Annotated in this window: 49 protein-coding genes, 1 other RNA gene and 4 pseudogenes (1 of these 54 only partly in view); 26 read left to right on the top strand and 28 right to left on the bottom strand. The window is 43.0% G+C overall.

Features of this window, described 5'->3' with window-relative positions; all coding sequences use genetic code 11:
- Positions 1-1,054: 1,054 nt before the first annotated feature.
- Positions 1,055-1,930: an Npun_R2479 family HD domain-containing metalloprotein gene (locus tag HEQ19_16955; protein ID WYM00932.1), complete on the top strand. Its 876-nt coding sequence runs from the start codon at positions 1,055-1,057 to the stop codon at positions 1,928-1,930.
- 137 nt (positions 1,931-2,067) lie between these two features.
- On the opposite strand, the gene HEQ19_16950 is transcribed toward HEQ19_16955, so the two are convergent.
- Together HEQ19_16950 and HEQ19_16945 are read right to left on the bottom strand one after the other, a co-directional pair.
- Positions 2,068-3,192, bottom strand: coding sequence for a site-2 protease family protein (locus HEQ19_16950; GenBank protein ID WYM00931.1), 1,125 nt, complete (start codon positions 3,190-3,192; stop codon positions 2,068-2,070).
- A gap of 263 nt (positions 3,193-3,455) precedes the next feature.
- Positions 3,456-3,800, bottom strand: coding sequence for a helix-turn-helix transcriptional regulator (locus HEQ19_16945; protein ID WYM00930.1), 345 nt, complete (start codon positions 3,798-3,800; stop codon positions 3,456-3,458).
- Positions 3,801-4,109: 309 nt separating this feature from the next.
- Between HEQ19_16945 and HEQ19_16940 the strand changes: the two are divergent.
- Both HEQ19_16940 and HEQ19_16935 read left to right on the top strand, forming a co-directional pair.
- Positions 4,110-4,760: pseudogene (locus HEQ19_16940) on the top strand (alkene reductase).
- Positions 4,761-4,935: 175 nt separating this feature from the next.
- Positions 4,936-5,601 (top strand): nitroreductase family protein, encoded by a 666-nt coding sequence (locus HEQ19_16935; GenBank protein ID WYM00929.1) that lies wholly within the window; start codon positions 4,936-4,938, stop codon positions 5,599-5,601.
- A gap of 89 nt (positions 5,602-5,690) precedes the next feature.
- Here HEQ19_16935 and HEQ19_16930 read toward each other — a convergent pair whose 3' ends face one another.
- The 8 genes and pseudogenes from HEQ19_16930 to HEQ19_16895 all read right to left on the bottom strand — a co-directional run bounded on the left by HEQ19_16930 (position 5,691) and on the right by HEQ19_16895 (position 12,461).
- The gene (locus tag HEQ19_16930) at positions 5,691-6,455 is read right to left on the bottom strand and encodes an MBL fold metallo-hydrolase (protein WYM00928.1); all 765 of its coding nucleotides are present in this window, start codon (positions 6,453-6,455) and stop codon (positions 5,691-5,693) included.
- A 156-nt stretch (positions 6,456-6,611) separates the two neighbouring features.
- On the bottom strand, positions 6,612-7,214 hold the full coding sequence (locus HEQ19_16925; GenBank protein ID WYM00927.1) for an aminodeoxychorismate/anthranilate synthase component II: 603 nt from the start codon (positions 7,212-7,214) through the stop codon (positions 6,612-6,614).
- A gap of 70 nt (positions 7,215-7,284) precedes the next feature.
- A pseudogene (locus HEQ19_16920) lies at positions 7,285-8,393 on the bottom strand (RNA-guided endonuclease TnpB family protein).
- 339 nt (positions 8,394-8,732) lie between these two features.
- Positions 8,733-9,188 carry a diacylglycerol kinase family protein gene (locus tag HEQ19_16915; GenBank protein WYM00926.1) on the bottom strand — a complete coding sequence of 152 codons (456 nt, stop codon included), beginning with the start codon at positions 9,186-9,188 and terminating at the stop codon, positions 8,733-8,735.
- Between the two features lie 142 nt (positions 9,189-9,330).
- Positions 9,331-9,858 (bottom strand): rRNA maturation RNase YbeY, encoded by a 528-nt coding sequence (gene ybeY / locus HEQ19_16910; GenBank protein ID WYM03465.1) that lies wholly within the window; start codon positions 9,856-9,858, stop codon positions 9,331-9,333.
- A 52-nt stretch (positions 9,859-9,910) separates the two neighbouring features.
- Complete coding sequence (locus tag HEQ19_16905) at positions 9,911-10,066, bottom strand: DUF3285 domain-containing protein (GenBank protein WYM03464.1); 156 nt, start codon at positions 10,064-10,066, stop codon at positions 9,911-9,913.
- A gap of 100 nt (positions 10,067-10,166) precedes the next feature.
- Positions 10,167-11,289 (bottom strand): peptide chain release factor 2 gene (prfB, locus tag HEQ19_16900; GenBank protein WYM00925.1). Its coding sequence is split into 2 segments (ribosomal slippage): positions 10,167-11,216 and positions 11,218-11,289, totalling 1,122 coding nucleotides; the frame shifts between segments, so codons are not numbered across the junction.
- 443 nt (positions 11,290-11,732) lie between these two features.
- Positions 11,733-12,461: a Bax inhibitor-1 family protein gene (locus HEQ19_16895; GenBank protein WYM00924.1), complete on the bottom strand. Its 729-nt coding sequence runs from the start codon at positions 12,459-12,461 to the stop codon at positions 11,733-11,735.
- A 348-nt stretch (positions 12,462-12,809) separates the two neighbouring features.
- Here HEQ19_16895 and HEQ19_16890 point away from each other — a divergent pair, with 348 nt between their 5' ends.
- The gene (locus tag HEQ19_16890) at positions 12,810-13,595 is read left to right on the top strand and encodes an RNA polymerase sigma factor SigF (GenBank protein WYM00923.1); all 786 of its coding nucleotides are present in this window, start codon (positions 12,810-12,812) and stop codon (positions 13,593-13,595) included.
- On the opposite strand, the pseudogene HEQ19_16885 reads toward HEQ19_16890, so the two are convergent.
- The 9 genes and pseudogenes from HEQ19_16885 to HEQ19_16840 form a co-directional block, all read right to left on the bottom strand.
- Positions 13,582-14,223, bottom strand: a pseudogene (locus HEQ19_16885) (transposase). The gene HEQ19_16890 and the pseudogene HEQ19_16885 sit on opposite strands and share 14 nt — an antisense overlap.
- A gap of 154 nt (positions 14,224-14,377) precedes the next feature.
- Complete coding sequence (bchD, locus tag HEQ19_16875; GenBank protein WYM00922.1) at positions 14,378-16,441, bottom strand: magnesium chelatase ATPase subunit D; 2,064 nt, start codon at positions 16,439-16,441, stop codon at positions 14,378-14,380.
- Positions 16,442-16,472: 31 nt separating this feature from the next.
- Positions 16,473-17,753 (bottom strand): RNA-guided endonuclease IscB, encoded by a 1,281-nt coding sequence (gene iscB, locus HEQ19_16870; protein ID WYM00921.1) that lies wholly within the window; start codon positions 17,751-17,753, stop codon positions 16,473-16,475.
- A 367-nt stretch (positions 17,754-18,120) separates the two neighbouring features.
- Positions 18,121-19,323, bottom strand: a complete 1,203-nt coding sequence (locus HEQ19_16865; protein WYM00920.1) for an FtsW/RodA/SpoVE family cell cycle protein — start codon at positions 19,321-19,323, stop codon at positions 18,121-18,123.
- Between the two features lie 762 nt (positions 19,324-20,085).
- On the bottom strand, positions 20,086-20,292 hold the full coding sequence (locus HEQ19_16860; GenBank protein WYM00919.1) for a phycobilisome linker polypeptide: 207 nt from the start codon (positions 20,290-20,292) through the stop codon (positions 20,086-20,088).
- A 238-nt stretch (positions 20,293-20,530) separates the two neighbouring features.
- Positions 20,531-21,019, bottom strand: a complete 489-nt coding sequence (apcB, locus tag HEQ19_16855; GenBank protein ID WYM00918.1) for an allophycocyanin subunit beta — start codon at positions 21,017-21,019, stop codon at positions 20,531-20,533.
- A gap of 60 nt (positions 21,020-21,079) precedes the next feature.
- Complete coding sequence (gene apcA, locus HEQ19_16850) at positions 21,080-21,565, bottom strand: allophycocyanin subunit alpha (GenBank protein WYM00917.1); 486 nt, start codon at positions 21,563-21,565, stop codon at positions 21,080-21,082.
- Between the two features lie 624 nt (positions 21,566-22,189).
- Entirely contained in the window at positions 22,190-22,354 is a 165-nt protein-coding gene (locus tag HEQ19_16845) for a hypothetical protein (GenBank protein WYM00916.1), read from the bottom strand.
- 442 nt (positions 22,355-22,796) lie between these two features.
- Complete coding sequence (locus HEQ19_16840; protein ID WYM00915.1) at positions 22,797-26,036, bottom strand: phycobilisome rod-core linker polypeptide; 3,240 nt, start codon at positions 26,034-26,036, stop codon at positions 22,797-22,799.
- 448 nt (positions 26,037-26,484) lie between these two features.
- Between HEQ19_16840 and HEQ19_16835 the strand changes: the two genes are divergently transcribed.
- Both HEQ19_16835 and HEQ19_16830 read left to right on the top strand, forming a co-directional pair.
- On the top strand, positions 26,485-26,622 hold the full coding sequence (locus HEQ19_16835) for a hypothetical protein (protein ID WYM00914.1): 138 nt from the start codon (positions 26,485-26,487) through the stop codon (positions 26,620-26,622).
- 468 nt (positions 26,623-27,090) lie between these two features.
- Positions 27,091-27,489 carry a nuclease A inhibitor family protein gene (locus tag HEQ19_16830; protein ID WYM00913.1) on the top strand — a complete coding sequence of 133 codons (399 nt, stop codon included), beginning with the start codon at positions 27,091-27,093 and terminating at the stop codon, positions 27,487-27,489.
- Between the two features lie 159 nt (positions 27,490-27,648).
- Here HEQ19_16830 and HEQ19_16825 read toward each other — a convergent pair whose 3' ends face one another.
- Positions 27,649-28,515 (bottom strand): DNA/RNA non-specific endonuclease, encoded by an 867-nt coding sequence (locus HEQ19_16825; GenBank protein ID WYM00912.2) that lies wholly within the window; start codon positions 28,513-28,515, stop codon positions 27,649-27,651.
- A 1,024-nt stretch (positions 28,516-29,539) separates the two neighbouring features.
- Here HEQ19_16825 and HEQ19_16820 point away from each other — a divergent pair.
- The 11 genes from HEQ19_16820 (at position 29,540) to HEQ19_16770 (ending at position 38,922) form a co-directional block, all read left to right on the top strand.
- Positions 29,540-30,082 carry a PEP-CTERM sorting domain-containing protein gene (locus HEQ19_16820; GenBank protein WYM00911.1) on the top strand — a complete coding sequence of 181 codons (543 nt, stop codon included), beginning with the start codon at positions 29,540-29,542 and terminating at the stop codon, positions 30,080-30,082.
- An 8-nt stretch (positions 30,083-30,090) separates the two neighbouring features.
- Positions 30,091-30,396 (top strand): hypothetical protein, encoded by a 306-nt coding sequence (locus HEQ19_16815; GenBank protein WYM00910.1) that lies wholly within the window; start codon positions 30,091-30,093, stop codon positions 30,394-30,396.
- Positions 30,397-31,299: 903 nt separating this feature from the next.
- Positions 31,300-31,800 (top strand): PEP-CTERM sorting domain-containing protein, encoded by a 501-nt coding sequence (locus HEQ19_16810; GenBank protein ID WYM00909.1) that lies wholly within the window; start codon positions 31,300-31,302, stop codon positions 31,798-31,800.
- A 588-nt stretch (positions 31,801-32,388) separates the two neighbouring features.
- A complete protein-coding gene (locus HEQ19_16805; protein ID WYM00908.1) occupies positions 32,389-32,829 on the top strand; it encodes an ATP synthase subunit I in 441 nt (146 codons plus the stop codon).
- 60 nt (positions 32,830-32,889) lie between these two features.
- The gene (gene atpB / locus HEQ19_16800; protein WYM00907.1) at positions 32,890-33,654 is read left to right on the top strand and encodes a F0F1 ATP synthase subunit A; all 765 of its coding nucleotides are present in this window, start codon (positions 32,890-32,892) and stop codon (positions 33,652-33,654) included.
- A gap of 169 nt (positions 33,655-33,823) precedes the next feature.
- Positions 33,824-34,069: an ATP synthase F0 subunit C gene (gene atpE / locus HEQ19_16795; GenBank protein WYM03463.1), complete on the top strand. Its 246-nt coding sequence runs from the start codon at positions 33,824-33,826 to the stop codon at positions 34,067-34,069.
- Positions 34,070-34,409: 340 nt separating this feature from the next.
- Positions 34,410-34,841: a F0F1 ATP synthase subunit B' gene (locus tag HEQ19_16790; protein WYM00906.1), complete on the top strand. Its 432-nt coding sequence runs from the start codon at positions 34,410-34,412 to the stop codon at positions 34,839-34,841.
- Between the two features lie 200 nt (positions 34,842-35,041).
- A complete protein-coding gene (locus HEQ19_16785) occupies positions 35,042-35,608 on the top strand; it encodes a F0F1 ATP synthase subunit B (GenBank protein WYM00905.1) in 567 nt (188 codons plus the stop codon).
- A complete protein-coding gene (gene atpH / locus HEQ19_16780; protein ID WYM00904.1) occupies positions 35,605-36,159 on the top strand; it encodes an ATP synthase F1 subunit delta in 555 nt (184 codons plus the stop codon). Before HEQ19_16785 ends, atpH begins: the two co-directional genes overlap by 4 nt.
- Positions 36,160-36,361: 202 nt before the next feature.
- Positions 36,362-37,879, top strand: coding sequence for a F0F1 ATP synthase subunit alpha (gene atpA / locus HEQ19_16775; protein ID WYM00903.1), 1,518 nt, complete (start codon positions 36,362-36,364; stop codon positions 37,877-37,879).
- A gap of 95 nt (positions 37,880-37,974) precedes the next feature.
- Positions 37,975-38,922: a F0F1 ATP synthase subunit gamma gene (locus HEQ19_16770; protein ID WYM00902.1), complete on the top strand. Its 948-nt coding sequence runs from the start codon at positions 37,975-37,977 to the stop codon at positions 38,920-38,922.
- 58 nt (positions 38,923-38,980) lie between these two features.
- On the opposite strand, the gene HEQ19_16765 is transcribed toward HEQ19_16770, so the two are convergent.
- Positions 38,981-39,556: a Uma2 family endonuclease gene (locus HEQ19_16765; protein WYM00901.1), complete on the bottom strand. Its 576-nt coding sequence runs from the start codon at positions 39,554-39,556 to the stop codon at positions 38,981-38,983.
- A gap of 95 nt (positions 39,557-39,651) precedes the next feature.
- Between HEQ19_16765 and ssrA the strand changes: the two genes are divergently transcribed.
- Positions 39,652-40,041: a transfer-messenger RNA gene (gene ssrA / locus HEQ19_16760) on the top strand.
- Positions 40,042-40,404: 363 nt separating this feature from the next.
- Here the strand turns inward: ssrA and HEQ19_16755 are convergent.
- From HEQ19_16755 to HEQ19_16720, 7 genes are all read right to left on the bottom strand, one after another.
- Complete coding sequence (locus HEQ19_16755) at positions 40,405-40,872, bottom strand: helix-turn-helix domain-containing protein (GenBank protein WYM00900.1); 468 nt, start codon at positions 40,870-40,872, stop codon at positions 40,405-40,407.
- Positions 40,873-41,548: 676 nt separating this feature from the next.
- Positions 41,549-42,832 carry a transposase gene (locus tag HEQ19_16745; GenBank protein ID WYM00899.1) on the bottom strand — a complete coding sequence of 428 codons (1,284 nt, stop codon included), beginning with the start codon at positions 42,830-42,832 and terminating at the stop codon, positions 41,549-41,551.
- 123 nt (positions 42,833-42,955) lie between these two features.
- Positions 42,956-43,129, bottom strand: coding sequence for a hypothetical protein (locus tag HEQ19_16740; GenBank protein ID WYM00898.1), 174 nt, complete (start codon positions 43,127-43,129; stop codon positions 42,956-42,958).
- Between the two features lie 433 nt (positions 43,130-43,562).
- A complete protein-coding gene (locus HEQ19_16735; GenBank protein WYM00897.1) occupies positions 43,563-45,656 on the bottom strand; it encodes a bifunctional serine/threonine-protein kinase/formylglycine-generating enzyme family protein in 2,094 nt (697 codons plus the stop codon).
- Positions 45,657-46,282: 626 nt separating this feature from the next.
- Positions 46,283-46,963: a Uma2 family endonuclease gene (locus HEQ19_16730; GenBank protein WYM00896.1), complete on the bottom strand. Its 681-nt coding sequence runs from the start codon at positions 46,961-46,963 to the stop codon at positions 46,283-46,285.
- A gap of 298 nt (positions 46,964-47,261) precedes the next feature.
- The gene (locus HEQ19_16725) at positions 47,262-47,594 is read right to left on the bottom strand and encodes a XisI protein (GenBank protein ID WYM00895.1); all 333 of its coding nucleotides are present in this window, start codon (positions 47,592-47,594) and stop codon (positions 47,262-47,264) included.
- A complete protein-coding gene (locus HEQ19_16720) occupies positions 47,549-47,998 on the bottom strand; it encodes an element excision factor XisH family protein (protein ID WYM00894.1) in 450 nt (149 codons plus the stop codon). Before HEQ19_16720 ends, HEQ19_16725 begins: the two co-directional genes overlap by 46 nt.
- Before the next feature lie 646 nt (positions 47,999-48,644).
- Here HEQ19_16720 and HEQ19_16715 point away from each other — a divergent pair.
- The 8 genes and pseudogenes from HEQ19_16715 to HEQ19_16680 all read left to right on the top strand — a co-directional run.
- On the top strand, positions 48,645-50,384 hold the full coding sequence (locus HEQ19_16715) for a diflavin flavoprotein (protein ID WYM00893.1): 1,740 nt from the start codon (positions 48,645-48,647) through the stop codon (positions 50,382-50,384).
- The gene (locus tag HEQ19_16710; GenBank protein ID WYM03461.2) at positions 50,385-50,639 is read left to right on the top strand and encodes a hypothetical protein; all 255 of its coding nucleotides are present in this window, start codon (positions 50,385-50,387) and stop codon (positions 50,637-50,639) included. It begins immediately after the preceding gene.
- Positions 50,640-50,883: 244 nt separating this feature from the next.
- Positions 50,884-52,597 (top strand): annotated as a pseudogene (locus HEQ19_16705) (diflavin flavoprotein).
- A gap of 383 nt (positions 52,598-52,980) precedes the next feature.
- Complete coding sequence (locus HEQ19_16700) at positions 52,981-53,160, top strand: hypothetical protein (protein ID WYM00892.1); 180 nt, start codon at positions 52,981-52,983, stop codon at positions 53,158-53,160.
- Between the two features lie 172 nt (positions 53,161-53,332).
- Complete coding sequence (locus HEQ19_16695) at positions 53,333-55,963, top strand: DNA polymerase III subunit alpha (protein WYM00891.1); 2,631 nt, start codon at positions 53,333-53,335, stop codon at positions 55,961-55,963.
- 177 nt (positions 55,964-56,140) lie between these two features.
- Entirely contained in the window at positions 56,141-56,401 is a 261-nt protein-coding gene (locus HEQ19_16690; protein WYM00890.1) for a hypothetical protein, read from the top strand.
- A gap of 119 nt (positions 56,402-56,520) precedes the next feature.
- Positions 56,521-56,808, top strand: a complete 288-nt coding sequence (locus HEQ19_16685) for a hypothetical protein (protein WYM00889.1) — start codon at positions 56,521-56,523, stop codon at positions 56,806-56,808.
- A 765-nt stretch (positions 56,809-57,573) separates the two neighbouring features.
- Positions 57,574-57,671 carry the 5' portion of a class I SAM-dependent methyltransferase gene (locus HEQ19_16680; protein WYM00888.1) on the top strand. The gene runs 559 nt beyond the window's last position, so 98 of the gene's 657 nt are visible here — the first part of the coding sequence; its start codon is at positions 57,574-57,576; its stop codon lies beyond the right edge, outside the window.

Here is a 57,671-nt window from a genome sequence, read left to right as displayed (position 1 = left end):
TTACCATTACACTGTAATGATATTTCTATTACAATGATACTGGATGGCAAAGCCGAAAATGCTGGTCATTCTTAATCTGAACCTTCTCCCAAAGGGAGAGGCTGCGCCAAGACAACTCAGAGTATGGGGTTCTACCCAGTAACAGGCATTTGTGTGTCGATTCTGTGGGTAGGTAAAACTCTGACAGTACACAGGTGTTGAACATTTTTGTATTGTTCAAGTCTGCGGAGGGGCATCTCGTGGACTCTAAAGTGAGCTCATCGCCTCCTCAGCAATAGCTGGATTGGATGAGAAGCCCACACTGTACTGCTTGCAGTCAGTGTGGGAGTATGTCACACTTGAGACTTTTGATAACCCCTACGAAAAAATATGACACGCAGCTTTAGGGACTTGCAAATAAACAAATATTCCATATTTAGGGTGCGTCAAGAGCGAGAAATTCTTCACATTACCAGAAATTATTGGTACTGACGCACCGGCGGATAATTTATTTTTTGGAGTTCCCTTAGTCGTAAATGTTTACGAATCAGCAAAAAAATTGGCAGCAGTATATTTACTTAATTATTTCATATTTCCGTGATTATTGACTCACATCACCCCCCTTTTGTATTTAGATCACCGCCACCCAGGGAATATTGGTGAAAAACTGATGACTCCGAAGTATATCCACACGCCATAGTCCACATTATGCTCTTATCACGGAAAAAGTAGTGTATACCTTTGCACTTCGATGCCAGCATCGCCTATCCTGTAATCAAGGCATAAAGACAGCTAGCGGCTACACCTAAATCTACGCTAAAAAGGAGAGATATCCATTGTCATCAATTACAGCTAAAGCAAAGCTAATTCGGAAATTTTGAAACCAACCATTAAATCAGTGAACAGTTAACAGTACACCAGTAACAGTTATCAAGCGTATTTTTTCAGCATCAGCACACCAATGAATGGTGTAGTTTTTCTCCGTCAGGGTCATGCGCTTTCTTGATTGATAACTGATAACTCAGATACATAACTGATAACTGCTAAATAATTCTTATTCAGGTGAGTAAACAATATGTTCAATGCGACTGAGATTTTAATAGATGCTTTTGTCAATCAAATTCGAGAAGGCTACCGACGCACCTATGGCTGCTTAAAACATGATTATCAAGATATCATAGCTTGGGCTGGTAGCATGGCTTTAGAAAATATTGCCAATAGTGACGCCCTCTACCACAATGTTGAACACACCGTTCTCGTCACCCTTGTAGGACAGGAAGTTTTACGTGGTAAACACATCCGCGAAGGTGGTGTTTCGAGTGAAGATTGGTTACACTTTATCATTTCCTTAGTCTGTCATGATATTGGTTATGTTAAAGGAGTTTGTCAACAGGATAAAGAAGTCGAAGGCTTTTATGCGACAGGTCAATATGGTAGAATGATTTCTCTGCCTGCAGGCGCTTCAGATGCTAGCCTGACACCCTATCATGTTGATCGGGCAAAACTTTTCATCGATGAGCGGTTTGGCGGACATAAATTGATTGATGCGGATGTAATTAAGAGTAATATTGAATTGACCCGATTTCCTGTACCAGCGGCTGAAGACCATCAAGAAACAAAAAGTTTTGCGGGATTAGTACGCGCAGCTGATTTAATTGGGCAATTAAGTGACCCACGTTACTTGAAGAAAATCACTTCTTTATTCTATGAGTTTGAAGAAACTGGGATGAATAAAATTTTGAACTATAAAACCCCAGCCGATTTACGCAAGAACTACGCCAAGTTTTACTGGAATGGTGTCTATCCCTACATCAAAGATGGACTGCATTATCTGTCATTGACACAACAAGGAAAACAAATTCTCGCTAATCTTTACTCAAATGTATTTGTTGTGGAACACGAAAAACAGCAAGAAGAACAACGGTATTTGGTTGAGAAACTACATGCTTAAGCAAAAAGTTAGGAGTGAGGAGTGAGGAGTGAGGAGTTGTCAATACTCCCCCCCCCAGTCCCCAGCGATGCACTGAGCTTGTCGAAGTGTCCCCAATCCCCAATCCCTAATCCCTAATCCCCAGTTAAACGAGAAAACTATGCGGGGTGAGGTTGGTATCGGTTTTGAATTAGTTGAATAATCGCTGCTTTTTCTAAAATTCCCACTAGCACACCGTTATCACGAATTACGGTAAGTGTAGATAGTTGTTGTTGTTCGAGTAAGCGCATTGCTTCTAACAAGGGTTGATCAGATTTGACTGTGGTAGATTCTGCAATTCGTCCCATGACTTCTTTGACTTGAGTTTCTGACCATTGTGTTGTAGGGATGGTTCGCAAATCATCAGTGGCGATCGCACCTACTAATTGTCCCTCATCATCTGTCACTAAGAAGCGATGCCAGTTTTCCCCGCTCATGATCTGTTGATCAGCAAATTCTCTGAGGGTAATATTAGCAGAAATAATCGGACTATTCGCGGTGACAGCATCCCCAGCTGTTAAACCTGTGAGTTGTTCCTGTACCCTCGCAAATTGTGCTGAATTTCCTGCATTTTGCAGTAAGAAGAACCCGACTAACAAGTTCCAAATGTTCCCAAGGCTACCAAATAATATGACTGGAATTACACCAGACGCAACTGCTACCCAACCAAATATTTGCCCAACTCGACTAGCAAAAGCCACGCCTTTATAAGGATTTCCTGTAATCTTCCACACAATTGCCTTCAGTATATTTCCGCCATCTAAGGGCAAGCCAGGAATTAGGTTAAATAGGGCTAATGCCAAGTTAACAGAAGCTAAAACACTGAGAATCGCTGCTATTGGTCCTGATGCTGCAGTCGCTACACCAACGCCTGTGACGATACCACACAACAGTAAGCTGACTAAAGGCCCGGCGATCGCCACCCAAAAAGCTTCACCTGGGGTTTTCGATTCTTTGTCTAAGCTGGCTAACCCACCAAAAATAAATAATGTGATGGATTTGACATCAATTCCCTGGCGAATAGCTACGAAACTGTGTCCTAATTCATGGGCGACGACAGAGGCGAATAACAACAGCGCTGTCATCAATCCTAGTAGCAACGCTAATCCCCCAGATAATAGAGGAAATTGGGCTGCTAGTCCACTGCTATAACTCCAAGTTACCAAGCCTAAAACTAAAAACCACGATGGATGGATATAGAAAGGAATGCCAAAAAGATTGCCAACGCGTATTGTACCATTCATGTCGTCCACCTTTGATTTGGTCGCCGAGAGGTTTGGTTTCATCTCTCTCGATGTCTCTACTGTAACGAAGTGTTAAGCAATTTTAATCTTTGTGACGGTAGTGGTGTCCGTCAGTTAGGGTGCGGTTATTGGGAATAATCGCGATAGCTTGGGATATATCGCCACTTTCATAAATTCGTGGCGTTTTGGTTCGTAGTTGCGCTTTAGCGCTAAAGTGCAACTACGAACGGTAGACTTTATTTTCATTTCGTTACGAACTTATCCTATGATGTTTTTTGCTTACCTCTTGCAGCGCAAATAGGTAATGGTTGAGCCGATCGCAATACCACCTCCAACAAACCCGGAAAGAGCGCCTCTAAATCCTCTCGTCGCAGGCGATTGATGTGGTGTGTGCCTTCTTTATGAGTCAAGACTATCCCCGATTCTCGCAAAATTTTAAAGTGATTTGACATTGTAGACTTGGCGATCGCAAAATCAAACCCAGCACAACATTGCTCCCCCTTAGTCGCTAACAGGCGCACAATTTCTAGGCGTACTGGGTCGCCCAAGGCATACAGTACTCCAGATAAAGAAATGTCTTTTCTCTCTGGGTGATACAAAAATCTCATGCTTGCATTTTATCCTAGAATGTCGTATATTTCAATTATTCGACAATATCGAATGACCGAATTAAATCAGGAGGACAATTATGTCATCCATTACAAATGTGGCTCTTGCGTGTGTAGCGTGCTTAATTATTAATGAAAGTCGATTAAATTGCTTTAATAACAAGGCTTACAGGCGTTTATAATTTGATTTTTAGTAACAGTAGCTCAAATACAAAAAATAATGGCTTTTATCGGAGCCACACAAGGGTTTCAAACTTATTTTTTAACAAATTCAGCACGCTAAGTACGGAAGAGCCAGAAATTTCGGGGATTGTCGAACAGTATCGCCAAGCAGCAGCAAACGCCCTAGCCGATGGGTTTGACGGTGTAGAAATTCACGCGGCCAATGGTTATTTAATTGACCAATTTCTCCGTGATAGCACTAATCAGCGTACAGATGAGTATGGCGGTGTGATTGAGAATCGCTCCCGATTCCTGTTAGAGGTAACTGAGGCAGTAACCAGTGTGTGGGATACTAACCGAGTAGGAGTGCGTATTTCCCCCAGTGGGACATTTAACGATATGCGTGATTCCCATCCCCTAGAGACCTTTGGTTATGTAGCTCAAGCATTAAACCGATTTAATTTGGCATATTTGCATATTTATGAGGCTACAGAGGCAGATATTAGACATGGTGGAATAATTGTGCCAACTAGTGATCTACGCGATCGCTTTACAGGTACACTCATTGTTAATGGTGGTTATACCCGTGAAAGAGGTGATGCTGTACTAGCAAATCAAGCAGCAGATTTAGTCGCCTTTGGTGTCCCATTTATCGCCAATCCCGATTTACCCCAACGCTTGGCTGTGAATGCACCCTTGAATCCGGCAGATCCAACAACCTTTTATGGTGGCGGTGAAAAGGGATATACAGACTATCCATTTTGGGCTGCTCCTAGCGAGCAACTACTCAATACCTAATTCCCACCAATATAACATAGCCACAACTCATTGAAGGGATTTCCAATTAAATCCTATTTCCAGGGCGCAAGGCCTTGCGCCCCTACAAATGTACAAATGGCTAATCTATTTTTGGGAAGTCCCGTACCCGATAATCAAAAGCACTAAAGTATCATCCCACAATCAGGAGAATCTCATGAATCCGATTACCCAAGTTCAAGCTTTAGATGTACCCAGCGCCATTATTCAGCGTCGTTCCATCAAAAATTTTAAGTCAGACCCCATAGCCCCAGAACTGCTAAAGCAATTGGTAGAGTTGACCGTCGCTGCTCCTAGCAGTTTTAATGTCCAAGCCTGGCGGATTATCCTGGTTCAAGATGAGGCACAAAAAGCCGCACTATCAGCAGCATCTTGGAATCAAAAACAAATTGTCCAAGCACCTGTGACATTTGTTTTTGCAGCCGATCCAACTGCAGGGGAACAAGACTTAACCCCCATTCTGGAGACAGCACTCCAGCTTGGGGCTTGGAATGAAGGTACAGTCAACTACTTTAAAAGTGCCGTTCCGCAATTTCAAGCGGGTCTGGGAGATAAGCGGCGCGAATATGCTATTAAAGATGCTATCATTGCTTCTACGCATTTGGTCTTAGCTGCGGAAAGTTTGGGCTTATCGACTTGCTTTATGAATGGTTGGGTTGAGGAGCAGGTGAAAGCAGTAATCGGTGCGGCGGATAATTCAGATTTAGCGATCGCAGTTTTAGTACCTGTAGGATATGCAGCCGAACCCCGCTTAAATCCTGGTCGCTTACCTTTATCCTATAACGTCTCTGTGGATACACTAGGCAACCCATATCAGGATTAGGGATTAGGGATTAGGGATTAGGGATTAGGGATTAGGGATTAGGGATTAGAATGAAAGTTTTCCCCCAATCCCCAATCCCTGTACTCTGATTAAAACTTGTAACTCAAAATCTGAATCGCCCTATTATCGGGTAACTTATCAGATCTAATAGCAATGGTATCGCCATTACTACGAATCACTGTCGTGTCCTTCATCAAGGTGAGAAAATCATCCACTGTGGAAATACCGCACGCAGCCGGATCTGCCGCCTGTGTACGATAATGGGTGGGAATCACCAGCTTGGGATTTAACACCCCAACCACCTTTTTGGCTTCTTCGGCATTGTAGGCTTTATCACTACCCCCCACGGGGATAAATGCTACATCGGGACGCCCCATGAGGATTTTTTGCTCAATGGAAATCGGTCCTGCTGCTCCTCCTAAGTGAAGGATTTTCACAGCACCTTGTGTCCATGTCCAAGCGGTATTGATGCCAAACTGCTTACCACCTTTGCGATCATGGTCTATAGCAATACCTTGTAACTTCAAGCCTTTGAACTCGTAAGCTCCTGGTTCATATATTAGCTTAGGATTACCTGGTAGTCCTCCCACCTCGCCTTCATCCAGCAGTTGACTGCTAATGAGGACTAAATCAGCCTTCACCTTGGGTGGACGATACCCAGCAGTACAGCCGATGGATCGAAATGGATTGACGAGAACTTTGAGTCCGTTACCAGTAAACAGAAAGCAAGTATGACCCAACCACTGAACTGATAAACCGCTAGATTGTGCGTCAGCCTCAAAGGAACCCCAAGAATTAACTAAAGCTGTTACCAAACCCGCTCCAGCATAGCCCATCAACTGTCGTCGTTTCATGAATTACTCTCAAGGATTTGACATACTCACAGAAGAGAAAGTTCAGGGATTCTGGATTCAAACAGCAACAACAGACAATGCCCTGCCTGTTGCCACTATTGTACCAAAAAGCCGTCATAGAAGCGTAGCACTGAGCGTGCCGAAGTGGACTTGGCTTTAGACCCAATTTTTCGGTAATTGTTCCAGAAAGTTTCGCAGCAAGTGCTTACCTGAAGATGTCAGGACACTCTCTGGGTGAAACTGGACGCCCTCAATATGAGGATAGTTCCGGTGTCGCACTCCCATAATGGTGCCATCTTCAACCCAAGCAGTGATTTCCAAAACATCAGGGCAAGTCTCGCGGTCAATCACCAGACTATGATATCTGGTTGCGGTCAAGGGATTTTCTAATCCTCGGAAAACCCCTACCCCAGTATGAGATACCTGAGAAGTTTTGCCATGCATCAACTCTGGAGCCGAAACGATTTTACCACCGAAAACTTGACCAATACTTTGATGCCCCAAACATACACCCAAAATTGGCAAGGTTGGTCCTAGCTGTTCAATAATATCTAGGGATATTCCCGCATCTTCCGGACGCCCTGGTCCTGGAGAAATAACGACGATAGCTGGATTTAATTCCCGAATCTCGTCTACTGATATTTTGTCGTTGCGAAAAACTTTAATATTCTCTGCTACGGGGAACTCAGCCGCCAGTTCTCCCAGATACTGCACTAAGTTATATGTAAAACTATCGTAATTGTCGATGACTATAATCACAGCTTATAACTCCTGGTGGCGATCGCACATGCCATTTTGTTTTATTTTCACCAAAATTGCACACCGTGAACTACCTACACTGACCTGACGGTACAGTGTAGGCTTCCTGTCCAACAGAAAGCGCAGTAGTGGATTTCTTGCGTCCTCCCTTACTCCGACTTACATCTGGGCAACAGGCTTTATCCCCCGTTCCAGAGGTCAAAATTCGTAGTCCCTCATCTCTGAGGTTAATAGCTGCATTCACATCCCGATCATGCTTTGTATGGCAGTTTTCGCAAGTCCAGAATCTTACATCTAGCGGTAAACTACCGACTTGGTTTAAGCACACATGACAGGTTTTTGAACTGGGAAAGAATCTATCGACTTCCTGATATATTTTTCCTTCCATCTCTGCCTTGTATTTCAGCATTGTGCAAAACATTCCCCATCCAACTTGATGGATGGATTTAGCTAGTTTATGATTTTGCATCATGCCCTTGACATTGAGATTCTCAACCACAATAACTTGGCTTTCGTTCACTATCCTACGAGATAGCTTGTGCAGAAAATCGTCTCGGCAGTTAGTTATTTTTCTATGAACTCTAGCAACTTTTTTCCTAGCCTTGATTCGATTTTGAGAACCTTTCTGTTTTCTAGATAGCTGTTGCTGTTTAAGTTTTAAATTCTTCTCATGTTTGTTGAGTATTCTAGGATTGTCAAACTTAGAACCATCGCTAGTAACAGCAAAGTGAGTCAAACCCAAATCAATACCTATTGCTTTACCTTCTGCATTTGATTCAGGTTTATCCTTACCGTCATCAAACAGAATAGCCGCAAAGTATTGATTGGAACAGTTTTTAGATATGGTTACAGTCTTGACTTTCCCCTCGATAGGTCTATGAATTATTGCTGATACGTCACCTATTTTGGGCAGACTTAAATAATAGCTACACCCAGATTTAAGCAAACCTGTTGTAAACATTGTGAGTAGGTTAGCGTTAACCATTCATACTCTTTCTTTAACTGGGGAATTATCTTTTTTACTGCGTATCCAGACAACCCCTTACCTGTCTGTTTGTATGTTTGGTTCATCAAATTCAGACAGTAATTCCAAAGCCAACGACAACAGCCAAAAGCTTGCGCTAGAGACTGCTGTTGTTGGGCATCTGGATATAACCTGACTTTGACAACTCTTAACATATTAGAGTAAACGACGTTTGCTATAAAAGAGTATAACATAATGATTGCTCGTTTTCGACCTGTTCTGTTAAGAGTTCTCCCTATGCCTTCGGCACGCTCCGCGAACGGGAGAAATTGGTCACAGAACTGTCGTCAACTCAAGCGCAATTCATCTCAACACTTCCGCTTTCCTTCGGAACGCTAACGCGAACGCGGTAAGTGTGAGGCTTCTTGCTGTTCAAGCTAAACATGATCAATCAGCGAAAATCACCAGGAATTTTTTTTGACACAGAGACACAGAATATATATCCAGGCTCAAGCAGCCCAAAACCTAGCACAGAAATAAATTAGCAAATAAACCTACAAAGCCGAGCTAATTAAAATTAACAGCGGCGGTAGTAAGAGCATACCAGCTACCAGCAGGGCTACTAAAGCCGAAACCAACACAGCACCAGCAGCACAGTCTTTGGCAATTTTCGCCAACTCATGATATGTCTGCTTCACCGTTAAGTCCACCACTGACTCCAGGGCTGTATTGAGTAACTCTAAAGCCAAAACTAAGCCACTTGTTACCCCAATTACTGCTATTTCCACCGCTTTGAGATCCAAAAAAATACTTAGGCCGATTGCCAAAGTACAAACACTTACATGGATGCGAAAATTTCGCTGCGTTGTAAAACAATAGCTGATTCCAGCCCAAGCATACTTAAAACTAACGAATAAATTGGACGCTACTTGCCAGGACAGTTGTCGTTCTTGAGTCACAATTGTTGGTAAGCCGTTTGACGTTGGTGGCGGGGACACTTGTTGAGACATAGGCTTAAAAATCCAAAAATGCAGTTGTTAAGGTGGTAATATGAGCTGATTTTAATCGCCTAATCAACTTTGAGGCAATTTTCTACAGAACTATTATAAGAAAATAACTAAAATTTAAAACTTGTAGATACAAACACCACTGTTATTCTAAATTAATAGAAATACTGATGCAATCCAGCAAAATTACTTGCTTTTTTAACATTTTCATCAAGCTTTCTTCATCAGGATGATCCCAGCCCAACAGATGTAATAACCCGTGAGCGCTTAACCAAGCAAGCTCTGTGGGCAAACTATGCTCCTGTTCTTGAGCTTGACGTTGTGCTGTATCTATAGATATTACTATATCTCCTAGATATAGTGGTGTGGAGGTCAGCATTTCTTCACTTTGAGGACAATCTACCTCTAAAGCCGCAAAAGCTAAAACGTCTGTCGGCTTGTTTTGGTGACGATACTGAGCGTTAAGCGCCTGAATTTCAGCATCGTCAGTCAAACGTAGCCCGATTTCGTAACTTGACGCCGGTGGGAGGTCAGATTGAAGCAATTCCAACCAGCGATAAAACCAATCTTCCCAAGTTTGGGCAGAAATTCGAGCATCAGCGTCCCCAAAACCTACAGATTTTTCTGGGGATGACTCGTAAAAACAATCCTGCACATCTAGTTCAACTTGCACCACCAATGAAGTCTCCTAGGCACTTGGGGTTGGGAACAGTTTTAGTTTATTGTCAGTGAGTTAAATAAGCAAGGCCGACGAAGACAGCTAACAACCCTATCGTGGTCAGCGCAAAATGCTTCAAAGAGGTGCCACCCTTCCGCACCATGTTTCGCATGGCGAGTTTGACGTAGCTAGGTTGAGGTTCCGGTGAAGGAGAGTTGCTCATAAATTGGGGATTGGGGATTGGGGATTGGGGATTGGGGATTGGGGATTGGGGATTGGGGTGACAAATGACAAATGACAACTGACAAATGACAAATGACAAATTAGGCGGGGGTACTGTCTACTAGCTGGTTTTCTTGCCGCAGATAGGCTTGAATGAAGGTGTCAAGGTCGCCGTTCATGACATCGGTAATAGCTGTTGTTTCAGTACTTGTACGTAAATCTTTCACCATTTGGTAAGGGTGGAACACATAGTTACGGATTTGGTTGCCCCAAGAAGCTTCGACCATATCACCGCGAATTTCGGCAATTTCTTGGGCGCGTTGTTCTCGGGCGATGACTAACAGCTTTGCTTTGAGGCGGGTGAGGGCTTTTTCTTTATTTTGGAGTTGCGATCGCTCTTCTGTACAGCGCACAGCCAGACCAGTGGGAAGGTGAACTACCCGCACTGCTGTTTCTACTTTGTTGACGTTTTGCCCACCTTTACCACCTGAGCGAGTTGTGGTGATTTCCAAATCCTTATCTGGAATTTCCAACTGTACAGAATTGTCTATTTGCGGCATTACTTCCACCCCTGCAAAACTAGTTTGGCGCTTACCGTTGGCGTTAAAGGGTGAAATTCTGACTAAGCGATGTGTACCCATTTCTGAGCGCAAATAACCATAGGCATAGCGACCTGTAATTTCCAATGTAGCCGACTTGATCCCCGCTTCATCACCCTCTGATTCTTCAGCTAAGGCTACCTTGTACCCGTGGGATTCTGCCCAACGGGTGTACATTCGCATCAGCATAAATGCCCAGTCTTGAGCATCTGTACCACCGGCACCAGCGTTAATTGTCAGCACTGCCCCTTTATCGTCGTAGGGACCAGATAGTAATTGTTGTAACTCCCATTGATCAAGTTCGTGATTGAGCTTGATAATGGTAGATTCGGCTTCTTGTAATAAAGATTCGTCAGTCTCTAATTCTAACAGATCAACAACAGCCTTAGTATCTTCCAAACTGGCTTGCCATTTATCATATTGCTGAATGTGGGCTTTGAGATCATTCAGTTCTTGCAGCGTTTCTTGGGCTTGGGTTTGGTCATTCCAAAATTCTGGCTGGGCTGAGATTTTTTCCAGGTCTTGAATTTTGGCTGTGAGTGCAGGTACGTCAAAGATAGTCCTGGGTTTTACCCAGGCGGCTAGACAACGTTTCGATTTCGCGTTTGATTTCTAGGACATCCATAATGCTTGCTCAAGATAAAGCGTTTTTGATTATAGGCATTGACGCTAAGACGTGGCTGCACGCCAAATATCGCTCTTTGATTTTAACTGTAGTTGGGCAAATTCTTTCACCTACTTAATAATAAGTTAAAAAACATACCTGGATTGTCAACTATGAGAATTGAAAGATTCAGATCCCCGCTCAAAGGATACAGAATGGCGCATGGTAAAATCAGGGTTTTTGGCTTCGTTGAATGATCTTCCGGGGCGCAAGGCCTTGCGCCCCTACCCCCTATCGTCCTCACATAGCCAATCAAAAGTGTTTAATCACGACTAAGGAACAGAATCGCCAATGGTAGGATTAAGCGGTAAAATCAGGGTTTTTGGCTTCGTTGAATGATCCTCCGGGGCGCAAGGCCTTGCGCCCCTACCCCCTATCGTCCTCACATAGCCAATCAAAGGTGTTTAATCACGACTATTGATAGCAATTAACAACCGCAAAATAAAAATAAATAGGTTGATGTAGGTGAGGTACATTGACAAAGCGGCGGGTAAATACTGGTCATTCCGATAAGTACGTGGCAAGATGTAGAAATCGACGACGGATGCACCAGCAAATAGAAATACTCCTAGACCAGAAATAGCGATTTCTAACCAAGTTGGTGTATAAATACCAAATAAAACAAAGACAAATTGAGTGAGACAGACAACCACTAAGGCGATAATGCCAAGACTGATGGTTTTCGTCAAAGCCAAACCATCTTGTTCCGAAAGATTTGAACCAATTTGACGGGCAACTATAAAGGTAATACCACAACCAAGGGCTGCTAAACCAATGCCTTGAATACCAACACCTTGAGTTTTTAAAGCTGCAAATATCAAGCCACTAAGTGTATATCCAGACAAGAGACTGTAGGTAGCCAACAGGGGTAAAGCTAGTCCCTTATTACCTTTTTCGGCAACATTTTGAGCAACAAAGAACAGAATTAACTCAAAAATGATTGCAACAATGAAGGTGGATAAGAATAATTCGGGATTGTTGCGGATAACTCCCAGTCCACCGTAGCTACCCAATGCTGTAAGCACAAGACCGCCACCAACATAGGGTAGCGCATTGGCAATGACATTGGGACCCAGGAGGGCTTGACTTCTAGCCTCACGAATAGCGTCACGAAAATTGCTGGTATTGCTCATGATTCAAAACGGGTTTTTTAGATAAGGGTTCAGTTCATTTCCATTTTTACCCATGTTAGCTGCTAGAAACCAGAGAATAATTTCCCTGGGTAAAAGATTAATAGAGAAAAAAAGCATACTTTGTCCGGCTCTAATTGTTATTTAGAAAACAAAACTATCCAGCAACAGATAGAGGCAAAAAATCATGCGTGAAAATACTGAAGACTAGAGTTGCTCCAAGATTAAGTTCAGTATAACAACTATGGTTTAATCAGCCTTGACTAAGGAAAATAATGACAGCTTTGAAGAAAGAAAATATACGCAACTCCATTCTTTTACGAAAAGGAGTTATAACAAAGGAATTGTTATATGGCAGCAAGTGAGTCCTCTGTGCGAATTGATGGTATAGAGTTATTGCACTTATACCACCAAAATCCCTCCATTAAACTACGTAATCAACTGGTGCAGTTACATACTGGCTTAGTGCGGAAGATGGCGCATAAATTTAGCCATCAATGTAATGAGCCTTATGAAGATTTAGAACAAATTGGTTATTTTGGTTTAATTAGGGCCATTGAGCGCTTTGACCCCAGCCAAGGATATGCTTTTAGTTCCTTTGCTGTGCCATATATTCGTGGTGAGATGCTGCATTTTTTGCGCGATCGCAGTACACTATTAAAAATTCCCCGACGTTGGCAAGAACTGTATAATGAGGGGCAAAAGGTTCGCAAAGAATTGGCAATTGCTTTGGGTCGCGCTCCTAAGGATGCAGAAATTGCTAAAATACTTCAGGTATCATTGCCTGAATGGCAAGAAACCAAGTTAGCAGCTCAAAACCGAATGCCTTTGAGTTTAGATGCTACTGCATCTCACTATGTTGATTGTCAAATAACTTTAGGTGAAGCCCTTGCTTGTCCCCGTTCTCTTGCTTTTCAGCAACAAGAAGAAGAACGTCAACAACTCCAAGGGGCAATTAATTTGTTAGAAGAAAAGCCCCGCCAGGCTGTAGAATTGGTATTCCTCAAGGAACTTTCTCGCAAGGACGCTGCGAAGAAAATCGGTACCAGTCCCATGACAGTAACGCGCTATCTGCAAAAAGGAATTCATGATCTCATGGGTTATTTGCAAACACCGGCTATGGCTACTGGGTCGTGACATCTCCCACCACTGAACGGAGTACCGTTTCAGTGGGGGCTTCCAATACAATCCGGCTATCGCTTAGGAGGCTATTGGCTTTTGAGGACGGGATGACCCTCCGCCCTTTTTCTGATGTTTATCGCTGCATTATGATCGCGGTCAAGACTACACCCACAACTAGGGCAGTCATGCCATCTTTCATGCAGCTTTTTGGGAACTTTCACCCCACAACTAGAGCAATCTTGACTTGTGCTAGATGCTTTAACTAGGATAACACATAATCCAGCGTTTTCGGCTTTGATTTGTAGTATCGACTATTGCTTGACCATCCAGCATCAAGTATAGATTTTGCTAATCGAGTACGCGCAAGTCCTTTTACATTCAAATCTTCAACCGCTATAACATCGTATTTTTTCAATAGATTGTTTGCAGTTTTAAAATGAAAATCCTTCCTTTTGTCTGCAACTTTTTTGTGCTGTTTACCTAATTGCTTGATAGCTTTTTGCCTACCAACGCTCCCCTTTTTTCTACGGGATACTCGTTTTTGGATAACCCGTAAACGTTTCTGAGATTGACGATAATACTGCGGGATTTTGACTACATCTCCACTGGAAGTAGTCAAAAATTCTTTCAAGCCAACATCAATTGACAAATGACAAATGACAAATGACAAATGACAAATGACAAATGACAAATGACAAATGACAAATGACAAATGACAAATGACAAATGACAAATGACAAATGACAAATGACAAATGACAAATGACAAATGACAAATGACAAATGACAAATGACCAACTATCGAGATTTTAAATCAGCGATCGCACCTTTGGTCATGGCAGCTATGGCTTTATCGCTGGCTTTAGGCAAATGATAATATTTACCTGCGGCTGTTTGTGCTAGTTCCTTGGCAAAGCCAGTGGAGACAAATTTACTCTCTGTATCAATCACCAATAGCTGCATTCCCAATGCACGTAGTCTAGCAGCAATTTCTAATAGTTCGCCTTTGATATCTGGCTTTTCTCCTGGTTCTTGTGGTTCACCTAGGGAACGTCCTAATGGAATATTACCCCGTCCATCGGTAATTGCCACAATCACCACTTGCCCAATATCTCCACTCATTTGGGCGTTTAAGCCGACGCGCACTGCTTGGGTTAAACCATGCGCTAAGGGTGAACCACCACCACAAGGTAATCTTTCTAGGCGGTTACGTGCTAAAGCAATGGAACGTGTTGGGGGTAATAATACTTCCGCCTGTTCTCCTCGGAAGGGAATTAATGCTACTTGGTCGCGATTTTGATACGCTTCGGTCAAAAGTTGCATTACTGCTCCCTTCGCTGATTGCATTCGGTTTAAAGCCATAGAACCAGATGCATCTACTACAAATACTACTAACGCCCCAGCTTTACGTACCAAGCGCTTGGCGCGGATGTCTCCTTGTTCCACAATGACTTTTTTATTTGGATTTCTTTCTCGCCGTGCTTTTTGATACGGCGCGGCGGCTCTTAATGTGGCATCTACGGCTATGCGGCGTACCTGTCCTTTGGGCAACATGGGCTTAATATAACGCCCCCGGTCGTCTGAGAAGATGATACTGCGGCTACCAGATTTACCCTGACGCTTGGCCATCTGGGCAAAATAAAGCACAGTGTCATCAAGAATTACCCCTTCTGGATCAAAGATAAATTCTTCTGGAATGCTGGGTGGTTCTTGTTCTTGCTGTTCTTGCTGTTCTTCTGGTTCTTCTTGTTCTTGCTGTTCTTCTGGTTCTTCTTGTTCTGACTCGTTTTGATTTTCTGGTGGTGGTGGTGGTGGTGGTGGTGCTTGTTCTGGTGGTGGCGTCTGGACGACTGTCGCCCGTGGTACAATTACAAATTCGACTGCACGGCGTAAATCTTCGGCATTGACGGTGTTGCGTCCTTCTAAAGCTGCGGCGGCTTTGGCTACTCGCACTGCAAATAACTCGGCGCGATGTCCTTGTACTTGTCCGCGTATGGCTTCATTGACAAGATAGGCGATTTGGTCATGGGTAATGGTGACATCTTTTAACCATTCCCGCGCTAGGAGAATTTGGGTTTTGAGGGAGTCGATGTCTTCGCTGTATTGCTGGAGAAATTCTTGGGGAGAAGTGGAGTAGGCGATCGCTTGTTCGACTGCTGCGACTCTTTGATCTAGGCCTAGAACTCCGTCGGCACAGAGGGCGATCGCAATTCTATCAAGCAAATGCTCTCTTAATGCCCCTTCTTCTGGATTATAGGTGGCAATAAACAGCGATTTACACTGATGCTGAAAGCTGATTCCTTCCCGTTCAATTTGGTTACGGCCTTCAGATAATACAGTTAATAGCTGGTTACTAATTTGCTCATCTAATAAATTAATTTCATCCACATACAACACACCTCGGTTGGCTGTTGCGAGTAACCCCGGCTGAAATACCGTGTCCCCTTGTTGTACGGATTTTTCCACATCCACAGAACCCAAAAGCCGGTCTTCTGTCACACCGAGGGGAATTTGCACAAAGGGTGCGCTGATGATTTCTGTCGGAACCCCTCCCTCCCCGCTTGGTGAGAGGGAATGGGTAGGGTAGTCAGCCAAAAGTTGGTCATCCCAGTCTTCTGGGTGGTGAGGATCGCAGTTGCTGAGTGAACAATGAACAACTTCAATGGGTGGAAGTAAGGCGTGGATAGCACGGGCCATTACTGATTTTGCCGTACCGCGACGACCTGCGATCGCCACTCCTCCCAAGCCGGGATCTACTGCTGCTAACAGCAAAGCTAATTTAATTGCTTCTTGTCCGACTACGGCTGTCAGGGGGAAGGCAGTGATTTTTGGGATAGCAACTGTATCGTAATTTATAGACATATCTGTACATCTCTGCTTGTTTAGGTAGTTTTCACGAGTAGCTATAACCATCCTTGCGGTGAATCGCTTTGACAACATATTCGAGTTTGATGCCGATACGTTTCTTTCCACTTACAGGGTAAATCTCGCCGTTTCCGTTGGTGTATGGGCAAAGTCGGGCTACATAAGTTCCTACATTTACACCTTTGCTAATAACTGTTTTCACGACATCGCCTGTCGAAAAACCATGAATGGGACGCAACGGACGGTATTTTTGTGGATAACCCAATTTGTCAGTCTGACATCGCTGTCTACCACCAAAACCAGTGGCTTTTACTGTCAATATTTTTGTAGTTAGTAGTTCTAGTTTTTCAACTTTGCCTACACAAGCAGCATCAATCCAATGAGTTTTGGGTAGGTTTAACTTGGTTCTATTAAACTTAGTCAATCCTCCAGACCCAGTTGTTACAGGCAATCCAGCCTCTTTTAAAGTTTTGAACAGTGCCCAACGAGTTGAATTTACAGCAGATACATCCTTCAACGGTCTTTTAGCTTGAGACAATATTTTATTTAAAACTTCTGGCTTTTTACCTAGAAACTTTTCTATGTTTTGTGTCCCTTTTTTCTGATTACACTTCTCACAAGCTAGGCAGAGATTGCTGATTTTATTGCTTCCCCCGTTGGCTTTTGGGTGAATATGTTCAATTTGTAAAGGGATATTCTCAGCACCGCAATATGCACATTTTCTATCCCATTTTTCTAGTAAATACTCCCTAACTTCGTAACCTTGTAACTCACCTTGTTGATATTCAACACCGGATATTTCGGGATTTTCAATTTGCTGTAAATCGAATCTTACAAGCTCTTGAACAATGTTAGAAATTGGCGCGTATTTACGTAAACGTTTTACCCAGGTTTCTGTTGTTAAAACACGATGTCTTAACGATGGAGCCAACCTACCTACAGGACGTTTACGATTAAGAAATCTAGCTTGGCGATATCTCGTATTACGAGCGCGTCTCCCTCTCCTGACAGACTTTCTAGCTTCTAAACTATCTTTAATCGCTTGACCTCTGTGCTGCAATTCCATTCCCCAGATACCCTGAGCGAGATTATTTACTAGTGAAATGCCAGTAAATTTAGAACCTGGGTCTATCTTCAAAGTAATGGGATAAGTAATGATATTCTCGACTACACGATTCATGATTAAAACGAATGGGTAGCGACGAAACACCGCAGCTTTACCAGAATTTAAAAGCTTCTTAGCTTGTGCTGGATGAATTGGATTCATCGGCGTAATGTTTGCATCAATTAGAAAAACGAAGTTCGACATTTGATTAAATTTGGTCGGTTTGACCAGTCCTTTTTCAAGTAATGTTTGCTTCGACAATGCTAAAAAGGTTTGTCACGCTGTATCAGAGGGCTTTCTTTGATGTCTCGCCTTTTGTTGATGTCAGCCTCAGAGCTTGGAACTAGCGGTCATTCCAAGGTGAGATAGCCTGATTAGCGTAGCCAACCTTATCAAAAGACAGGTAACTCTTTTTTATGGCTGAGTCATGCACACTCATCCCATCTACCCAGATTGTTAAGGTCTGGGTAGCTTTGGGTAGACATTAATGAGCGGTGATAGTAGGCGCAGGCATGGTTGACATTATAGCTAGTCTCGGCTTTTAGCATATCAATTTATGGGCGTTGTTGAGTCAAAGTTTATTTCTGTGAAACATCCGGCGCTTGGGTTCTTTTTTCGGCTCGGTTGTTCGCAATGGCACCACTTCGGCTTCATTACTTTCCCGCGCTACTCTAATCAACAATCCAGCTGCCATCAAACTGGCTATCATGGAATTACCACCATAACTAAACATGGGTAAGGGTAAGCCTGTGGTTGGTAGGGCACCTGTAGCAACACCAATATGCAGTAATGATTGTCCTACCATGACGGTGGTAATACCAATCGCCACAAGTCGGTGTATTGGATGTTTCGCTTTTAGTGCTACCATGAACCCTAGGGTGGCGAATATGGCTAACAATGCCAATAACACTATGCTGCCGACAAAGCCAAATTCTTCGGCGAAGACAGCGAAAATAAAATCTGTGTCTTGAATTGGTAGATAAAACAGCTTTTGTTGGGAAAGTCCAAACCCAGCACCGGAAACTCCCCCTGAACCTACTGCTAGTAAACTTTGTACTAGTTGGTATCCGTCCCCTGTGGCGTCAGCCCAAGGATTGAGGAAGGACATCACCCGTTTACGTTGATACTCTTTGATACTAATACTCAGGACGGCTAACATCACGCCACCGATGGCTGTTCCGCCCAAGTATTTGTATGGTAAACCAGCAGCGAGGGCGATTAACCAAATAGTCATACCGCAGAGTGCTGTTGTACTCAAGTTAGGTTGAATCAGAATTCCTAAAAGTACAAGACCGAAAATTCCCAACCAAGTCAAGCGTACCCGCCAACTTAATCGTTCCCATTGACCAAAAAGTCGGGCACTTTGCAGGACTAAAAATGGTTTAATTAATTCCGAAGGTTGAATGGGAATCGGTCCGATAGCTATCCAGCGTGCGGCATCAAAAGCCTTTTTTCCTAATCCTGGGACTATGGTAGCGAAAATTAACAGCAAAAACACGATTAAAAACCAATGGGATATCCCCAAAATTTTCTGTAGGGGGATATTCACAATGATGTTGAATATGATTAGGGAAACTAAGACCCACAGAATTTGACGTTTAAAGTAGTACAGTCCATCATTTTGTCGTGCGTCAGCAACTGCATAAGATGCTGAAAACAGCATGATTAAGCCGACAAACAGCCAAATCAATGTTAACCAGCGCAATAACCGCGCTTCTAAAGCCCAGGTGGAGACGGAAGGATCAAAAATTGGTATTAGGCGACGTAGGTTCACGATGTGTAAAGTTAGGAGTTAGCAGTCATAATATAATGGAGTGCTTGCACAGCACCGTTTATATAAGATGGCACATATGGTATGGTTGACGATTTAGCTTTCCCGACAGAAGCCCCACGCTCACTCGAATGAGCGTGGGATGAATGGCGCGTGAGTGACGAATTGACCAACGAGCGAAATTGAGCATAGCGAAATCAGCAATGTTGGTCGGTGAGGAATGAACACTTTCTTGTTTTTTTTCAAAATATTTGATATAATTTTAACCAGTAGGTGTAATCCAATTAAATGCTGAAAAGCAGCCTATTAAAATAAAAGCTAATTGTTTGGCTTAACCAAAGAACCGTGGGTAGCACAGTCTTAAAGCTCAGTCAATGTCTTCATAGAAGAGTCGCACAGAAGCCCACACTCACCTGAAAGGGAGTGTGTGGAGTACGTCACAATTTTGAAACAATTTCAGGACTTACGCAACAACTCTCTGAAACTCTTATAACTTCGTGTCTTTCTCTACGTTCCCTACGGGACGCTACGCGAACGCGAAGCTATACCGCAGGCTTTACGCGGAGCGTGTCGCAGAAAGTGTCAAGCGAACAGATCCTGACAAAATTAATGAAACCCGTTCGCGGGATTGAAACAGCATCAGTATCCAAAGTAGTCATGACAAATGACAAATGACCAATGACCAATGACCAATGACAAACAACAAAAAAGAGGTCTTTACCGACCCCTTAAAAATTAAATAAAATATTGATTGGTCTATAGTAATTAAGACAACCCGGTATTAGCACCTTGCTTACCAGTCGCCAGTTCAACTTTGATGATTTTTCCACCAGCTTTTTGAATGCGTTGCTGTTCACGAAACCAGTTTTCGTAGGGAACTAACTTGGTGAAGTAGGTGTTTTGCAGTTCACGCTGGGTACGAATTCTGGTTTGGCTGGGAACAAGAGCAGTAACTTTAAATAACCGGGACATGATGTGAAATCTCCTTTAGTGATGATGAAAACTTTTTTATTTCAAAATCTTGAGTGCAAATCTTTAAAAACTAATCATTCCCAGGCTGGAAATCAAACATCAATACCAGACCGCTAGCACTCATCAGTGAAAAATTTATTTAATTCCAGATAAGCAATAGAACGTCCTAGCACTCACACTTGATTTCCAGACCTTAATCAAGCCGCACCTAAATATTAAATTAAGTGCAAACTAGCTATTAGCTCAAGCCAGAGGAGATATAGTCTAAGTAAGTACCCATTTCCTTACCGGCATCAGAACCGACTAAGCTAGCGGTTACTTCTTTGATTGCTTGGATAGCTTGTACGGTAGAACCGACAGGTACACCCAAGGAGTTATAGGTTTCTTTCAAACCATTCAATACGCGCTCATCCAGGATGGAAACATCGCCAGCTAACATAGCATAGGTAGCATAGCGGAGGTAGTAATCCAAATCGCGGATACAAGCAGCGTAACGGCGGGTGGTATACATGTTACCACCGGGACGGGTTACGTCAGAGTATAGCAAAGATTTTGCTACAGCTTCTTTAACGATCGCCGCAGCGTTAGCGCTGATGGTGCCAGCAGCACGTACACGCAGTTCACCTGTAGAGAAGTAAGCTTTTAACTTGTCTAAAGCATTCTTATCAAGATACTTACCTTGAACATCCGCAGAATTAATTACAGCGGTAATTGCGTCTTGAGCCATGTTGTTAATTCCTTATTTCCAACCGTATTACAATTGTTTCAGCAGGGAAACGGCTTCACCCTACGATAGGGCGCCAATTACATAGTCAAAGTAAGCACCAGCTTCAGCTGCATCTTCAGCAGACAGCAAGGAAGCAGCAGCATTCTTCAGACCACGGATACCTTCGGTAATACCTTCGATAGGAGTACCCAAGGACTTGTACATTTCACGAGCGCCGATTACACCGATTTCTTCGATGGGTGTAACATCACCAGATACGATTCCGTAGGTAACGAGGCGGAGGTAGTAATCCAGGTCACGCAAGCAAGTAGCGGTCAATTCTTGACCGTAAGCGTTACCACCAGGAGATACAACATCAGGACGCTTTTGGAACACTTGTTCGCCTGCGCTCTTAACCAAACGCTCGCGGCTGTCGGTCAAAACTTGAGCAATGCGAAGACGGCGCTCACCAGTGGAAACAAAGCTCTTGATCCGATCTAGTTCACCGGGGCTGAGATAGCGGGCTTCTGCGTCAGCATTCACGATCGCTTTCGTGACGATACTCATTAATGGATTCCTCCAGTACAAATGAAACCAGAATTTAATTAAACTGGTGCGACTTTATTGTTAGTTAACTGAGTTTTTTTCGTTTTTTAGACAAAACACTTGACAAAATGTTTTGAATATGAATTACGAACTGCTTGCCTTAATATCAGTAAACAAGCTCAAAAAACTCAATTACCTTCCGCAAAACATTCTCCGGCATTATGTTGAGCATTTATGACTGTTCTTAACACTTTGTAATATTCCCTTTCAGATTTACGTAATTTCGGCAATCTGAAACCGATGTTACGAAAGGTTGCGATGGGAGTTAGGAGTTACTCCCGAACCGCTGGAAGATTACCGTTCCCTACGGGACGCTACGCGAACGCGGAGCGTCCCGTAGGGAAATAATTTTGAGCTTCTGCATTCGCGAGTGCGTCTATCTCCGACACGCTTCTCTACGAACGCGAGTGCGTGTCGTAGACAGAGGCTCCGCCAACGCGTTCGCGTAGCGTCCCGTAGGGAACGTAGAGAAGAAGGAAAATTATAGGTCAATGTAGGGGCACGGCATCCAAAATCTTTTCTTCTAATGACAATTTTATTCGTGCCGTGCCCCTACGACAATTTTCTTAACTGAACTGTATTGAATTATAGGTAATCAAAGACCGGGAAGGGAGTAGGAATTAGAAGTTGTCCCCCAGTCCCCAGCGATGCACTGAGCTTGCCGAAGTGTCCCCAGTCCCCGAAGGATGGAGCGTGAAGTACTCCGGCAAGATCCGCTGAAGCAGGAGCTTCAAAAGAAACAACCATCATCGTTTCGCGTCTCGTTCGCCGTTGCTCTGTTGGGCGTACTCATGACTGAGGAAGCGGAACCAAATCCGGTCTAAGTCTTACACAGCGTCTCTGGTATTTCTACCTTTATCTTCTCAAGAGAGAACCCGCGCAGCTATCCGCCTTCCGCAGATAGTTTGATTACTTTTCGTCTTACTCGCCTTGGATTTACGACAATGGTCAACCAGCTAGGTTTTCAGCTTAAGCGATCTCTGCCGAGTACATACTTTATACCCCAAGGGTGGCCTCTTAGTCATTCGGGTGGGTCAACGACCATCAATATTGTCTCACAAACTATTGACGATTCCTCAACCATCCCGATCTCTAATCAACCTGGCGGTTAATGTCGGCTCAAGATGTTTTCGTCATCGTCCACTGTCCATCCCCACCTTACTTCGTTGAAGGTGGGGACTTCCGCGATTCGTTAAAACCCAGTTTTTCGGTAAGGTACCACGTCTTCACCGAAGTAGCGGGTATACTCTGGACTATCGACAATTGCCTCGACAGCGGCTGTTAAACCGCCATCAGCCAGTAGCTGGCTATAGGCGCTGATTTCGCCCTTGGTGGCGGGTGCGCGTCCCAATAGGTGACGGAATAGAAATTCAATCACTTTGGTGTTGGGATAAGGCGTATAGAAGCGTTGGCGATAGATTTCTGAGCTGGCTAGTTGACGCACAAACTCACGGACGGAAATTTCCCCATTCCGCAATTTGCTGTCTAGTTCGCTACTGCGGACATCACTGCTAAATACATCCAACACCTGCTCATAAGCAGCGTTGATGATCTGTTGTTTGTCTGCAAGGGTGGTTGTATCAGTCCAGCGGTAAATCCGGGCTGGTTTACGGCGGGTTGTATCCACACCAACTTCTACCAACTCTCCCAGTCCATTGTTAATGGAACGAGCTACTGCAGTAAACGCTGGCTCGGTATGGTCGAGGGCTGCGTCATTAATGCTGTCATATTCTATACGCACTTTTACAGGCACAAAGCTAGGTACAACCACATCATCATTTTGCTTGGTCAGCTGGTTGTAAAGCTTTTCAGTATTGGGGAAGTTGGCTGCTGGTAAGGCTGGGAAGCGACGGTAAGGAACTGTATCTTCACCAAATACCTGGCTATACTCCGCACTGTTGAGCAGGCTAGCTATAAAGGCACGAATACCTTGAGTTGCCAAAATCTGGTTATATTTGCGGATTTCTGCCTGGTCTAATGGTGCCCGTCCTAAGAAGTGTTTGGTTCCTAGTTCAATCACCTTGGTGTTGGGGTAGGGTGTGTAGAACTCTTTCAAGTAGAGGTTCGAGTAACCCAAAGCTTCAATAAATTCCTTGACGGTGATTTCGCCATTCCCCAGCTTACTTTCTAAACTTGAGAATTCGTTTTTGGCGATGTATGGTGCAACATCTCGTTCAAAAATCTGACGATAAGCCGCGCCAATCAAAGTTTTCACAGCCACTTTGTCGCTGGTATTCGCCACCAACTTGAAGATTTTTGTTTGTTCCCGCTGCTTACTAACACCTTGGTTGATCCGGAATTGAATATCTGGTAGACTCCGATCTGCTGTAACTGTGCCCAGTTCGACAAAGCGTGGTGTTTCTTGTTTTTGGACTTTTGCACCAACGTCTTCGCGAATACTACCAACCCGCAAGCGTCGCTTCGCTTCACCAGCCGGTGTCAGATACCGTTCGTAAGGAATGGTGTCTTCACCAAAAGCCTCGGTGTACTCTAGACTGTCAATGATCGCATCGACTACGGCATAAAAGCCCTTTTTGGCGGCGATGTCAAAATATTTGTTGATTTCTTGACGACCGTAGGTAGGACGACCCAATAAGCGACGGTGGATGTATTCAATCGCTTTACACACATACAGCGATGACCAGTACTGATTGCGGAATAGATCCGACTTAGCCAAACCACGGACAAATTCCCGGACAGAAATTTCGCCGTTTTCCAGCTTAATTTCCCATACTTTTTGGCGCTGACCTTCGTAGACATCGCGACCAAAAACTTGCAAATAAATCGCTCGAATCACGGCTTGCGTGGAAATTTCGGAGAATTTCACGCTCGTACCCTTACCAGTCTTCTTGTTGAAGGTAGCAGGAGTTTGGTCTAATTTGAACACCTTTGGTCCCAAAGAACCGGGTGCTTCACCCCGTGCAGCGGGATTGCTATTTTGGTTATTAATCCCAGCCCCTTGGTGAATCAGAATCCGCTTAGTATCTTTACCAAAAGGTGCGGGACTGGTGCTGGGATTGCGAGTTTCTTTCGGGAAAATCGCGCCAAACTGAATTTCCAGTGGGTCATTACCAGAACCGTAGGGATGTTGGTCTGGTAGGGGTTGCTCGTAAGCCGCAAATGTGGTAATAAACTGAGGTATTTTCCGGAACGGCGCACTGTAGTTAAACAGGTCTTGCTGCGGTCCCCAGTTGCGACATTCTTGTGCTTCTTGACCCAGACCCCGCAGATAGGGTACTGTTTCTTCCCCAAAGTAGTCGCCGTATTCTTGAGAATCTACCAAGGCATCAACTAAAGCTGGTAGACCACCGTTAGAAATAATCGCAAAGTATTTTTGTACTTCTTCGCGGCTACTTGGTCCACGTCCCAAAATATGACGGAACGCCAACTCAATTACACGGCTGTTAATAAAAGGCTGGTAAAACTGTTTTTGGTAAAGAGGAGATTTTGCTAAACGACGGACAAACTCTTTCATTGAGATGTCGCCGTTCTTAACCTTAGATTCCAGGTCAGATATCGACAAGCTATAAGCACGGGTAATGTCGCGCTCAAAAATTTGCCGATAAGCTGCTTTAATTACCTCATTTTTTTCAGTAGCCGACAACCCAGGCTTCATGACAAACTTAGGACGCCGTTCAGCCGCTGTAAAATAAATCTGGGGTAGTTGTAAGCCTTGTTGGTCACTAGAAGGACGTTGGCGCACCTTATTGGACGGTGTAGGCCCTTGGAATTCTGTCAGCAACACATCCATGTATTGAGACACAATGTCTGTAGCTTCAGCATCTTTGCGGAAATAAGAAAGGGCTGCTGCTTTAATTTCTTGTAAAGCCACAATTGTTGCTTCACCAGAGCAAGCATTTTCGATAATTTCCCGCAAACCCCTTGTATTCACGGCGATAATGCTGGGGTCCCCTGCCACGATCGCATAAGTAGCATACCGCAAGAACCACGATAAGTCCCGCAAGCTCTTAGCCATGTTGCTAGGACCATAACGGGCAATATTTATCGGTCTAAAGCCAGGAGGTGTCGGTCCGCCGGCAGAAGTATTAAAGATTGAACGCAAATTTTCTAGGAATCCACCCCGACTTTCAACGTAGGTTACGGTTCCCAGCTTCATTCCTTCTGCTACATTTGTGCTGGCGCCGACCATAGCCAATTCTGCTTCTTTGGGCTTTTCTAAAAAAGCCATTGGGGAACCGCCAACAAAAATTCTGTTGGCAGCCCGAGATACAATCACCTCAGAATTGTCTGTGAGAGTCTGGGCAATTTCTAGACGCTTTGCACCAGATGCAAAATAGCTGGCTAATTCATTTAGTTCACCAGATCCCAAAAAGCGGTCTTGCTGTTCCGCTTGGGAAATTCTTGCCACAGCTAGGGTTTGATATAGTTGCGGACGCGCAACTGAGCTTCCACCACTTGCCTTAACACTCATCGGATTTGTAAAACTCCCATCATAAGTTTATGTCTTAAGTCTGGGTTGCTTTGAGGCTTGACACTTTGGTGTAGTTATGCATTATAAGTGTTGCCTGCAAAACTGCCAGTAAATTAATCCAGTCAGCTTTTAGATTAGAACGTTTTGAGGTTGCACTGTTAATTTATTAAGAAGTATGTAGAACCTGTAACGTAGATCCGCCAATTTTGCAAATAAACATTTCAACTTCTCTGAGATCAAATCTAAGTTTTGTATCTAAAAGTTACAAGTGGGATTGGGGATTGGGGATTGCACTTCTGGTGCGGACGCTACGCGTAGCTTGCTTCCACGTAGTGGTACGGCTCCGCTCTGTTACCAGGGATTGGGGATTGGGGATTGGGGACTTGTACTGAGCTTGTCGTTGGCGTAGCCTCTGTCTCCCACACGCACTCGCGTTCGTAGAGAAGTATTGGGGATTGGATTAATTTACTCATTACTCATTACTCCTTACTCATTACTCATTACTCATTACTCATTACTCATTACTCATTACTCCTTACTCCTTACTATTGGGGATTGGGGATTGGTGCCAAACCAATCAATGTGACCTTTGATAGGCATTTTCCGTAAACCAGGACTAAAGCTGCATGTCACAATCAAAATATATTGTAGGCTGAGTCAGCAGCCAAAAATCTGCTAGAAGATTGGACTATATTACCCTCATAACTATGTAAAATTTTATTATCAAAAAAGCTTTTTATCGTGTAAATACGTAAGTCAAAACTAAATCAAAACCGGATTTATGTCTCAAATACAAGCATTTGAAGTCAATTAATCAGCCTATGCGTGATTTCTACATTTTCGGATTAAACGTCACATGTTATACCAATATTTATGTATGCCTGATAAATCGAAGCATCGTAGTTTGAATGGTAGGAGTCCCCGGTGTGACGCCGCAATCAATCGCGATTACACAGCACGGGTGCATTAGGACTGCTCCTGTGGATGGATGATACCCTTTAAGCGATCGCCTACGTTAGGCACTTCGTAACATCACATTTCACTGGTAAAACCAATGAGTAACAACCAAATCAAAGAGCAACTCAACGTAGCATCTGACGGTTTACTTTTTATGAGTGAAAGTGACTATCCCCTAGAACCATTCTTGTGGGAAGTTACAGCACCAGCAACATCTGAAAAAGTTCTACAACAGACTCATCAATCTAACGATACACCACTTCAAGTTGTCACAGTAGATGATTTCTTCAGTGTCGCCACAACCCCAGAAGACTGGTATGGTGATGAAGAAACAGAAACTGTCACACGATATCAAAAGCTAGTACATATCCTCAAACAAAATTTGAGCAATTTGCAAGTGTATCGTCTCGGAAAAATTGAAATTGATGTGTATGTTGTCGGAGAAACCCCCACAGGAAATTTAGCGGGACTTTCCACTAAAGTTATCGAAACTTGATTGGATTATACAGTATCTGTAGGGTGGGCAATGCCCACCTATCGCCCGCCAATTTGGGGCTTCGTAGGGGCGCAAGGCCTTGCGCCCCTAAGTCCTTGCGCCCGCGCCCCTACGATGAGATATTTTTTTATTGCAATTCCCTAAATGTAGAACAGCCGATTACAGATTATCTACCCGACTTTCAATCACTTCCTGAATATTTGGAGAAACATTAGAAATAAAATCATAGCCTGTAAGTTCTTCTAATTCGTCAACACTGACTGTATAATTCCTCCAATCGTTGTCCACTACTTCCTCATTAGGAACATTAACTGCAATAACGCGAGTATTAGCAGTAATTCCTTTGAGCCTAGAATTGAGCCGGTCTAAAACCACCACAATCTTCCAAGTGGATTCAGGAATTGTCACCTTATCCTTCAGAGGTTCGTCTAGACTACCAGCAGGTCCTGCGATAATATAAAGTTCTTTACCCTCACGCACCAAGTCTCGTGAATATTCTTCTAAATTAGCCCAAGTGTTTCTATTATTATCTGGTGTTTGAGGCATCATATTAGACATCAAGAAGGTAGCAGCATTATCCTCTTTTGTCTTAGTGCGGTCTGCCGATGGTGCAAGATGACCTTTGTCGTAACCTGAACGAGAGTATATACTTGGAGTTATCCGCACAAAACTTTCAGGCAGCGAGCTGTCAGGGCGAAAGTCATTTTGGCGCTCTACTTCACCCAGCCATGACTGATTGAGTTGCCAACTCACCCAATTAGGTGTGCCTTTGCTATTGTTGTAAGATAGTGCATACTGCGGCTTCTTCACGAGGTAGTTGTCTAAATTATCAGTGTTCTCAGTTGCATTGCTGGGATTTCCCAAAAGTAGGTGAATGCTAGTTGAGGTTCTAGTAGGTACAACTGGTATTTTTTCTAATAGTTTTTCTGTTGTAAATGCTTGGGACGGGAGCGCTGTTGAACATCCCAGTAATATAATTACCAGCAAGGCAACAGCCATATTCCAAAAGCGACTGATTATAAGCATAAATTTCATTAAAATCGGCTTTTTGGTGTAGTTTGTCAATAAACGTCAAATTGTTTCTGGGAAATAGGTTACAAGTATCCCAGGAGAAAGCCCACCAGCAAGACCCTGAAATTTTTTTGGGATTTCAGGGTCTTACGTCCTTAGTAAATGACTATTTGCCAAGATTACTGTTTCCAGGCTAGACGCCATTGGTATCAACTTACAGCAATTTTCACGCAATCACCACAAACCACAGTACCGGACCTAGGCCTTGCGCCCCCCGAAGATCATCAGTACCGGACCTAGGCCTTGCTCCCCCGAAGATCATTTGACATACTCCCTGATCTGAAAGTTCAGGGATTCTGGATTCAAACAGCAATAGCAGGCATAGCCCGTCTTACATTACCGAGCAACGACAGACAATGCCCTGCCTGTTGCCACTATTTTACCAAAAAGCCGTCCTAGAAGAACGGCGGCTCTAGACCCAAGCTTTCGGTAACGACACCAAAAAACCCTGATTTTCCCGGCGATGAGGCGTTAAACCTACCATTCCCTCTTGGTATCCAATTGGGGCAGGATTTTGAGCAAACCCTACGCAGTATTACTCGTGATGTTTGTTGCACAAATTAGTATTAAATAATACTTTTTGCGTATTGTTAGCTCGTCCGAACTGAATTTTAAGTGACACACATAATAATACACAGTGTTTAACCCCCCATTTACCAGTAATTTTCTAGAAATGGTGGATTGCATTACTTGTTTTTTATTCAAAAAAGGTAAAAAAATTTACTTTATTTGAATAAAAAAACTAGAACGAAATTGCCCACATTCTTTACTTGACAAGCATTTTTTAATATGTATACCGCAAATGTATTCTTGTATACGGTATATCTTTATGCATTCTTTACACATAAGCTAAATACATGAAGATTCAGTCAAGAAGCTTTTTCTTCGTACGTATAAAATAAAATATCCCATACACTATTCTTAACTCGCACCAGAGTTAATACTTAAAGATTCACATTCTAATTTTGGAGAATATCTGATGAAATTAGCTACCAAGCTAGGAATTGCTACTGTCGGTGTAGCTCTGTCTTTTGCTGCCATTGGTACACAATCTGCACAAGCTGCATCTGTAACTTTCCGTCCTGCTCTTAGTTCCGGCGATAATTACACGTTTGGACTAGACCTCGCTCCTGGCGAAGAGCTAGGTGCTGGTACAACATGGAAAATTTTGACTCTCTTTAAACCAATTACTGATTCCTCCGCAGGCTCCGTTGTGAATAACCAAGGCGTTACGTCACTATTCGGCGGCGTTCTGACTTCTGCTAAATTTGAAGCCCTATTACAAGTAACTCCTGCGAACGTTACAGATTTCGACGTTACCTTAACCAGTGCGAATAATATTGGTAACGGCTTTGGTTGGGACTTAACCAAAGTTGCTCCTGCTCTTATTCCTTCCACCACTCCCATCACTCCCAGCACAAGTAGTTCAGCAACTGTCCCCGAACCTATGACAGTTGGTGGTTCATTGCTAGCTGTTGGCTTTGGCGCTTGGATGAAGCGTAAGAAAGCAGTAGCTGCCTAAAATTACGAATGGTGGGTTTAACCCATCATCGCACGGGAACATCAGGGTTTTTGGTGTTGTTGCATAATCTTCCGGGGCGCAAGGCCTTGCGCCCCTACCCCCTATCTGATACGGAGTCGCGAATGGTGGGTTTAACTCATCATCGCACGGGAACATCAGGGTTTTTGGTGTTGTTGCATAATCTTCCGGGGCGCAAGGCCTTGCAGCCCTATACCCTATCGGATATCCCTGGGGAAGAGAATTTACGGCTAACCACAATCTTCATGACACAACCGCTCGCTATTACCTTCAGTAATAGTGCTGAATGCGCGTAAGTTTTATATAAAACAAATCATTTTAGGGGGTCAGAACACCATTAAGCGAATTATTACAACGTCAAGTTGACTTTTAATAACACGTGCCAGTATTATGCTTAATCTTTTAGTATCTTATTTTTTATATATTTATAAGTAAAAATACTAAAAACTTTAACTAATTTTTATATAACCACAAAAAATAACAAGATTTCGTTAAGTATATTTTTTTGCTGAACAAATAAAAATAATTAAGATTACATTTGAAAAAGTTCACGACAAGAAGGCAGTAAAAACACTCATTCCTTCTATGGATGGGCTTAACAGACCCATGAGAAATTTTTCATGGGAACGCTGTCCTCACCTTCAGTGGTCAATTGTTTTTCTGGCGATTGACCACTCAAGTAAAATCCCACCCGTTGCTGGGGTGGGATGAGCTTACGAGTTAATAGTGAACTCTTAAAATTCTAACCTTGGAGACTCATTCAGTCAGCAACCCAGTCCTAAAGGACTGAGCTTGTAAGAGAAATCAAGCAAGCTGTGCTGACCAGACCACTCGGTAAAACGGGTAGCCGTTATTTGAGTCACGACACCTCGGAATGCGAAGCTAGTTCCCCGCCCTGTCGTTAGTGGTTAAACAAAACCAAGGTCACTGGTTTAGTGCCGCTAGCCTAACAAGCTCTTATAACCGGTCGAAGCTAACTTTACCCCGAAAGGGAGGCTCCTAGGAGCAAAACCGTTATGCGTACAGGATTGGGAAATTTGAAATGGTAATTGTCCCATTGAAAGTGCAATACAAAAGCACACCAAATTAAACAATCCCAAGGCGGTAATGGATCAACAAGATTGACTGCGACTAAAGTCGCCGAGTCGCTTCCCTCTCAGCACTAAAGTGACTGAGTTTCCCGCATCCCACGAGGTTCTATGAAATTAGCCAAAAATCTGAGCATTGCTGCTGCTGGTCTTGCTTTGTCTTTCGCTGCTGTTGGCGCTCAATCGGCACAAGCTGCAACTGTCAATTTTCTTGGTCAATCTGGTGGCGCGTATAACTACAATGTAGTTGCCACTCAAGCCAACGAAATTCTCGGTAAGTTCAGCTTGGTCGCGCTTACAGGTTTGCAAGGTGTAACTGATGTCATTCCTGGTTCAGCATTTACCTCAACTTTCAACCCATCATCGGTTACTTTGGTAGCTAACAGCGATACAGCCCTAACTACACCACCGACCTTCTCTGTCATCAGTTCTGCTGATCCAGGCAATGTCAATTTCGCCGCTGTAAACTTCAAAGTTTTCAACGCCACTACTGGTACAGTCACAGGACCGGCTGCGGTTCCCGAACCAATGACAGTAGGTGGTTCTTTGCTAGCTATTGGCTTCGGCACCTGGATGAAGCGTAAAAAAGCTGAATCTGCTGTCAAAGCTTAAATAAACCCTGACCACTGATAACAGCTAGTAAAAAATTTCTCAAGTTTATTTGGTCGGAAAATTAAATTAGTGCTTGTAGTTCAGTTATAGCGCAAAGGCGCAACTATTGAATGTGAAAGCGACAAATTTCACAAAAAATTTAACTTCGTCGCTAATTACTTAGCAAAAACCCTTTAATGACTACATTATTAGTCAGTACCCCTAGAGCTTGTCTACGATGCGCTCTCAGGGGTACTTATTCTTTGGGAAACTCTAGGTTAGATAAATTACCCAATATTTGAGTACTTAGGGTGCGTCAATACCAGTAATTTTTTGCCTAACCCAAGTTTTCTCGCTGCTGATGCACTACAAATTAGAGATTTTTTTAATTGTCAGTCCCTAAGGAAACTCAAGACTTGCAAAAAAAACTCAAATATAGCAGATAGATTTATCCCCCCATTTTCTCCATCTGCCCACCCCTCACCCCGCCTGTAAGCCGGGGGGTGACAAGTTAATTGTTTTTTCCTAAAGTATTGTTACCGCATCGTGATATGATTCAACTGGCTGAATGTGCAGTCAACATAATTCACTGTACTGGTTTCAAGTCCTGTGAGCTTGTCAGACGAATCGATTGATCCCACGCCAACAACAAGACAAGATGCTCAACCTGGTTTTGCGGAACCAGAACCAGTTAACTCGATGCAAGAGTTTTATCAACTCTTCGAGAGGTTGTTGAGAATCACACTTGTCCTAACGGGGATTATATTTATCTCTGTGTGGATTTTTTATTCCCTAAACATAGCCCTGAATTATTTGCTCGGGGCGTGTGTAGGTGTGGTTTACTTAAAAATGCTAGCTAAGGACGTTGAGCGGCTCGGCAGCGAAAAAACCAGTTTGAGCAAAAATCGTTTTGCTCTGATTATTGGGCCGATTATAGTAGCAAGTCAATGGCATGAGCTACAAATTCTGCCCATATTCTTGGGATTTCTCACTTACAAAGTGACGCTCATCGTCTACATGTTGCAAACTCTGTTCATTCCTGATTCTTAAAAGTCAGGCTCACTAAAGACAATCCTCCCCTACTCGCTTTTTGGGGAAAAATCTTGAAGAATGCAAATGCTGAGTGTCTTAAACGCCTTTAATTCTTTTCCCCTCGCCGAATTGGAAGTAGGTAAACATTTCTACTGGCAATTAGGCAATCTCAAAATCCACGGGCAAGTTTTTCTCACTTCATGGTTCGTGATTGGTATTCTAGTAGTAGCTTCATTAGCTGCGACGCGGAATATCCAGAAAGTTCCTGGGGGCATCCAAAATTTGATGGAATATGCCCTAGAATTTATTCGGGATCTCGCGAAAAACCAACTCGGTGAGAAAGAGTACCGTCCCTGGGTGCCGTTTATTGGGACATTGTTTTTGTTTATTTTCGTATCGAACTGGTCTGGAGCTTTAATACCCTGGAAGCTGATCAAGCTACCTGAGGGGGAATTAGCAGCACCAACCAATGACATCAATACGACAGTAGCATTGGCATTGCTGACTTCTTTGGCGTACTTTTACGCCGGATTTAGCAAGAAGGGTCTGGGCTACTTTAAGAAATATATAGAGCCAACACCTGTCCTGTTGCCGATCGCAATTCTGGAAGATTTCACAAAGCCCCTCTCCCTAAGCTTCCGTTTATTTGGAAATATATTAGCGGATGAGTTAGTAGTAGGGGTGCTAGTTCTCCTGGTGCCTTTGTTTGTACCTCTGCCTGTCATGGCTTTAGGGTTGTTTACCAGCGCCATTCAAGCCCTGGTTTTTGCTACCCTAGCCGGAGCATACATTCATGAGGCACTAGAAGGGCATGGTGGAGAAGAGCATGAGGAAGCTCATTAGAGTGCCTCAGTTGATGTAATGTTAGATTTTGGATGGTCATTTTGGATTCAATTCCAAATCTAAAATCGGAAATCTAAACACAAAAATTGTTCGTTTTGTACTCAAGGTCAGGAAAATCGACATGGTTCCAGTAATTTCTGCTTCTTACATTTTGGCTGCAGCCGCAGGCATTGATCCATTAGTTTCTGCTGCTTCAGTTTTGGCTGCTGCTTTAGCAATTGGTCTAGCTGCAATTGGACCTGGTATTGGTCAAGGTAATGCTGCAGGTCAAGCAGTAGAAGGTATTGCTCGTCAACCTGAAGCAGAAGGAAAAATTCGCGGTACTCTGCTGTTAACCTTGGCGTTCATGGAATCACTGACCATTTACGGCCTAGTTATCGCTTTGGTGTTGCTGTTCGCTAACCCCTTCGCATAAGACCTAAAAGATTTTGTTAGTGTAGAGACGTGAGAGATGTCTGGGAATTCTCTGCTACCCTGCGGAAAAGTCCTAACTAGCCGCTACCAGTCTCAAAGGACTAGGGTAAGCAAATGAGAGTCTCAACATCTCCCCGTCTCTACATCTGACAATTTTCGGGTGGCTTTGATTCGTGCCCATGTCATACCAATTGGCAAAAAGATGGGGGTTTGACAATCCCAAATCTAAAATCCAAAACGGTATAAGTTGACCCCGCTTCGTGATGGGGGTTACAAGAAATATCAAGGTTGGATGAGATTGCTGGCCATATAAACTGCTACTCCAGCCAAAGAGGAGAGAAATGTTTGATTTCGATGCTACCTTGCCTTTTATGGCATTGCAGTTCCTGCTGTTGGCAGCTTTGTTGAATGCAATTTTCTATAAGCCGCTGACGAAGGTACTGGACGATCGCGATAATTACATCCGAACGAATAACCTTGAAGCGCGTGAACGCTTGGCTAAAGCTGAACGCTTAACTAAAGAATATGAGCAACAGCTAGCACAAGCCCGTAAACAGTCACAAGCTACTGTGGAAGCCGCGCAAGTTGAAGCTAAGAAAATTACAGCCGAAAAAATTGCCGAAGCGCAAAAAGAAGCTCAAGCTCAACGCGAACAAGCTGCTAGCGAAATAGAGCAGCAAAAGCAGGAAGCATTGCTTACCTTAGAGCAACAAGTTGATGGTCTCAGTAGACAAATTCTAGAGAAACTATTGGGACCTACTCTGGTGAGATAGGGCGATACTAAAGTCAGTGAACAGTCAACAGTGAAGAGTCATCGGTTATTCTAGCGGATGGCGAACCACCACCAAAGCTTTCGATGGAATTGGTGTAGTGTTTCACCCAAAAACGAAACTGAAAACTGATAACTCATAACTGTCAACTGTGAACTGAAAACTGATAACTAATTCACAGCAAGCGAGCAGCGCACGTCTAGATGGGTATCATGGGGACATTGTTATTACTTGCCACAGAAGCCGCTGTTCAGTCAGAAATGGCAGAAGGGGCAGAAGGTGGTTTCGGTCTAAACCTAGACCTGTTTGAAACCAACATCATCAACCTGGCACTTCTGATAGGCATATTATTCTACTTTGGACGTAAGGTTTTAACCAACATCCTGGATCAGCGTCAGTCAAAAATTGCTGCCGAAATTCAGGAAGCAGAACAACGCTTGAAAGAAGGACAAACGGCTTTAGCCCAAGTGCAACAGCAGTTGGTTCAAGCGCAAGCAGAAGCCGAACGCATCCGCCAAGCAGCCCAAGAAAATGCCGAAGCAGCTAAAGCAGCAATTTTGGCGCGGGCGGTTCAGGATGTGGAACGCTTGAAAGAAACAGCCGCAGCTGATTTAAACGCCGAAAGAGACAGAGCGATCGCCCAGTTGAAACAGCGGGTAGTCGCTCAGGCTTTGCAAAAAGTCGAGTCAGAACTCAGAAGCGGGATTGCGGACGATGCTCAACAAACTTTAATTGAACGCAGCATCGCACAACTGGGAGGCCAGGTATGACAAGTCAGATAGCAACAACCGAAGTAGCCCAGCCTTACTCACAGGCTTTATTGTCAATCGCCCAATCCAAAAACTTAACAGAACAGGTAGGCGTTGATGCGCGGGTTTTGCTGAATTTACTCTCAGAAAATAGCCAGCTGCGAAACTTTATTGCTAACCCCTTTATTCAAGCTGAAGACAAAAAAGCAGTCATCAGACAAATACTGGGTGAAGGCGTTAACCCCAACTTACGCAATTTCTTGCTGCTGCTGGTAGACAAACGGCGCATAATCTTCTTAGAAGCAATTCTGAAGCAGTATTTAGTGTTGTTGCGGCAGCTAAATCAAACCGTATTAGCAGAAGTGATTTCGGCTGTTGCTCTGTCAGAGGCTCAACAGCAAGCAGTTATCCAAAAAGTCATTGCCATCACTAACGCTCGTCAGGTAGAACTAGAAACCAAAATAGACAGTGATTTGATCGGTGGCGTGATCATTAAAGTAGGCTCACAAGTAATTGACGCCAGCTTAAGGGGTCAATTGCGCCGCCTTTCTTTGCGCTTAACTAGTGGCTAGAAAATTAGGAGTTAGGAGTTAAGAGTCGGGAGTTAGGAGTTAGAAGTTAGAGTTAGGAATTAAGTAAAAAGTAATTTATATTTAACTTTTAACTTCAATATTGTTAACTCATAGCTCATAACTCATAACTCATAACTCATAACTCCTAACTCTTAACTAATTACTTCCTTCTTCTGACTCAAAAGCAATTAAAGATAGATACATGAGCATTTCAATTAGACCAGACGAAATTAGCAGCATTATCCAACAGCAAATCGAGCAATACGACCAAGATGTCAAAGTTGCTAACGTTGGTACAGTTCTCCAAGTGGGTGATGGTATCGCCCGGATCTATGGTCTAGAAAAGGCTATGGCTGGGGAACTATTAGAATTTGAAGATGGCACAGTTGGTATCGCCCAAAACTTGGAAGAAGATAACGTGGGTGCGGTGCTAATGGGTGACGGTCTCAATATTCAAGAAGGTAGTTCCGTTACCGCTACTGGTAGAATTGCCCAGGTAGGTGTAGGCGAAGCCTTGATTGGCCGAGTTGTAGATGCTTTGGGTCGGGCGATTGATGGTAAGGGCGAAATCAAAACCACCGAAAGTCGTTTGATTGAATCTCCCGCACCTGGTATCATTGCTCGTCGTTCCGTACACGAACCGATGCAAACCGGGATTACCGCTATTGACTCGATGATTCCCATCGGTCGTGGTCAGCGGGAATTGATCATTGGAGACCGTCAAACTGGTAAAACGGCGATCGCCATTGACACAATCATCAACCAAAAATCAGAAGATGTAATTTGTGTATACGTCGCTATCGGTCAAAAGGCTTCCACCGTCGCTAACGTGGTGCAAACCTTACAAGAAAAAGGCGCACTAGATTACACTATCGTCGTCGCTGCTAACGCCAGTGACCCAGCTACCCTACAATTCCTAGCACCCTACACAGGCGCAAGTATTGCTGAGTACTTCATGTACAAAGGCAAAGCTACCCTAATTATTTACGATGACCTCTCCAAGCAAGCTCAAGCTTATCGCCAAATGTCCTTGCTGCTACGTCGTCCACCCGGACGGGAAGCTTACCCCGGAGACGTATTCTACATCCACTCCCGCTTGTTAGAAAGAGCAGCCAAACTGAGCGACGAATTGGGTAAAGGTAGCTTGACCGCCCTCCCAATTATCGAAACCCAAGCCGGTGACGTTTCCGCGTACATCCCCACCAATGTAATTTCGATTACAGACGGTCAGATCTTCTTGTCTTCTGACTTGTTTAACGCTGGTATCCGTCCCGCTGTAAACCCCGGTATCTCCGTATCCCGCGTAGGTTCAGCAGCGCAAACCAAGGCAATGAAAAAAGTTGCCGGTAAAATTAAGCTGGAATTGGCGCAATTTGACGACCTGCAAGCCTTCGCGCAATTTGCTTCCGACTTGGATAAAGCCACCCAAGACCAGTTGGCACGGGGTCAACGCTTGCGGGAACTGCTCAAACAGCCGCAAAATGACCCACTCTCTGTATACGAACAAGTAGCAATTCTCTACGCTGGCATCAACGGGTACTTAGATGATATTGCGGTAGACAAAGTTACTACCTTTACCAAAGGTCTGCGGGATTACCTGAAGACCGGTAAACCCCAGTATGCTCAAGCAGTGCAAGCTTCTAAAGCACTGGGTGAGGGTGAAGAAGCAGCCTTGAAGGAAGCACTAATCGAATTCAAGAAAATCTTCAAAGCAGCGTAATTAGTCAAGAGTCAAAAGTCATTGGTCATTGGTCAATAACTAATGACTAATGACAAAGGACAAATGACAAATGACTAAGGACTAAGGACAAAATTATGGCGAATCTTAAAGCAATACGCGATCGCATTCAGTCGGTCAAAAACACCAAAAAAATCACAGAAGCCATGCGGCTAGTAGCTGCAGCGAGAGTGCGCCGCGCACAAGAACAAGTGCTAGCAACTCGCCCATTTGCTGATAAATTAGCACAAGTTTTATACGGTCTGCAAACCCGTCTGCGGTTTGAAGAAGCCAACTTACCCCTACTGAAAAAGCGGGAAGTGAAGTCAGTAGGTGTGTTGGTGATTGCAGGCGATCGCGGTCTGTGTGGCGGTTACAATAGTAACGTCATCCGTCGCGCCGAAAACCGTGTCAAGGAACTCCAAGCAGAAGGTGTAGATTACAAGTTTGTTTTGGTAGGGCGCAAGTCTATCCAGTACTTCCAACGCCGTGACCAACCAATTGATGCTACCTACAGCGGTTTAGAACAAATTCCTACCGCAGCAGAAGCTACAAAAATTGCTGATGAACTACTGTCTTTGTTCCTCTGTGAAAGTGTAGACCGCATCGAGTTAATTTATACCAAATTCGTCTCCTTGGTTAGCTCTCGTCCTGTAGTCCAAACCTTACTACCTCTTGACCCCCAAGGTCTAGAAGCAGGGGATGACGAAATCTTCCGCTTGACAAGCCGTGGTGGTCAATTTCAAGTCGAACGGGAAAAAGTGACTACTCAAGTACGTCCCCTCGCCCGTGACATGATTTTTGAGCAAGACCCAGTGCAAATTCTGGATTCTCTATTACCTTTATATCTGAGCAACCAGCTATTACGCGCACTGCAAGAGTCAGCAGCCAGTGAACTAGCTGCTCGGATGACCGCAATGAACAACGCCAGCGACAACGCCGGGGAATTAATTAAAACCCTATCTTTGTCTTACAACAAAGCGCGTCAAGCTGCAATTACCCAAGAACTGCTTGAGGTAGTTGGTGGTGCTGAAGCACTGACTTAGAAATCAATTGTAGGGGTTTAGCACTGCTAAACCCCTACGAAAGATGTGGTTTTTCCATTTAACCTCGTGACACAAAAATACGCGCTACTTCACAGGTAAAATTAGGCAGTAATGGCGACGTAATCACATCATTCACCAGCAACGTAGTTACCAATTGTAACTGAGCATTGTCCCGTCGATAAATTTCAATCCTTTGAGCAATGCGATCGACAATCCAATATTCCTGCACTCCCTGAACTGAATACAATTTTAACTTAGCTAATCGATCACGGTCTTCATTGGCTTTTCCCAAAGACAGCACTTCCACCACCAGTTCCGGCGCTCCGCGAAAATGCCCAGCTTCATCTTGAATTTGCGCCAATCGTTCATAACTCACCCATACCACATCAGGAGCGACATTATCGGAGTCCGAAAAAATTAGTCCTGGCATAATAGAGGGTTCTCCCAAACCACTATCTATCGACCAAGTGTTTAGGACTGAAAAGATACATCCAATCACGTGCTGATGTTTATGGTGGGGCGATCGCGTCATCAACAATTCTCCATCAATAATTTCATAACGAATCCATTCGTTATCAGGTAACGCTGCCACATCTTGAATTGTCCAACGAACTCTGTCTGTAGTCTGGCTCATGACATTTAAGGGTGGGGAATGAAAGTTGCATATTTCCTTGTCATCTTGTAACACATTTCCTAAATATGGTACTATAATATAGATATACAGCACATGGGTCCGTCACGGTTTCGACAGGTTGGCGAACGCTACTCTGTGATTCAGGTCGAGAGTGAGTCTCCTCTCGCAAATCAAAGGCTCAAAACAAAAGTAAATGCGAATAACATCGTAAAATTTGCTCGTAAGGATGCTCTAGTAGCTGCCTAAACACCTCTTATAGGTTCGAGCGTCTTTGGTTTGACTCCGTTAAGGACTAAAGACCTAACCCCAACGGATGCTCTAGCAAGTGTTCTCTGGTTGGCTTGCTGGCTAAGATTTAATCAGAGCATCCTACGTTCGGGATAATGAACGATTCCCGCCTTGAGGGTCAGAAAGGCTAAACCTGTGAATGAGCGGGGGGTCAATACCCAGACTGGACAGCAGTTCGACTCTGCTCGGATCCATTAGTAATAACTGACAAATCCATCTTACACTTTTATGTGTGGGTGGATTTTGTTTATTCGCCGAATACTTTTCAAACATCCTCGTAGTACTCTGTCAAGATAAAAATGATGGACTGTAGTGCGGGCATCTTGCCCGCGTGAGCGAGACGCTCACACTACCAAAAATCCCTCAAAACAAAATTGACAGACTAGTAGGAAGATCCTTCCCACTTAAAAGACATAATTCGGAGGGATGATTTTTCTGCTTTTTAGTATATAATTTAAAACATCCCCAAAATCATACAACTCTTGGCATCGAGCGGTAGGGGCGCAAGGCCTTGCGCCCCGGAGAATGCCTTGCGCCCCGGAGACTATCTGTGGTTCAAATCAATGAAAATTGCCGTAATTGTGATTGATTTGGTGTTGTATTGCTGGTTTTCCCAACGCTCTCCTTTGTTTGAGTACCCGTCTTAGTCGGTCAGGACTCAAATAAACTTGGCGTTCTGAAGCGAGTTTTTGTGCTAGTTGTTGGAAGTTATAAGTTCTTGACTCTTGATTTAAACAATTTTCTACATAAATCAAGTCTAGTTCTGAATATCGACATTTTCCCCCGCGACCTGGAGCATCCCACAATCCGACTAATCCCAGTTTTTTCCAGCGATGAAGAGTTTGACGTACTGTTGAAACCGCCCAATCTAAACCTTGAGCAATGTCTTCATTTTTTAAACCACGAGCATTCAGCAGTAAAACTTGAGCGCGGTCTTTGGTACGTTGAGGAACATCTTGAGATCTCCTCAATTGTTCCAGGGTTTGTTTTTCTAGTTCTGTTAGAATAACTCTCAGTTGGCATCTCATAGGGTAGAGCATCCACATTTCAATAGGTTGGACATTGTTATGTCTCTTCTTCCGTATCTACCTACTGCTCTGCTCAAGTCTTACTCTCCATAGCCTTTGGTTTACTATGCGAGAAGTATTGGCTTGAAGAACATTCATCAAAATTTGTAGTTTACTAGGGGTCTAGTAAAGCTGTACATTTAATTGACGTAGGTATTTTATATTGCTGAGTTTTTATAGAAAAGTAGTCAGATTATCAAACTTGTTGGCATGGCGACTACAGCCAAGGCGCTTGGCTTGTAATGCTATTCAAATTAGGGGTATAAATCAACATACACCAATCAGTATACATAACTTTTAGGAGTTATAGCATAAAAATTCTCTTTGATAACTAGAATATTGTCTTATCAATTCAAATGTATCAAAATATAACAAAGTCGATTAAACATAGCATTCACAACAGAGTTAAACATTGAAATCAAAGTCTTTTGATTTTTAATTTTTAATTTGGAATTCTGTACAGTGGTAGTAGTACTCTGTCAAGATAAAAATGATAGACTGTAGTGCGGGCATCTTGCCCGCGTGAGCGAGACGCTCACACTACCAAAAATCCCTCAAAACAAAATTGACAGACTAGTAGGTACTTAATAGTTCCAAATCACATAGTCAAACATAGTCAGACTTATGCAATTTAGCTTTAAGCGACTCTACTTTCAGCATGGACACGCTTAAATAGTGGAGTTATCCGCCTTGGATGTACTACCAGACACCCCCTATCCCTTAGAACAGACTGGAGACAGTCAAATCCTTCAGGATTACTTTTTCTGCCGATGTTGTAGCCTGCGTTCACGTCAGCATGAATCTTCAAACCATCTTTACTGATATACCACGCACGTTTGACACGTTTTCCTGAGAATACATGCTTGATCTTGTTGTTAGGTTGATAAGTTGGGATGATGTCCCAATCAATCGCTGAAGCCTTACTTGTGTAAGATTCTTCTGCTACCTTAACGGTAATACCGACTCTAACTAATTTGTAAGTCAGCATTTCGATAAATTTAGCATGTGGTATTTGAGTAAAATTTTGGTTTGTACGTTTACCTAAATTAAGACGTGTTTTCCATTGTTCGTTTTTCCCGATTGAGGCGTGAGTTACACCAAGAGATAGAAGTTGATCCACAATCATTTTTGTGGATTGATGCAAATATGAATCTATAAATTGATTACGGTTGCGGACGATATTTGCGATTCGCCTTGATTTAGCTTTACCATGAGGCAGAAAACCTCGAAACTTGGCAACCTGCTTGTTATAAAACTGGTTGGCTGATTTCAATGGTTTACCATTTACAATAATTGGTTGTATTGCTAGATCATTGAAAACAATCGTCGCTAGATTATCTAAACCAATATCTATCGCCGCATTCAGTTCAGGATTCAAACTACAAAAAAACTCTGACAACTCGGTAATTTCATAGACTATTTCGATAACGAAGCATCCAGTTTTTGGGATAATTCGTACCTCACACAAGTCCTCAAACTTTAGTCCAGGCTTTACTGGAATCCTGATTGGCGACATTGATGGGATAATGAAACCTTTATTAAATTCTCTTTTACCAATTGCTTGATTATTGAATTTCACTAAGTTTTTGTCATCAACATAATTAGGTGGTTTTGGTCTACCAGTGAACTTAGTTGGTTCAAGTTTATAAGCCACTAATGCTTTGTAGTAAGCAATCCACGCATCTGCATTCTGTTTTAATACGAGTTGAGCTACTTTTGCGCTTATTGCTTTGTAATTCTCATTTTGTTTAAATAAAGTGTCTAAGCTAGCTTGTAATTGAGTTCCCCATCCGTAGAAAAAACCTTGGCGTTGAGTGAATTGAGCAGTGTTATAAAGCTGTCGAGAAATAGTGGTAATGTCACTACAATAATCAAACCAGTCATGTCCTTCTTTGATTATGTGCTTTTCTACTTGACGCATATTTATACTGAGCGTAGTCAAAGTATTGATCAACTTTGGCAATGAAATTAGTATATCATTCAAGATCCAGTAAGATATGCTTGACTAGAAAACTTAATCAATCTGTTGGAGAATTTAAGGCTTCTACAATTTTTTCGGTTTTGCGCTTTGCCCTGATATCTTTTTCGGGTCGTCATCAACAATTACCGTACCCGTGGGAAGTTGCTCTGTTGGATATGGTATTTTACCTGCTTTGTCATGTCGCCAAGCGGTAAGGTACGAAATCCCCAAGGTTTTAGCATAATCAGATAATTTCATTAGGACTGTCTTTTAGACTATATCTGACTATGCTAGACTATATTTTGTTTAAAGTTTTATCATACCAATTCAAAAAATCTTTGCAACACATCGATAATCTGTAGGGGCGCAAGGCCTTGCGCCCCTACCCTTGACTGTTGACCTCCAAGACAGAAGATATATGTGCCCGGAGAGTAGGTTCTGGATTTATTGCTGAAGATATCCCCGTTTTATTCCCATGAACGTGCTATTACCTACAGATGCATATTTGTGGTTCACGCCTAATTGGGGATTCCTATCTACCGCTTGCTAAATTCGTAATTCTCTGGTAAAGTAATTATATAGATAATCTGAAAGCTGAAAAAAAATTCGCGGACAGCGCGAGAGGGTTAAGAAGGGCAAAGAGAAGAAGGGCAGAGGGCAAAAGTGCTAAAGGGCAAAGGGTAAGGAATCCTCACCCCACCGCGACAGCCACAACGCGAAAACCAACATTGACGTTACGATCCCTGCGTGCGAGCCTAACACGAATGGCACAGCGACAGTACCTAGCAAGGTAGTTCCACGAACCGCCACGCAGCAGCTTTTTCTCATTGTCTTTACTAGTTAACCACGCACTTCCATCTTTCGGTGCTAGCTGGTAATCCTCGTTATACACATCTTCGCACCATTCCCATATATTACCATGCATATCAAATAAACCAAAGGGGTTGGCAGGAAATTTTCCTACTTCTGTAGTTTCTTCACGATATTCACCTTTGGGTGCAGAGGCGTAGCGATAGTTACCGTTGTAGTTGACTAAATCAGTCGTAATGGTTTCCCCACAATAAAACGGGGTAGTCGTTCCCCCACGACAAGCGTATTCCCATTCAGCTTCACTTGGTAAGCGATAGACTTTTCCAGTCCTTTTAGATAATCGAGCGCAAAACTCAACTGCATCATCCCAAGAAACTTTTTCAACAGGACGATTCGCACCTTTAAAATTGGATGGGTCGGGATTTAAATCAATATTTATTTTACCAAAAGCCGCAACAGCTCGCCATTGAGCTTGGGTTACAGCAAATTTACCCATGAAAAAGGGTTGAATGGTGACGGTGTGCTGTGGACTTTCATCACTTTTTCGTCCTTCCTCATTCTCTGGGGAACCCATGAGAAATTTTCCGCCAGGAATGGCGACCATATCGATCATAACACCATTATCCAGGTTTTCGCTAAAATACTCAGCGCGTCCGCGTCTACGGTTAATTTCCCAAGTTTTTCCTATCCCTAAAAATCCTGAGTTGTTTACCGTTAGAGTAGCGGTTTCAAATTCAAAAGGCTGAGTTTGAATACCTGGAGTCGATTTTGGCGGAAAAATCGGTGTAGGTGATGGCTTTGGCTGTGGTTTTTGGGGAAAAACCCGTGCTTGGATCGCGACGATATCCTCATCGCGTAATCCTAAATATTGCTGATACTCTTGTAAATCCTTTTGCGTCGCTTGATTAAAAGGATATTGTTGATTAACCGCGTCAATCAACGCTTGTTCATATTCCTGTAACTTCCGCTCATACTCCCGATAGGGTTTGAGAACTTGTTCGTGAATTTCCCTCGCTTCATCTGGAGATAACCCCAACTCAACCCGCTTAGATTCCAATATTCTCAAACCAAAGACCGAAAAATTTCCCTGTCCTTGTTCGGCGCGAGTTGTGGCTTCTTGAAGGTATACTTCTTTGGCAACATTAACCACAACTGTGGGTGCGATGGGCGATAATTGTGCTGATGTGAAAGCTTGCTGTGCCTCTGTTGCTTGAAGATAGCGCAAACTGAAGTGACGACGCACCATTTTAGTTAACACTTCGGCTAAATGATCGCTCACCTGTGCTTGGTCGCGCCAAATAATTTCACCAGTCAACGGTTCTTCTTGTAAATCAAAAGGTAAAACGCCGGTCAAAGCTTGAATTACCGTCATCCCCACAGCATAAACATCACTAGCTAAACAAGGTTTACCATTTTTTTGTTCATTAGGCATATATCCAGGTGTCCCAATGACAACGCTGGATGCGACTTCACCTTGAGTATTCACCATCAACGTTCCCAGTTCCTTCACCGCCCCAAAGTCAATCAAGAAAATTTTACCATCAAGATGGCGGCGCATGAGATTTTGGGGTTTGATGTCGCGGTGAATTACTCCTTGACTATGGACAAAGGACAAAACTTCCAAGATATCTTGCAATAATCTGGTCGCATATTGCTCACTCAATCGTTTACCTGGAACGATTTCTTTACCCAGGTCTTGTCCTTGAATAAACTCTTGAACAATATAAAGATTTTGGTTTTCGCTAAAATGTGCGAGTAATTGGGGAATTTGCGGATGTTTCCCCAGTCTTTCCAAAATAGCCGCTTCTTTTTCAAAGAATTCGACAACGCGGGGATGGGACTGGTTAGGACGTAATTGCTTAACCACACACAAAGGTTTACTGGGTTGCAGAATATCACGTGCGAGGAAAGTAATTGCAAATCCCCCACCGCCTAATGTCTGAGTAATTTCGTAGCGTCCAGCCAGTATACTCACGATGACTGTTAATCTCCACAAACCTCATGAATTAGAGTATAACCGTTACTGGCTGTGTGTGAAAAGACAACGGTGATACTAGTCGATTCGTGATTAATTTAAGGGACTTCCAGAAATTACAGCGTTTTTGAGTTACAGCAGTTTTCAGGTATTTAGACCACACCCCGATATCTGTATTTCTTTCTTCCTTCCCTACGGGACGCTCCGCGAATGCGCCTTCTCTTCGTTCGCGTAGCGTGTCGAAGACAGACGCTCCGCGAATGCGCCTTCCCTACGGGACGCTGCGCGTTCGCGGAGCGTCTCGTAGAGAATGCGTGAGATATAAAAATGTGGTTCATTTACCTGAAAATCGCTGTAAATATAGCGTTTCTCGCCCTAGTGAGGTACATCGGTAAGGGCACGGCAGTGCCGTGCCCCTACATCGCGTGATACAATTTTGTACCTCATGTGAATAGGAAGTGCTATAAACCACGTGGTAGGGGCGTAAGGCCTTGCTCCCCTAGGAGTATCTGTGGTTCAAGGAAATAAAAATTGCTGTAAATTATCCACGGTAGGTGCGTCAGTACCAATAATTTCGCGCTACGTTTTGAGTTTCTCGCTGCTGACGCACCCTACGACTACAAATATTAAATAATAGAATCGGGGTCAACGCCAAGCGATCGCAATTTTTCGGCTAATAAGAAAGCGCGTTGCTGTGCTTGTTTTGCTTGTTCTTCTGGGGTTAATAATCTTTCTCCTTGTTGATTGTACCAATACACCCACTCCCGCGTAATGCCTTGATATGTTCCCCGTTCGATTCCAATTCCCAAACCAATGTCACCCAGCCAAACGGGGTTTCCTTCCAGGGTTTGATACTCGCCATTGATGAGTTGGTAAACTTCTAGATGTGGTTTGCGGCGGCGTGTGGGATTATAGACGATATAATATAGAATACCCAAGTCGGCATATTTGCTTTTTTTCGTGGAATATTCACCGCGATAGTTTGGCGATACTACTTCTAGGACGAATATCGGTAGTTTTTCTTCTTCCCACAACACATAACTGGGGCGGAGATTTTCATCATAAAATCGTTCTACTCCCAAACTCAAAAATCCATCTGGGACTATAGCTGGGATTTCTGGGTCATAGTAAATCCCCATATCAACGCCAAAAAACCAATCCATCCGGTCTGCCCAGACAAAAGCTAATATTGCTTTGAGTAAACCGGGAATCAAATCTTGTAATTCGTTATCCACTGGCGTTTCGTCAGAGTCTGGTAGTTCCTCAGATGAGGGTAAGCAGGTTTGAAGATTATATTTAAGTACCATACTTTGTTCTTTTATCGGTCACACAACCAATTCCCTGAATATAGATCCTTCTTCCAGAATTAACTAATCCTTCGGCGATAGTTCATAAACTACCTCAAGTTGTGTTAGCAAAGAGGCGTGAAAGGTAATATTGTTTCTATTTTGGAGTTGATCTGGAATTAGACTATATATATGGGCGCACTATATCCCCATTATAAAAATAGGATATCAAAAAGCAGAAGATTTTGCAAGGGGTTTGTCTGACTGAGGCGCCCTACAAATTGGAGATTTTTTAAATTTGAAGTCCCCCAGGCACACATCATCCCACTGCGAAGTCGGTATAGTGTCGCATTTTCGGAGGGTCAAATCCCAAAACAATATCCTGACAAGAAACACCGAGTTCTACCAATTCATTAGCAATGCCAACTTCTGTACCATCTTGCTGAATCCAAATTTTGCCGTCGATAATATCCAGATGCAGGACAGTACCATAGACTCGCTGGGAATCACGCCAGCCAACGTACACTAATTGGTAGTGATCGCGTTCGGTATCGAAAATTGTTTGGGCTTGTATGCGCTCGTCCCACACTAGTCTGGCGTGTTCGTTTAGCAATTTTTGGATATATTCTCGATATTCATTGATGGTAGCCATCGTTCAATTACCTCCCCATCAATATTGTAGATTAACAACAGCATCTGGTTTTGCTCAATCAGTCCCTGAATGAACGGAGTGATAAAAAATCCCTCGTAAATGTTGCTGGAAATGGCTAGATACAAAACCCGTTTTGTATCTTGGACGCCAAGAGCAGCCCTATATGCTATGAATTGTCCCAATGCTCGGTAAAATTCCGAAATCTTCGATGGTCCGAGAAAACTTTTGATTTCTACAGCTATTTTCATTCCCTCTCTCTCGGCTGCAATTACTTTTTCTGCACCGAGGTCAATCGCTAAGTCAAATGTACCCGCTTGTAGAGGATAAGGGTCATGGGTAATCAACCACCCATCTCTCTCGAGAGCGCTTTTGACTACTTCATGGAAAGCATCTTTAGCAGACACGATGGAAATTCCCGTTATATATATGGGCGCACTATATTCCCATTATAAAAATAGGATATCAAAAAGCAGAAGATTTTGCAAGATGTTTCTGACAACATTTTCGGGTCAATAGACCAGGCTTGCTTATATACAGGACTTACTTGGACTACATTTAAATAATGGTGCGTGACGCCACAAGTCTTGTGACTGTGTACAATATTTATCGCTGCGTCACGCACCCTACGATTATTAATGTGCCCGGAGAGTAAGTCCTTATATATATGGGCGCACTATATCCCCATTATAAAAATACTATATCAAAAAACTAGCGCCTTGTCAACTACTACTCAATGCCCCATGCCCAATGCCCAATGCCCTGTTATTTATGCTTTTTGTTACGAAATGATTGTCAAAAAACAGAAGATATGTATGATATTTGAGGGATTTTAAATTATGCCAAGAAACATTAATATTTAAAAGTAATACTTTTGACACATTTAATTGCTGAGGATTTTTTTTTGTGAATCAGAAAGTGAGCAAAAAAACAGCAATAATTGATACAAGTCGAATTTTGAGAAAAATAAAATTGATTACAACTTGAAAAAAAAATTCTAGGCACAATAAGGGCAGAAAAACAATAAAGTTTATTTGCGCTCGGAGACGAATAATGGTAGCGATGTCTACGACTGGCAATGCGAATACAGAGAACGTTCAGCATCGGCTAACTATACAAACTGTAAAAATTGCCCCGAATACAACGGCGATTCGCTCTCTTGATTGGGATCGCGATCGCTTTGATATCGAATTCGGATTGCAAAATGGTACAACTTACAATTCCTATCTAATTCAAGGTGATTTGACAGTTTTGATAGATACTTCTCACCAGAAGTTTCGTCATCTGTATTTAGAAACCCTGAAAAGCTTGGTTAATCCCAAGGCGATTGATTACATAATTGTTAGTCACACAGAACCAGACCATAGCGGATTGGTTGAGGATGTATTGCAGTTAGCGCCTAGAGCGACTGTTTTAGCGTCTAAAATTGCGCTGCAGTTTTTAGAAGGCTTGGTACACGATCCATTTTCTAAGCGGATTGTTAAAAGTGGCGATCGCATAGATATCGGTAAAGGACACGAAATCGAATTCGTGAGTGCGCCTAATCTACACTGGCCTGATACTATCTTCAGCTATGACCGCAAAACCGAAACCATCTACACCTGTGATGCTTTTGGGATGCACTTCTGTGATGACCGCACTTTTGACGAAGATTTAGAAGCGATTGAAGCTGACTTTAGATTTTATTACGATTGTTTGATGGGTCCCAATGCTCGCTCTTTGCTAAATGCAATGAAACGCATGGGTGATTTAGGGAAAATTAAAATAATTGCCAACGGTCACGGGCCATTACTTTACCATCATCTCGACATTCTGACACAGTGTTACCAAAGTTGGAGTCAAAGACAAGCCAAAGCAGAAACTGTCGTCGGCTTGTTTTATGTTTCCGAATACGGATTTGGTGATCAACTAGTTCAAGCGATTGGGGAAGGAATCCAGAAAACTGGAGTAGGGATTGAAATGATCGATCTCAGTTCCGCTGAACTCCAAGAAATTCAAGAATTAGCAGGTAGAGCAGCTGGTATCGTTATTGGTATGCCACCAACTACAGCTGTTGCAGCACAAGCTGGTATCAGTTCCCTGCTATCTGTCGCCAAAAATAAACAATTTTTTGGCTTATTTGAATGTTACGGCGGTGATGACGAACCGATTGATACTATCCGCAGAAAATTTATCGATTTGGGAGTCAAAGAAGCCTTCCCAGCAATACGGATTAAAGAAGCACCCACAGCCGCTACATATCAATTATGCCAAGAAGCGGGGACAGACTTGGGACAAGTGCTGATGCGCGAACGCAACAAGCAGCAAATCAAGTCCCTCGATGTGAACATGGAAAAAGCCTTGGGTCGAATTAGCAGCGGATTGTATATCGTCACAACCAAAAAAGATGGTGTTAGCAGTGCTATGCTGGCATCTTGGGTAAGTCAAGCGAGTATGCAACCCCTAGGATTTACCATTGCTGTTGCTAAAGACCGCGCCATTGATGCTCTCATGCAAATAGGCGATCGCTTCGTTCTCAATGTCCTAGAAGAAGGTAACTATCAGGAACTGAAAAAGCACTTCCTCAAACGCTTACCTCCTGGTGCTGACAGATTTACTGGCGTCAAAACCCAAATAGCCAAAAATGGTTCGCCAATTTTGACAGATGCTTTAGCCTACATGGAATGTGAAGTGCAAACCAGCATCGAATGTAGCGACCACTGGATTTTATATTGTACCGTCCAAGAAGGACGTGTTTCTAAAGCCGATGGACTCACAGCTGTTCGTCATCGCAAAGTAGGGAATTATTACTAAGTGGGTCGGCTATTAAAGCGTACTTTGGTCATTTGTCATTGGTCATTGGTCATTGGTCATTTGTCATTTGTCATTTGTCATTTGTCATTGGTCATTTGTCATTGGTCATTTGTCATTTGTCATTTGTCATTGGTCATTTGTCATTGGTCATTTGTCATTGGTCATTTGTCATTTGTCATTGGTCATTTGTCATTGGTCATTTGTCATTGGTCATTTGTCATTGGTCATTTGTCATTGGTGGGGATGAGGGGATGAATTTTCAGGTTGTGAGGCTCAACTTTCAGCCTCCAAACCTAAAATTTTCCTCCCGTACTCCCAACCTTTGCGCCTCTCAATTCCTAACTTTTACAGCAATTTTCATGCAATAACCAGAGATTCTCGTAGGGGCGCAAGGCCTTGCGCCCCTACCGCGTGGTCTATTTATTTGAAAACTGCTGTAACTCCCAACTTGTAACTACTAACTCCTCATTCCTCCCGTCGCAATTTTTACCCAAAAACTATGAGCAATTCCAAACCCCGTGACGTACAAGTTGTACCCATCGCTACAAATACGAAGGTTCTCAGGGCGCGTAGTTGGTCACGCCTAAGGTTTGAAATTGAATACGCACTTGAAAGGGGTACAACCTCCAATTGCTATTTAATTGAAGGCGATAAAATTGCAATTATTGACCCACCGGCGGAAACTTTTACCGAAATTTATCTAGAGGCGTTGCAAAATACTTTAGATGTCAAACGGTTGGATTATGTAATTTTAGGTCATTTCAATCCCAACCGAGTGACAACTTACAAAGCGCTTTTAGAAATAGCACCGCAAATTACCTTTGTAACTTCCCTTCCTGGTTTGGCGAATTTGCGGAATACTTTCCCGGAAGATAATCTCAATATTTTGGTGATGCGGGGGAAAGAAACTCTAGATTTAGGTAAAGGTCATGTTTTAAAATTCTTACCTACTCCGAGTCCCCGTTGGCCGGAAGGACTTTGTACCTATGATCAACAAACGCAAATTCTCTACACAGATAAGTTATTTGGCGTTCATATCTGTGGTGATGAAGTGTTTGATGATAACTGGGAAACATTTAAGGATGACCAGCGCTATTACTATAATTGTTTAATGGCGCCGAATGCACTGCATGTAGAAGCTGCTTTGGAGAAAATTTCCGATTTGCAGGTGAGAATGTATGCAGTTGGTCACGGACCTTTAATACGCACTAGTTTAATCGAACTGACCAAAGGTTACGCCGAATGGAGCCATGCTCAAAGAACTAGGGAAATTTCCGTAGCTTTATTGTATGCTTCAGCTTACGGAAATACAGCCACTTTAGCACAGGCGATCGCTCTGGGACTGACCAAAGGTGGAGTAGCGGTCAAATCGATTAACTGTGAATTTGCGCCCCCTGATGAAATCCGCAGCACCGTAGAACAGTGCGATGGTTTTATTATTGGTTCACCTACGATTGGGGGTCATGCACCCACCCCCATTCATACCGCTTTGGGGATTGTGTTAACTGTTGGCGATAACAGTAAACCCGCTGGGGTATTTGGTTCCTATGGTTGGAGTGGGGAAGCCTTTGACTTAATTGAAGGTAAACTCCGGGATGCTGGGTATAAATTTGCCTTTGACACTTTAAAGGTCAAATTTAAACCTGACGCTGTGACTCTGAAATTTTGTGAAGAACTCGGCACAGACTTTGCACAAGGATTAAAAAAGGCGAAAAAAGTGCGCGTACCGCAACAAGCTGCTACACCTGTTGAACAAGCCGTTGGGCGAATTGTTGGTTCCATTTGTGTGATTAGTGCCAAGCTGGGAGAAGTCTCTACTGGGATGCTCGGCGCTTGGGTATCACAAGCTACGTTCAATCCACCTGGATTAACAATTGCGATCGCTAAAGAACGGGCGATAGAATCTCTGTTATATCCTGGTGGTAAATTTGCCCTGAATATCCTCCAAGAAGGCAATCATGTAGATTACACCAAGCATTTTCGCAAATCATTTGCCCCAGGAGAAGATAGATTTGCGAGTTTCTCGACTACAGTAGCAGATAACGGTTGCACAATTCTCACCGATGCGATCGCCTATCTGGAATGTGTTGTTAACCAACGTTTAGAATGTCGTGATCATTGGGTTGTTTATGCAACTGTTGATAACGGTAAGTTGCTCAAGGCCTGATGCTGTAACTGCTATTAACCATCGCAAGACTGGTACTCATTATTAGACCTGACAATATTTGGGCTGATTAATGGGATGAGTTTTATCTCACGCATTCGGCGAAGCCGTTCCCGCAGGGTAGGCGCATTCGCCGGAGGCGTTCCCGCAGGGTAGGCGCATTCGCCGGAGGCGTTCCCGCAGGGTAGGTGTTTTTGATGTTTTTGCGTGAGACGAAGATTACAGCTATTTTTGAGACCTAGGAAAATAATTTTCGTCAAATTCCGTAATTTTGACCAAGACAACTGAATATAGATGCAGCGATATTTAAATATATATTCAGTATCGGGCAGAGGTTATAAGCTAAAACACATCTAATTTGTATATCTCATATGCAAACTAAATATGGAAGTGCTAATTACTGCCAAGACGGGTTTATAATATGTTTTTCCTATGAATACAGAACACAACAAAATTAAATTTCCTCTTTGGGAGTATCTCAATCAACCGTTGTTTAATCGTGAGACGGAATTGATAGTGAATCCCCGACGCTTCGCTGCTATTTGGCGAATTAAACTTTTAGAACGCTGTTGGACTAAGGAATGTGACGCCAAGGGACCGCAACAACATTAGATATTTAGGCGTTTTGATGTTTCCACTGTAACTATTGATATTTCGCGCTTGGGATTCCAAATTTCGCAAACTACGCTACTCTAAGATCCCGTTGGTTAAAAAAATCCTGCTCCCTCAGGTAGACCAGTGGAATACCTCTAGAGATGTTGTTGGCTTGTGTTTGGAGTCCTATATGTCCTTTGTTCCTTTACATATTCACAGTGATTACAGCCTACTTGATGGCGCCAGTCAGTTACCAGAGTTGGTGGATCGAGCGATCGCTCTGGAGATGACGGCGATCGCTCTGACGGATCATGGTGTGATGTATGGTGCGGTGGAATTGATTAAAATCTGTCGCAGTAAGAATATTAAGCCAATTCTCGGCAATGAAATGTATATCATTAATGGCGATATCGAAAAGCAAGAACGCCGTCCTAAATATCATCAAGTTGTTTTGGCTAAGAATACCAAAGGGTACAAAAATTTAGTCAAATTAACTACGATTTCTCATTTGCAAGGTATTCAAGGTAAAGGAATTTTTTCCCGTCCTTGCATTAATAAAGATTTATTAAAACAATATCATGAAGGTTTAATTATCACCAGTGCTTGTTTGGGTGGCGAAATTCCCCAAGCAATTCTCAGTAATAGACCAGATGCAGCGCGAAAAATTGCCCAGTGGTATAAAGATGTATTTGCTGATGATTATTATTTAGAAATTCAAGACCACGGCTCTCAAGAAGACCGTATTGTTAACGTCGAAATTGTCAAAATTGCGCGGGAACTAGGCATTAAAGTTGTTGCTACTAATGATTCCCATTTTATTTCTTGCTTTGATGTAGAAGCACATGATGCTTTGCTCTGTATTCAAACTGGTAAGCTAATTGTTGAAGAAAATCGGATGCGTTATAGCGGCACTGAGTATCTGAAATCTGGCGAAGAAATGAAGCTGCTATTTCGTGACCATTTAACTGATGATGTCATCGCTAAAGCCATAGCGACTACTCAAGAAGTGGCTGATAAAGTTGAGCCTTACAATATTATGGGTGATCCGCAGATACCCACCCCACCCATTCCTTCTGGTCATACTCCTGATACCTATGCTGAAGAAGTAGCTTGGCACGGACTTTTAGAAAGATTAAATCGCAAATCCCGTAATGAGGTCGATCCAGTCTATAAGGAAAGATTGGAATACGAACTCAAAATGATTCAACAAATGGGTTTTTCTACCTATTTTTTAGTTGTGTGGGACTATATCAAATTTGCTAGAGATAACAACATTCCCGTGGGTCCAGGACGCGGTTCAGCCGCAGGTTCTTTAGTAGCTTATGCGATGCGAATTACTAATATTGACCCTGTGCATCATGGGCTACTATTCGAGCGATTCTTAAATCCAGAACGGAAATCTATGCCGGATATTGATACGGATTTCTGCATCGACCAGCGCGATAAAGTAATTGAATACGTAACTGAGAAATATGGGAAAGAGCGAGTAGCCCAAATTATTACTTTTAACCGCCTGACATCTAAAGCTGTCTTAAAAGATGTCGCCAGGGTATTAGATGTTCCCTACAGAGACGCCGATGAAATGGCGAAATTTATTCCTGTAGTTCGGGGTAAACCTACAAAATTGAAGGTGATGATTTCTGATACAACCCCGGAACCAAAGTTTAAAGAAAAATATGACACAGACCCCAATGTCCGCCGTTGGATTGACATGGCTATACGAATTGAAGGGACTAACAAAACTTTTGGCGTCCATGCGGCTGGGGTGGTGATTTCGGCTGAACCTTTAGATGAACTTGTACCACTACAAAAAAATAATGATGGTTCAGTTATTACCCAGTATTTTATGGAAGACCTGGAATCTTTGGGATTGTTAAAAATGGACTTTCTGGGTTTGCGGAATCTCACCCTGATTCAAAATACTATAGATTTAATTGCCCAAAATAAAGGCTATCGTCTAGACCCCGATGAAATTACCGGTCAAGAAAGAAAGGCTCAGAAAATTCTAGCCAAAGGCGAACATACTGTTTTACCAAAAGATGTGCAAAAATCTTATGAACTTTTAGAAGCTGGGGATTTAGAAGGGATATTTCAATTAGAATCATCGGGGATGAAACAGATAGTCCGAGATTTGAAGCCTTCAAATATTGAAGATATTTCTTCTATTTTGGCATTGTATCGACCAGGCCCTTTAGATGCAGGACTCATCCCCAAATTTATTAACCGCAAACATGGAAGGGAGAATATCGACTATGAAAGCGAGATCCTCGAACCGATATTAAATGAAACCTATGGCATCATGGTCTATCAAGAGCAAATCATGAAAATTGCTCAAGATATGGCGGGATATTCACTGGGACAAGCTGACTTACTACGCCGCGCAATGGGTAAAAAGAAAGTTGCAGAAATGGAGAAGCAACAGGAAAAGTTTATCGATGGCTCAACAAAAAACGGCGTGAAAAAGCAAGTAGCCGAGCAATTATTTAAGGATATGTTGAAGTTCGCGGAATATTGTTTAAGCTATGATACAGAAGTTGTCACAGTAGAATATGGCGTGCTTCCCATTGGCGAAATTGTGGAAAAGAACATTGAATGCAATATCTATAGTATTGATAAATATGGGAATATTTACACCCAACCTGTAGTACAGTGGCATCATCGCGGTCAACAGGAAGTATTTGAATATTGTTTGGAAGATGGTTCAGTAATTCGGGCGACTAAAGACCATAAATTTATGACTACTGATGGGGAAATGTTGCCGATTGATGAGATATTTGCACGGGGATTAGATTTACTGCAGGTGCATGGGGTACCGGAATAATAACCCCAACCCTAACCCCTAAGCGCAAGCGAGGAGGGGAATACTCCCTTCCCTGTCTAAGATTACACTTATTTATGTACCGTTTTGTAATCTTTACCCACATTACCCCATATCAGTACCTATAAGCAGGTATGATAACGCTCTAACTTTAAATTAGTTGACAAAGGCGGTGAAAAAATGGGTCGCATAAATCCTTATACCCTACAAATGCAGATTACCCGGATGTTTGAACAAGGACAATCATTTTTTGCCACCACCAAAGTGCAGGAATGGTTAAAAGAACGCAATCATAATCCAGAGGAATACAATATTATTTTCCATAAAAAACCCGCTCCCCCAGGTTCCAAAGAAGTGATTGCAGTAGAAATAGAGTTACGCCGCAAAGATGGACAACCTGTAGACCCGTGGTTACAAGAACAAGCTAACTTACATGCCTAATTTAGGCGCTGCTAAACTCGCAGGGTGCGTCATGACTAATTATCAAAAAAATTCTCCCGACTCGTTAACGAATCGCGGAAGTCCCCACCCTCAACTCGTGAGTTCGGTGGGGATAGGGAGTGGGGGATGAGGATTACATCCAGAATTTGTTTTTACCAGGTAAAAACAAATTCTGGATGGATGACGAATTCCTAGGATTTTCTGCTAATATATTTACTGTCTTGACCATCAATGCCATAAGCGAAAACCAAGCTAATAGGTATATGTTGCCAGAAAAAAATTTGGGTCTTGGGAACCAGGACTCCTGCCCTTGGAAGGAATGTAAGACCAAAAAAACTACGGAGTTTTTGAGGCTATTCCTGATGAATTGGGAAGCTCAGACTTCAGCCGTAGGCAAGTCTAAGTAGTTCACCTGACGCACCCTACACATGGGATATTTTGTTATCTCATGTTCGGTTGATCGCTGATAAAATGTCATCGCGTAGCCTTCGGCGCTCGTACGCGATGACAAGTATTTATCCGAACATGATATTAATTATCAATGCCTAAAATTCACATTAATGAGCTAAATCAGCGCAAGCTCCTCGCTTGCGCTTAGGGGGTTGGGTTCTTGTACCTCACAGGCATACTTTGGCAGTTTTTCCAGATATCTATTACTTTTAGTATAAATTGGATAGATTGACATAATAATTTATTTCTTGATATGATTTTAGACTTTAATTTTATGCTATAGTGAATAAGCATTGTAAGTGTTAAGGGAGTTAGGTATAGCAGTATCTTTTTCTTTTAGCTAACCCAATTTATTGATGAGGTTGAGTAGAAATTGAAAATTAAAGCATTAGATATCAAGGCTGGTGATCGTATCATTGCCTACTGCAAGAACAAAAGGCAAATCTGCAAGGTGAAACAAATTTTAGATCCCGGTCAGACCAATATCACACTTTCAGTATTCACAACTGAATATTACCGTGGCTGTTCAGTCTCATGCGTAGTCCGGTTTAAATGGGATGCTGCAGTTGAATTAGTCAACTAAAAACTTTGTCCAATAATTTTCATAATTCCCCAAAAATTGTTCACTCTAATAGTAATTCTCTGAGTTTACCTAGGCGGCTGGTGTGAAAGTCGTGTTAACTGGCAAACTGGAGTAGTAGGATACCTGTGAGTAGTGTTTTGTGACTAATCAAATCAACCTCTGGAGTTCTGCTGACCATGCTTTACGCTATCTGGCGAAAGCAGATAAAATACCTCATCGCACCGAAGGTGAAGCAGT

Source organism: Gloeotrichia echinulata CP02 (assembly GCA_038087035.1).
Classification (GTDB): Bacteria; Cyanobacteriota; Cyanobacteriia; order Cyanobacteriales; family Nostocaceae; genus Gloeotrichia; species Gloeotrichia echinulata.
The sequence above is the reverse complement of the archived record's forward strand: the minus strand, read 5'-3'. Positions and strand labels throughout refer to the sequence as shown.

Excerpts from the sequence above, each read along its gene's own strand:
- HEQ19_16860 (WYM00919.1), bottom strand. The coding sequence starts at position 20,292 with ATGTCCCGGTTATTTAAAGTTACTGCTCTTGTTCCCAGCCAAACCAGA.
- HEQ19_16845 (WYM00916.1), bottom strand. The coding sequence starts at position 22,354 with ATGATGGTTGTTTCTTTTGAAGCTCCTGCTTCAGCGGATCTTGCCGGA.
- HEQ19_16840 (WYM00915.1), bottom strand. The coding sequence starts at position 26,036 with ATGAGTGTTAAGGCAAGTGGTGGAAGCTCAGTTGCGCGTCCGCAACTA.
- HEQ19_16820 (WYM00911.1), top strand. The coding sequence starts at position 29,540 with ATGAAATTAGCTACCAAGCTAGGAATTGCTACTGTCGGTGTAGCTCTG.
- apcB (WYM00918.1), bottom strand. The coding sequence starts at position 21,019 with ATGGCTCAAGACGCAATTACCGCTGTAATTAATTCTGCGGATGTTCAA.
- bchD (WYM00922.1), bottom strand. The coding sequence starts at position 16,441 with ATGTCTATAAATTACGATACAGTTGCTATCCCAAAAATCACTGCCTTC.
- HEQ19_16830 (WYM00913.1), top strand. The coding sequence starts at position 27,091 with ATGAGTAACAACCAAATCAAAGAGCAACTCAACGTAGCATCTGACGGT.
- atpA (WYM00903.1), top strand. The coding sequence starts at position 36,362 with ATGAGCATTTCAATTAGACCAGACGAAATTAGCAGCATTATCCAACAG.
- HEQ19_16955 (WYM00932.1), top strand. The coding sequence starts at position 1,055 with ATGTTCAATGCGACTGAGATTTTAATAGATGCTTTTGTCAATCAAATT.
- HEQ19_16815 (WYM00910.1), top strand. The coding sequence starts at position 30,091 with ATGGTGGGTTTAACCCATCATCGCACGGGAACATCAGGGTTTTTGGTG.
- HEQ19_16690 (WYM00890.1), top strand. The coding sequence starts at position 56,141 with ATGGGTCGCATAAATCCTTATACCCTACAAATGCAGATTACCCGGATG.
- iscB (WYM00921.1), bottom strand. The coding sequence starts at position 17,753 with ATGTCGAACTTCGTTTTTCTAATTGATGCAAACATTACGCCGATGAAT.
- HEQ19_16785 (WYM00905.1), top strand. The coding sequence starts at position 35,042 with ATGGGTATCATGGGGACATTGTTATTACTTGCCACAGAAGCCGCTGTT.
- HEQ19_16745 (WYM00899.1), bottom strand. The coding sequence starts at position 42,832 with ATGCGTCAAGTAGAAAAGCACATAATCAAAGAAGGACATGACTGGTTT.
- HEQ19_16810 (WYM00909.1), top strand. The coding sequence starts at position 31,300 with ATGAAATTAGCCAAAAATCTGAGCATTGCTGCTGCTGGTCTTGCTTTG.
- HEQ19_16935 (WYM00929.1), top strand. The coding sequence starts at position 4,936 with ATGAATCCGATTACCCAAGTTCAAGCTTTAGATGTACCCAGCGCCATT.
- HEQ19_16700 (WYM00892.1), top strand. The coding sequence starts at position 52,981 with ATGAATACAGAACACAACAAAATTAAATTTCCTCTTTGGGAGTATCTC.
- HEQ19_16950 (WYM00931.1), bottom strand. The coding sequence starts at position 3,192 with ATGAATGGTACAATACGCGTTGGCAATCTTTTTGGCATTCCTTTCTAT.
- HEQ19_16915 (WYM00926.1), bottom strand. The coding sequence starts at position 9,188 with ATGTCTCAACAAGTGTCCCCGCCACCAACGTCAAACGGCTTACCAACA.
- HEQ19_16730 (WYM00896.1), bottom strand. The coding sequence starts at position 46,963 with ATGGTACTTAAATATAATCTTCAAACCTGCTTACCCTCATCTGAGGAA.
- HEQ19_16765 (WYM00901.1), bottom strand. The coding sequence starts at position 39,556 with ATGAGCCAGACTACAGACAGAGTTCGTTGGACAATTCAAGATGTGGCA.
- HEQ19_16740 (WYM00898.1), bottom strand. The coding sequence starts at position 43,129 with ATGAAATTATCTGATTATGCTAAAACCTTGGGGATTTCGTACCTTACC.
- HEQ19_16905 (WYM03464.1), bottom strand. The coding sequence starts at position 10,066 with ATGAGCAACTCTCCTTCACCGGAACCTCAACCTAGCTACGTCAAACTC.
- HEQ19_16790 (WYM00906.1), top strand. The coding sequence starts at position 34,410 with ATGTTTGATTTCGATGCTACCTTGCCTTTTATGGCATTGCAGTTCCTG.
- apcA (WYM00917.1), bottom strand. The coding sequence starts at position 21,565 with ATGAGTATCGTCACGAAAGCGATCGTGAATGCTGACGCAGAAGCCCGC.
- HEQ19_16945 (WYM00930.1), bottom strand. The coding sequence starts at position 3,800 with ATGAGATTTTTGTATCACCCAGAGAGAAAAGACATTTCTTTATCTGGA.
- atpH (WYM00904.1), top strand. The coding sequence starts at position 35,605 with ATGACAAGTCAGATAGCAACAACCGAAGTAGCCCAGCCTTACTCACAG.
- HEQ19_16715 (WYM00893.1), top strand. The coding sequence starts at position 48,645 with ATGGTAGCGATGTCTACGACTGGCAATGCGAATACAGAGAACGTTCAG.
- HEQ19_16930 (WYM00928.1), bottom strand. The coding sequence starts at position 6,455 with ATGAAACGACGACAGTTGATGGGCTATGCTGGAGCGGGTTTGGTAACA.
- HEQ19_16725 (WYM00895.1), bottom strand. The coding sequence starts at position 47,594 with ATGGCTACCATCAATGAATATCGAGAATATATCCAAAAATTGCTAAAC.
- HEQ19_16895 (WYM00924.1), bottom strand. The coding sequence starts at position 12,461 with ATGAGCAATACCAGCAATTTTCGTGACGCTATTCGTGAGGCTAGAAGT.
- HEQ19_16770 (WYM00902.1), top strand. The coding sequence starts at position 37,975 with ATGGCGAATCTTAAAGCAATACGCGATCGCATTCAGTCGGTCAAAAAC.
- atpB (WYM00907.1), top strand. The coding sequence starts at position 32,890 with ATGCAAATGCTGAGTGTCTTAAACGCCTTTAATTCTTTTCCCCTCGCC.
- HEQ19_16890 (WYM00923.1), top strand. The coding sequence starts at position 12,810 with ATGGCAGCAAGTGAGTCCTCTGTGCGAATTGATGGTATAGAGTTATTG.
- HEQ19_16825 (WYM00912.2), bottom strand. The coding sequence starts at position 28,515 with ATGCTTATAATCAGTCGCTTTTGGAATATGGCTGTTGCCTTGCTGGTA.
- HEQ19_16695 (WYM00891.1), top strand. The coding sequence starts at position 53,333 with ATGTCCTTTGTTCCTTTACATATTCACAGTGATTACAGCCTACTTGAT.
- HEQ19_16755 (WYM00900.1), bottom strand. The coding sequence starts at position 40,872 with ATGAGATGCCAACTGAGAGTTATTCTAACAGAACTAGAAAAACAAACC.